This window comes from Embleya sp. NPDC001921 (genome assembly GCF_053594475.1).
The window spans coordinates 1-57,279 of record NZ_JBSFEO010000044.1 but is presented as its reverse complement, the minus strand read 5'-3'; the positions used below and the strand labels follow the sequence as shown (position 1 = coordinate 57,279).

Below are 57,279 nucleotides of genomic sequence, written 5' to 3'. Positions count from 1 at the left end.
GCTCGGCCAGCCGTCCCAGGTCGGCCACGGCGTACAATCCGCCCGCGGCCAACACCTCCCTGTACAGCCGCTCGGCCTCTTCGAGGTCCCCCTCCCGCTCGTGGTCTCGCCCTCGCAGGAGCATGACGTGGAGGGGGTCGGGCGCATCGACCTCCACGCCTTCGGGTTCCCCCCGCAGCCGCGCCAACGCGGCGGCGGCCGGGGCGCTGCCGTCGCGGGCGACGGCCTCGGCGTACAGGGCCTCGGCGCTCTCAAGGTCGCCGAAGTGCTCGTAGATTCCGGCGCGACGCCTGAGGGTCCAACTGTTCTCCTGCGGCGGGTCGAGCGTGTACAAGGCCTCGGCCCCGACGAGGTCGCCCTCGTCCTCCCGGTCCCGCCCCAGCTCCCGGCAGGCCCGCGCGCTGCCGCGCGCGGCGGCGACGATCAGGAGTTCGGTTGCCTCGACCGGGTCGCCGAGGTTGTGCCGCAGGAAGGCCACGTCCAAGGCGTGGCCGGGATCCTCGCCGACGACCGGTGACTGGTGGATGAGAGCAGCGTGCCGGTACCGGCGCCGCTCTTCCGCCGCGGTCGCGAGCTCCGTCGCGTCCTCGACCGTCCGTGCGTGCCCGGCCGCGGCATGCCACAGTGACGCCGGAGGACTCAGGAACCTCCGTTCTGCGCGCGCGTGTTGCTCCAGATAGTCGGAGAGCCGGTAGAGGGGCTGCGGCGACTCGGGGACGCCGGCGCGGGGGCGCACCCGGGTGAGCGGGCCGTCCGCCCCGCGGCACGGCGCCGTCGCGTACGCCATGGCCCGCTCGGACCAGTCCGGGCCGAGGGCATCGCACTGCGTGTCAGTCAGATACCCGGGTGCGGCCGCCTCCAGCAGGGTGTACGGCAACCAGACGCCGTGGCCCAGCCGCCGCAGGTCCATCGCGGCGTGGATCAGCGCCCGGGCCGGGGCGGGCGCGAGCCGGTACCGCTCCAGCAGCGCGGGGATCCCGGCCAGGTACTGCGTGATGCGCCCGTCCTCGGCGTGTTCGCGGGCCTGTGCCAGCCGCGCGTCCGTGTCCACGGCATGGCGGAGGGCGTCCATGGCCGCGTCCGAGAACGCGTCGGGTACCGCGATACCGTGGCCGGTGAGCAGCGCCCGGGCCTGCGAGTGCGCGTCCCTGGTTCCCGGGGGCGGATCGGTCGCCAGTACCTCCCAGTACTCGGGCCACATCGTGCCCAGGACGAGCACGGGCCCGCGGGCCGGGTCGCGCAGCAGCTCGCGCAACCCCGCCGCGATGCGCTCGCCTTCGCCCGTGTCACTCGTGCGCAGGTAGTGCTGCATTTCGTTGAGCCACAAGACGGTGTGTGTGCCGACGTCGGCGAGTGCCGCAGCCAGGGCGCCGGCCCGGCTGGGATCGATCGGGTGCCACAGGCGCCACGGCGCCGGAAGCCGCCTCACCGCTTCCCAGCACGCGCGCGTCTTGCCGGTCGACGACCCGCCGACCAGGACGGCCAGCGTGCTGCTCCCGGCCGCTGCGTGCCCGACCACGGCGGACACTTCGGCGTCGTGCTCCCGCTCGACGTACGCCGGCAGCGTCGGCTCCCCGCCCGGTCGATCGCCCGGCACTGCGACGGCCCGGTGCACCTCCAGGGCGTACGGGTCCGACAACGCGTCGATTGGGACTCCGAGTTCGTGGTTTCGCGTATCGTCGAGCCCCGCCATGGCACCATCGTGCCCGACGTGTGCGACGGCCGCTGGGAGTCAGGAGACGCGGGTGGACGAGGCGACGACCGCGGCCGTCGGGGTGATCGCCGCGATCGCCGGCGGCCTCATCACGGGCGTGTTCACCTACCGTGCGGCACAGCGGCAGGCGGACGCCGCCTGGAACGGCGCGCAGCGCCGGGCCGATGCCGCGTTCGCCGCCGCCCAGCGCCAAGCGGACGCGCAACTCGACGTGATGCGCGAGACGTTCCGGGAGCAGGCGGCAGGGGTGCGGCGCGCGGTGCGCCGCGCCGCGTATGTCGCCTTCCTCGGTCGCGTCGACCAGGCCCGGCACGCCCAGCGCGCGTGGGCCGACAGTCCGCTCGTCGCGACGCGTGAGGCCTGGCACACGGCGTCGCGCGCGGTCGACGAACCTCTCACCGTGGTACGCCTCGCGGGCCCGGCCACGGTCGCCGCCGCGGCCGGGGCTCTTGCCGCCGCGCTCGCCCCTGCGGCCGGACGGCTGCCGACGCCGGCCGAGTAACGGCCCTCTACGAGGACTTCCTCGCCTGCGCCCGGACCGTGCTGTCGACGTAGGGACGGGACCCGGTTCAAGACGAGACGGCCCCGCGCGTTCTCGCCTTCGGGCCGGCGATGTTCGGCGACCTGTCCCCCGTCGCCGGCGGCAAATCGGCAGGACTGGCGGTCGCCGCCGCAGCCCGTCGCCTCCCGGTCGACGACGTCGTCGAGGACTGCACCATGCGAGTGATCCCCGGCGCGAGCCTCTACTACGGCCACGTCCTGCACTTCGACAAGCCCGAACCACCCCCGGTGGAGATCCCACCGTGGTGCGGGAAATGCGACGGCGACAGCTCCCCGGGCAACGTCGGCGCCCGCCGGTGATCCGCCGCCGACGGCGGACTCCACAAATGCCCCCAATGCCATCCCCAGGCTCATATCCGGGGCGGAAAGCTGATGGAACGCACGCCGATCCGAACCTGAGACCGCCCCACGGAGAGACGCGAAGTTTCCGTTGTACTCGCTCGGATCCACACCGGCACGGTACCCGCAGGCGGGAGCGGTCCGTCGAACGCACGGCGTGCAGGCCGCTTCGGCCCGCCGAGCTCGGCGGCCGGGTGCGGTTACGGATGCGCGGCCAGGAACGGCAGGACGACCTCGGCCATCTCGTCGGGCACTTCCTCCGCGAGGTCGTGGCCGGCGTCGAATACGTGTCCGGTGACGTGGTGGGCCATGAGCCGCATCTGGGACTCGTTGCGGTCGCCGATGAACGCGGATCCGCCGAGGGCCAGGACCGGGATGTCCAGTTTCTTCTGCGCGCTCTGCCGGTTCTGTTCGGCGTCGACGAGCATCGCGCGGTAGATGGAGAGCATCGCGCGGATCCCGCCCGGCATCGAGTAGCAGCGCACGTATTCCTCGACCGCGTCGGAGCCGGCGCTGTCGGGGCGGCTGCGCTCGAACTTGATCATGTACGTGATCAACTCCCGCTCGTGTCCGGCGATCAGCATCTCGGGTACGTCCGGCTGGAAGTAGAAGCCCAGATGCCACAGGTGCATGCCGCCGGCGACGTTCTCGGGAGTGAGGGCCGTGTGGTCCTCGAAGCCGAATCCGGGGAACAGGGCCTCGGCGAACACGAGGGCGCCGACGTGGTCGCGGTGGCGTGCGGCGAGTTGGTAGCCCGTCACCGCTCCCCAGTCCTCGCCCGCCACGGCGTACCTCTCGTGTCCGAGGTGGGTCATCAACTCGGCGATGTCGTCGCTCATCGTCGCGGAGTCGTAGCCGTCCGCGGGGCGGGCGGAGTCGCCGAGGCCGCGCAGGTCCGGCACGACGACGGTGTAGTGGGGCGTCAGCTTCGGGACGAGCCGGCGCCAGTGGTAGCCGGTCTTGGGCACGCCGTGCAGGAGTACCACCGCGGGGCCGGACCCGGCCGTGCGGTAGTGCAGACTCGTTCCGTTGACGGCGGCTCGGCCCGTGCGGACGGGCATTTCGTCGTGGTCGAACATCATGTTCTCCAACCTTTCTGTTGTACTTCGTGATACGGGTGTCAGTGGGCTTGCGGAGGGTCGACGACAGTCACCAGGCGGCTCGGTCCGGTGCCGTCCGTGGTTGTCCGGGCAGCGAACGGGCCGGCGGAGCGCAAAATGACGTTCTCCGGGTAGAGCCGACCGAGCAGGGCCAGTACGACGAGGTCGTCCTGGCCGGTCGCGTCCAGGGTGGCGTCGCCTGCTTGCGTCCACACCAGTCCCGGTGCACGCAGTGCGGACCACACAGTCGCGATGCGAGGCGCGGCATCGGAGGGTGCGTCGCCTGCGGCGGAGTCCGGCCGGTGGGCGAAGCGGTGGCCGCGCAGGGCCTGGCCGAGGTCGACGTGGGCGGTGGCGCCGTCGTGGGTGACCTCGATACGGGCGGTGCGGGTCCCGTCGCCGACCGGCCCGGTGCCGGTGCGGGCGGTGAGCGGCCCCGACGCGGTGACGGCGGGCGGCAGGTCCTCGACGCGGGTGCGGGGGGCGGCGTAGTAGTCCTGCACCTCGGCGACATACATGACGGTGTCTTCGGCGGCCGGGTCGGTGCGCCAGGTCAGCAGGTGCCGGGGTGCGGTCAGGGGTGGCTGGTCGAGGACGGCGGGCAGGGCGGTGCCGCCGCCCGCCTCGAAGCCGTAGCCGGCCGGGCCGGAGGCGCCGGTGACGACGCGGCGGGCGAAGTCCACGATGCCGGCGTGCCGGATCTGGCGGACCAGCAGTTCGGTGAGGAACGTGTCGCGGGCCGGTTCGGTGTGCCGCAGACCGGTCGGGGTGATCAGGAGCGGAACCTCCTGCCAGTTGGTGAAGGGCAGCAGGGCGTCGCGCAGCAGGACCATCTGGTGCAGCCACTCGTTGTAGAGCTGCATCGTGACGGGCCCGCCGCGCCGGCCGCGGAGCAGATCGGCCGCGGGAGGAGTGAGCAGGTGGCCGTAGCAGTGGCTGCGCACGACCAGCGGTCCGGCGGGCAGCGGGATCCGGCCGATGAGCAGCCTCTCCAGGGCCGAGGCGGCCCAGGAGGCGAGCTCCCGGCCGATCGTCTCGGCCTGCCCGCCCAGTTCGCGCGCTGCCGAGGCGCTGTCCGGGCCGATGCCCAGCGGCAGGGAGGTCTCCCGGGTGCCGAGTGCAAGTGTCGCGCGGACCTGATCCTCCAGCACCTTGCCGTCGGCGCCGGTGAGGGCGTTGTCATCGATGATGCCCTGCAACAGCGGCTCGGTGGCGGCGAAGAAGTCGCGGGCTGTCAACGTGGTACCGGCCGCGGGAAAGGTGTTCCAGCGGCTACCGCCCAGAGCGGGCGTGCTCGGGGTGGGCGCGGGGGGGCATGGGTTCTCCGTAAGTTGTCAGGTGGCCCGGAAGGGATGGATGTCGCCGGATCCCCGTGTTCGGGCGGGCGCAGGCAATTTTCTGGATCGTCTGATACAGATTGCGGCCATGAAAAAGGCTCTGCCTCCGGAAGCGTGAGTGATCTTCGAGTCGCGGGATCAGTGGGGTGAACCAGGCGTGGAACAGCGCCGATTCCTCGCCGCCGTCGCCAAGCAGCCGCGGCGGCCTGGGAGTTCACGCTTTCGGGTCAGAGACTGAAAAGAATCAGTCGAGGGCGGCCAGCGCGACCTCCACGAGGGGTTCGAGGGCGTGGACGTCCGGGGTGATCTTCGCGGAGACCAGCAGTCCGTTGAGGAAGGTGACGAGGAAAGCGGCGAGGGCGTGCGAGTCGTGTCGCGTCGCGATCTCGCCCCGCTCCGCCGCGACCCGCAGCACCTCGGCGAGCGCGTCCCGACTGGCCTCCTGCATGTCCCGCACGGTGCGCCGGATCGCCGCGTCCTCCGGCAGGCGCTCGCAGGCGGCGTTGACCACCAGGCAGCCCCGGCCGTTGTCCTCCACGGCGATCCGGACCCGCTCGACCAGCATCGTGCGGATCGCCGACCGGGCGTCCGCCCCCTCCTCCAGGCTGCGCAGGGCGGCCGCCGCCAGGGTGGTGCGGTAGTGCTCCAGCGCCGCCCGGTACAGGCCCTCCTTGTCGCCGAACGCGGCATACAAGGACCCCTGCCCGATCCCCAGCCGCTGGGTCAGGTCGCGTACCGAAGTCGCCTCGAAGCCACGCCTCCAGAACAGTTCCATGGCGCGACTCACCGCCGCCTCGGTGTCGAACTCCCGGGTCCTTGCCATGACCCCACCGTAACCTATCTGGATCGATCGCTCAAGAAAACGGATTGCGTCCTGACCACGCGCCGCCCCACAGGCCGTACGCCCGCCCCTGCGTCGGCTCGGGTCGCCCGACACGTCGCCGAACGCGCGGCCCCGCCGCCGCAGGTGAGTCCAAGCGCATCAGGACTTCAGGATCATCCCGTTGCCGCGCGTGCCTCGGGACATCGGCACGTCGCCGCTCGTCCCAGCGCGACCTCACCGCCACCGAAAGGCCGGCTCGCGTCAATCAAGGAGGGCGATTCCCGGTCGGTCGGCGCCTTCATCGAGTCGGCCGGGGGTCGGTTGGCTGTACGGCATGAAAACGCATGCTTCCGCCGAACCACCTGCCGGGGCCTCGCGGCACGTGGGCCCCGATCGCGTCGACGCACGGTTCGTCGACGCGTTCGGTGAACCACGGCAGGTCGCGCCGGCGGTACGAACCGCGTATGTCACCAACTCGCCCACGCTCACCCGGACCAGGTCCAGGACGGTCCCATCGCGCACGCCCCAGCCGATCAACCACCGCACGACCCGGTCGCGGGCCGTGCGCGGCGCGTACGCGTTCGCGGCCAACCGGACCCACGCGTGGGCGACATGGTCGCCGTCCGGCGGACGGATGGGTCGGCGGGCTCCGTCGGGCAGCGGCTGCGGGGCTGTCACGCCGGCCCGGGGCGGGTGAGCACGGGGCATCGAGGCCTCCCTGACGACGGTGGGCCGGCCCGGTCGGCCGGCAGCGGGCGCCGGCCCGCCGGGCCGGGTTCGCGGATCGAGCCTTGCGGGGGTTCGGGATGCATCAGGCTAGGCGGGCATACAACGGGAGACCCCCACAAGATGTGGGGCTCGCGAACTCGGCCCCGGGACGGGATCCATGGCGCAGCGCACGGTCGGTCGGCGGGCGTCGTATTGGCGGGAGCGGCGGGGTGTGTCCCAGCGGGAGCTTGCGATCCGGTTGGGGAGGTCGGCGAGTTGGATGCGGAAGGTCGAGTCCGGTGAGCGGGCGTTGGAGCGTTTGCCGGTGTTGGACGCGGTGGCCGAGGCGCTGCGGGTGGATGTGCGGGTGCTGTTGGGGCGGGAGTTGGTGCGGGACGGCGACATGTGTCCGGACGGGGTGGAGGTGGCGGCGATCCGGCGGGCGTTGGAGCGGTACGACCACCTGCTCGCGGCGGATGCGGGGGCGGTGGTGGATCGGGGGCGGTTGCGGATCGGGGTGCATTACGCGTGGGTGGCGTTCGCGGGCACCGACTACGGCACGCTGGGTCGGACGTTGCCGCATCTGATCGATCGGGCGCAGGCCGTCGTGGCCGGCGCGGACGGCGAACGACGCGGCGGAGGTTTTCGGGGTTGCCGGCGCAGGCGTATCGGATCGCCTCGTCCAGGTTGCGCAAGCTGGGCGAGAACGAGTTGGCGTGGCTCGCGGCGGATCGTTCGCTCGCGGCGAGCGAGCGTTCCGGTGATCCGCAGTTGACGGGGGCGGGCGCGTATCGGGTGGCGAACGCGCTGTTGGCGAAGGGCAGATGCGATGCAGCCCACGATTTGAACCGGCTCGCCGCCGATCGGCTTGCCACGGGTGAGCCGGCGCCGTCGAGGAATCGGTTGGCGGTGTTCGGGACGTTGGTGTTGCAGGCGGGATCGCCGCCGCGCGGGCCGGGCGCGATCGCGACGTCCACGCCCTGCTCGCCGAGGCCGACACGGCCGCGCGGCACGTGGGCGAGGGCCGCGACGACTACCGGACCTCGTTCGGGCCCACGAACGTGGGCGTGCACCGGGTGTCGGCGTGCGTGGAGTCGGGCGGCGGCGCGGCCGCGATCGCCGCCGCCGACCGCGGCGCAGTTCCAAGAGAATGGGGGAACAGAGGACCGGCGTCGAACGTGGTCTCTAAGGTTGGTATCCATACACCGGGCCGTCGGTTGCTGCGGTGGTCACGACCGGCCGGGGGCGCAGTGTCTGACTTCGACGATTTGGTAGCCGCCGAACAGCGCAGGATTGCTGCTCAACGCAGGGATGCGGCGGCGCAGGCACGGTCGGTGAGGGCGCAGTGGCAGGAGACGCTCGACAGCGCGCAGCAGTTGCTCGCGCTGACGTTGCGTGCGTTGCGGGATGCCGGGGTGAAGCCGCTCTCCGTGCTGGAGAACCGCCGCGGAGGGTTTTTGAGTTCGGTCGACCGGACGGTGGTCGTCGACCACCGTTGGCGGGTGTACCCGGTTGCCATGGACGCTCAGGGGCGGGTGTATCGGTGGGGGCGCGTCGGGTTTCTGAGGGAGAAGTGGGAGAGGGTGGACCACAGCACCATTCGCGGGCAGGTGCGCAGGTCGTGCCTGCGCACGGGTCTCTCGGCCGACCAGCAGGTGATGTGGGGCGGCGACCTCGTGAACTGGGACGTCGAAGAAGCCGTGCGCATGGACCATCTTGATCGCTTTGGTCGCGCCGCCGACGGTGAGCCCTTGTTGCGCGGCGAGCAGGACGAAATCGACGTGCCTCTCAAATTGCACCTGGCCCGGACGGTCGCTGCCGTGCGAAACAATTCCTAGGGAGCCATGGGCGTGCGGGCGTCACCGGTCGCGCCCGTTGCGCCGGTGGGCATGGCATGGCCGGTGATCACGACGTCGAGTGCGGTGACGATGTCGCGGCGCGGCGCCTGGCCGCCAGGTCGGTGACGGGCGCCGGTGGCGTCGACGAGGACACGTCCGCAGGCGGCGCGTTCTCGTCCCCGCCGCTCCCGGGTCGGGGCGGGCATCCTGCCGCGGACCCGCCGCTCCCGGGGTTCGACCAGTTCCGGCACAGGTCGTCGAAGTCCTCGTGCAGCACGGACAGGGCTTCCTCGGCGGCCACGGTCGCCGGGTCGATCAGGTGAACGCCGTCCTCGAAGGCTTCGAAGCCGACCCTGGCCCACGCGGCGGTGATCCGCGCCGTGACGCGGTCCCACTCCTCCCGCCCGGGCTCCAGGTCCGGTTCCCGGTCGGAGATTCCGGGCAGGCAGGCGACCGCCCGCGCACCCGGGGACAGTCGTTCGATCGCCTCCGCGGCCAGGATCGGTCCCAGGCCGAAGCCCCGCCACCGCTTGTCCAGGACGACCCGGTCACCCGCCGTACGGCGCTGCGGCTCGGCGTGGGCGCCACGGCGGCCGCCGGTGTCACCACCGCCCTCGCCCTGACCGACACCGACTCGTCGCGGGTTCGGTGGCGCCGCAGCGTCGCCGCCGGCCTCTCGTCGCCGACGGTGGTCGACGGGGCGGTGTACGTCGGCAGCGCCCAAAACCTGTACGCCCTGAACGCGGCCACCGGCGCCCGGCGATGGGACTTCACCACCAGCGCGCCAGGCGCGTTGTCGCCGGTGGTGGTCGACAAGGTGGTGTACCTGTGTGCCGGCGACGACGTGTACGCCCTGAACACGATCTGAACCAGTCCGGCGCGACCCTGGAACCCGACCCCTGCTACAGGTACAGCTCGACGGCAGCATGCGGTGGGATCTGGGGACCTACACCGACGTGAAGCAGGTGCCGGTGATGGTTCACCCCAGCAACCGAGCCAACGAGAAGGCGATCCTCGTGGAGGGCATGCGGGTGATCACCCCGCAGAAGCTCGACGCGCTCAAGAAGGCAATGACCGCCTCCGCCGTCGCGCTGAGCGACGGCATCGGCCGATGGGGACCGGAACACGCCGTCCAGGAGCAGTTGACCCACCACAAACTCACGGCGCCGAATCTGTTCAACACCTACGCACAGAGCGCACGTCCCTGAAAGGGACGCCGCTCGGCTCCTGACGAACCCGCCCCGACCGCACGTTCGATCGGCGCGGGTTCGTCGGGGCCGGCCGGGAATCAGGTCCGGGTCGGGTGCGGGATCGACCATCGACGTCCGGTGTCGGGATCGCCCGCCCACACGTACTGCTCGGTGGGCGTGACGGTCATGCCGTAGTCGTACAACCGGACCCGCCCGTCGTCGACCCATCGGTCCCAGACGGCGAGGAGTTCGTCGGCAGGTCGCCGGGGCCCGCCTTCGCGGACCAGGACATGGTCGTCGTCGCGCGCGGCGGTCAGGGTCGCCCAGGACGCGGCGCCGTCATGCGCGCGCACCGTCGTGCCGTCCGGCCCGGGCGGGGTGATGGTGTAGCGGACGTCGGGCAGGGCCACGCGCAGCGCCCACAACACGTTGTTCGTGCGCAGCGGGGCCAGGTCGCGGGTGATCTCTTGTTCGTGGTCGGCGGTGGCGTGGTGGGTGTGGATGTCGTCGAAGGTGCGGGTGGGGGTGGTGCCGCGGGCGCCCATGAATTGGGCGAGGCCCTGGCACCAGCCGGTGGCGGTGGTGCCGGTGGGGTCGAGGGTGAGGGCGAAGTGGCCGAGTCTGCCCCAGGGGAAGACGAGGTCGCCGCCGGGTTCGAGTTGTTCGATCCACGCGTTCGGGACGCGGTCGACGGCGTAGGTGGCGATGATCCGTTGGTAGGGGGCGTTGTCGGGCCATCCCTTGGCGCCGTCGCCGTCGCCGACGCACACGTCCACGTCGACTCCCGCGCGGGTCAGGGTGGTTCGTGCGCGATCGGCGAGCGCGGGGTCGACCTCGACGCTGGTGACCCTGCCGGTGGGGCCGACGTGGTGGGCGATCAGGGCGGCGTTCCAGCCGGTGCCGGTGCCCAGTTCCAGGACGCGTTGCCCGGGTGTGAGGTCGAGGGAGTCGATCATGTCGGCCACCACCGACGTGCAGGACAGGCTCGAGGCGGGGCGGCCGTCGGTGATTTCGGTGATCGCCGCGTCGTAGGGTCCGGCGTACACCAGACGCGCCCACCGGTCCGGGTCGACGGCGCGGTCGACGGGGACGTACGCGTGGCCGGCCCAGTCCCACAGGCGTTCCGGGGCGAAGACGTGCCGGGGTAGGGCCTCGAACGCCTCGCGCAGCCACGGCGCGTCCGCCGGCCACGCGCGGTGGGCGTCCATCGCCTCCGCAGATTCCCGCCGGTATTCGGCGAGTTCGGCGGGGTCGGTCACGGCTTCGGTTTCTTGTGCTTGCCGTCCGGGTCCGGCTCCGGCGGCACCTGGCCATCGGAATTGTCCGGCGGGGCCTTGCCCTTCGACGGATCCGGACTCGGCCTACCGTGATCACCCATACCGGCCTCCAACATCACGTGCGGTCACCATGGGGACCATCATGACCCGCCCCGCCCGAATCCGGGAGACCCCAGTGCTCCGGCGCAGCGGTAGCGCACCAGCACGGTCCGGCGGAGATCAATGGAAATGTTGCTTTCTCTGCCGGCATCGGCGCACCCTTCACCTTCTTCCGATACATCACTATCGCGGCACCGGCTTGATCCGACACATCCTTCCGGCGATCGTCGGCTGACTTCACGGGGTTGGGCTGGCGGCCCGGCACCCGTGTTCTCCGCGGACCGCGATCCGCAGTGACGTCCGTCCGGGCTGACCGAGGCGCGCGTCCGCGTGCCACCGAGTGGGGCGTGGGGGCGAGGTGCTCGCTCGGGGGATTCCCCGCGTCGGGCTGCCGATTGTCGGCAGGGTGGGCGGGTGTCCTTCGCGGAATCCACTCTCGAGGGTCGACCCGGTTACCAGGGCGGGTTCGGCAGGCCCGCCGCTTGCCTCGGGTCCAGGAACTCCTCCTTGAAGATCTCGATCGAAGCGCGAAGCAATGGGATTTCGACCTCTCGGCCGATGAAACTCAGTCGAGCCGAATCCGCATCCATTCGAAACTCCAGGAGTGTTCCTTCATTCCTCGCGTCGACCTCGACTACTTCCATCGCCTCGATATCGTCGTGGTTGCTCAGGCAGATCAGCGCATAGTAGTCGCGTCCATTGACGGAGAAGGTCCTCACGGTCGTTCCTCCTGTGAAGTTTGTCGGGGTACGCGCACCGGGTGGGTCTCGGGCTCTCGTCGTTCGGGGAGGACGATCGGTGTCGGGGGCCTTGGGGCAATGCAATGCCATGAGCCGCCCGCGGGGAAAGAGCCTGCCACGAGGCGGATTTCGACTCCGTTCGCCGGCGCGGCCGCGGGGAGTCGTGGTGACGAACCCGGCCGCAACGATACCGACGCGATGCTCCCGATCCACATCATTTACGGGGTGGGACGAGGGTCGTTCGTGGGTCGGGTCGCCGGGTGTCACGGGCCGACGCCGACACCCTGACGGGTCACCGGCGGGTGGTTGTCCTCCACCTCGGTACGACAGCCGACTTCAGCGCTCCGGCCAAGTCACGGACCCGTCTGCGGGCGGACCGTGACGCTCCGACTCCCGGTGGTCCTGTCGATTCGACGTCCTCCGATCCGGCGGATTCACACGCCACGCGTGCACATGAGACACGAACACACCACCCCACCGATCGCCGCATCACATCGAAATCAGCATCCTTGAGGCGATCTCATCCTCCGTCCACGGGTTTCCCAACGGAACTGAACACCCATCCCAGATTCTGCAAAGCCACAGGCCAGAGGTCAGGCAAGGTCGAGCGAGACAGCAAATCCCAAGCCACGCAGTCAAGATCAAAAGTCCCAGATTCTGCAAATCCAATAGTCAACACATGATCAATTGACAAGATCTTTCAAAGCAGCCGGGGCGGAGCAGCCGAGGCCTCGGCGCGCCGCACCGCCGACCGGGAAAAGACAGGGGACAGCCATCGCCAACGAGACCCTCGCCGCAGTCATCGGCGCAGGCAGCGCGCTGATCGTGGCGTTGATAGGCGGGTACTTCGTCATCCGCGGTGCGCAGCGCCAAGCCGACGCCGCGTTCGCCGCCGCCCAGGCCCAGGCCACCGCCGCCATCACAGCCGCGCGCGAACAAGCCGCCGCCGCCATCGCCGCCGCGCAACGCGGTGCCGACGCGCAACTCGACGTCATGCGTCAGACATTCCGTGACCAGGCCACCGCCGCCCAACGCGCCGTCCGACGCACCGCCTACACCATCTACCTGGGCGCCGTCGACCAGGCACGCGCAGCGCATCTGACGTGGAACGCCAACCCGACCACCGCCACCCGCGACGCCTGGAACACCAGCACGCGTGCCGTGGGCGAAGCGTTGAACATCGTCCGCCTGGAAGGATCTCCGGCGGTCACCGCCGCTGCCGAAGCACTCGCCGCCGCCATCGACCCGGCTACTGCCCCGGCTCTGTCGGTCGGCGCATTCGCCACACGCCACACCGACTTCCTCACGGCGGCACGCACCGCGCTGGAGCCCTAGAACATCTTTGGCCATCCATGGATTTCGGGGCGCGGTCGGGTCGCTGATGCGGGAACATGCACACATGGACGGGGGCACGTAGACCGACGCGCCGGGAGTGGTCCTCACATCGCTGACGGACCGGTCGGCGTTCGGATTCGAGATCCGCCGGGCTGTCCAGACCCAGGGCACCGAAAAGCTCCCCGACCTGCCCGCGTATGTCGAGCGCCCTCACGACCGTGAACTTGCTGCGGTGGTGGACCGCGCGGCCTCTGGCGATAGTGCCCTGGTCACCCTGGTGGGCTCGTCCTCGACGGGGAGGCCGCTGCGCGTGCCCCGATCCCGTCACGCCGCCTCGTTGTACCGATTGGCCGCTGCGGGAGGAGGCGTCGACGCGCTCACGGACTGGGGCCTGATGTTGTGGAATATAGGGGACCGGGAAAGCGCCGAAAGACTGTGCCGGCAGGCCGCCGACGCGGGTGACACCAATGCGCGTACGCATCTCGGGTGGATGCGCGGCGAGGGTGACGACGGACGTACCGCGCGGTCGAGTCGCAGTGCCCACGACCCCGAATGCCCCGACACACTCCAGGACCCTGCGGCCCTGCAGGGCGATGCCGACGACTGGGACGGCGCCGAGCACCCCGCCGCAACCACGTTCACCAGCCGGAGAAGACACCGAGGCGGCCCGTGACCGGCGCAGGAATCAGTGGGCGGATGGAAGGCGAGTTCCCGGGGGTTCGGCGTGGTTGCGATGGGCGGGTTGTGGGTGGCTGCGGCGCGGCGGCGAGCGTGGGGGTCCAGGAGGCAGCCGTGGTCGCGTGGGGTCGGGGCGCGTTTAACGGGCAGCGTTTCGATCGTCCGCCCATCGCCGGGTGCGTCGAGGGGAGCGCTTCGCTTGGCGAGGTTCGCCAACTCAAGCGCGCGGACTCGGCTTCGCCGGTGTCGGGAGCACAACCGGTGGTTTCGGCCAAGGGTGCCCGTCGTGCGCGGTGTCCACGGGGCGTCCCGCTTGCACGTGGTCGTGGTACTCGTCCTGGACCGATCCCTCGTTGACCCACCGGCCGCGAACGGCACCGGTGAGGCTCTCGGCGGTCTTCAGCGCGTCGAGAGGCTCGTCGGACGTGGCGAGCAGGCGGCCGAAGTCCTCTTCCCCGTCCTCGGTATCGAACGGCGGGAACTCCACCAGGTCGCGGAAGCTCTCGTCGCCGACGTCCTCGCACGTGTGAAGGAAGACCTCGTACCGGTGCCGAACAGGCCGGATCTCGACGTAGTGGATGCCCGAGCGGTCGGCGACTCGAACCGGACCGAGGAACTGCTCGACGGGCCGGCCGCGGCGCAAAGCGCCGCAGGCGAAGGACTCTGTCAGGTAGCGCATGACGGAGAGGGTAGAAGGCGCGGCGGACAGGTGGGACAAGGCCGTTCGCGGACCGAAGCGCTCACCCGCCAACCCGAGCGCCCGACCACACCACCTCCACCACGCCGGCCCCGGCTGCCCAAAACCCCCACCTGGAACATATGTTCGATTGATCGGATTCTGATTGATCACGTGAAGGACGACTTTCAGGAACTCCCCCTGCACGCGGCGACCGACGGCGCCGCGAAGGCGCTGCAACTGCCGGACCACGGCCTGCGCGAGGGCACCGCCGCCGACCTGGTCGTCGTGCCCACGGCAACGGCAGCCGAGGCGATCGCGATCCGCCCGCCCCGGGCGCTGGTACTCAAAAACGGACGAATCGTGGCCCGCGACGGCACCGCGGCCGACGGGACCGGCAGTCCCTGAGGACTGCCCCGGACCGGGACCCCGGACCGGAACCCGCCGACGGTGTGGCCCCGGTCGAAATCGCCGGAGACTTTGCCCGCCCCCTCGTGCGCAGGTCGAGCAGCCCCGTCGCGTAAGCCGAACTCCCGGGCGCGCAGCATGCCTTCGACCTCTTCGACGCCGCACGCTTCGCCGATGTCGTCGGCGCGAGGACCACGCCCACGGTGCCGCCGGGGAGGATGCAGGCGACGATGACACGGCCGGCCACGCGGTGCTGACGCGGCGTGCGGCGGATCCGGCCGGAGAGCCGGGCCGGGGAAGGCAGCGGGGCCAGTCCGCCGCGACGCCGTGGAGGTAGCGGAACGCCCGGGCCCACGACGGGAGGTCGGCGCCCGACCTGCCGCCTTCCGGCGACCGTCTCCGCGCCCGACATCTCGGGTGCCGAGGGCCGTTCGGAGCAGACACTGTCGCCTGTCCGGTCCACCGGGGCGCGCCGTTGCCCGGAGGGCGCCCGAGCGGCTGCTCAAATGTCGGGACGGCACGACGCCCCGGGCCCCTGGGGCTGCCGAACCCCCGGGAGCGACCGTGAAGAAGCCTTTGTCCCTGCGCACTCGCACCGCCGTCGGCGCCGCTGTCCTGGTGCTGGGCCTGAGCATGGCGGGCAGCACGCCCGCGACCGCCGCCCCGCACCGGACCTGGGAGGCACCGGTGCCGGGCGAGGTGAAGGACGGGAACGTCGTGCAGACCTCGCACCTGACCGAGGAGGCCGCAGTGACCGCCGCCCAGGCCGCCCTCGACGCGGCCGAGGCGGACGGCCGGCGCGTCAGCGTCGCCGTCGTCGACCGCAACGGCAACACCATCGTGGTGCTGCGCGGCGACGGTTCGGGCGCGCACACCTACGAGTCGGCACAGCGCAAGGCCTACACCGCGGCGTCGTTCAACGCCCCGACGTCGGTGCTGGTCGGGCGGCTCGAACAGAACCCGACGCTCGCCGACATCCCCGGCACCCTGTTCCTCGCCGGCGGGCTCCCGATCCACTACCAGGGCGCCCCCATCGCCGGCATCGGCGTGGCCGGCGCGCCGAGCGGTCTGCTGGACGAGCAGTACGCCCAGGCCGGCATCGACGCGATCAGCAACTGACCCGGCAGCGGGCGGTGCGCGGCCGGTCGTCCGGCGTGCCGGCAGCCGTGCGGGGCGGCCGCCCGCGGTGACGTCGGGGCACCACGCCCCGCCCGGCACCGCAACCGCGTCCCCACCCCCCACCCCCTGACCCCAACCGCGGCCGCGTGCCCGGCAACCCGCACTCCCCCGCGGGCCTGCCGGGCACGCGACCGCTGCCGCGCCCAGCCCGGCCCAGAGGAAGCGCGCCGTCGCGTCGGCCCACTGGTGCGGCCACCGCAGTCGCTGACATGATCGTCGGCTGTGTCCCTCGCGAGCGTGCTCGACCTGCGGGCTCCGCACCCACCGGGCGTAGTACGGGACGCCGTCCTCGGAGGAGTCGTAGTCCACGCAGTTCTCGTACACGCAGCCCACCGTGGCGGCGCGCTCGGTCATCGCCTGCTCGGTACGCTCGGCTCGGTTATCGCCTGCTCGGTACGCTCGGCCAGGTCCGGCTCCTGGCCTGCCGATCGGCCCGGGTCGTCGACGTTGATCCGCCACACCACCCACGCCGGGTTCTGCCCGTCGATCATCGTTTCCGCGCCCGCTCTCCGCGTCGTTGCCCGGCGACCAGCACGGCAGCGGCCGCGCCGGCGACGTGCCGGTTCACCGATACCGGGCCGCCACCGGGGCAACGAGGTCGATCCGCTTCGGACGTGTCTGCCCGGCGACTCCATCACCGAAGGGGCGGTCCGCGTGGCCACCGCACCCTCTCGAGAAATGCAGCGCCACGGTGGCGGCTCGAGGCCTTGGGCCATGCCCTCTTCGAGGTGTCGGTCAGCCCGGGCCCCGCGTGAGTTCGCGGCTCGCGTCGACGTGTTCTTCGGTATGTTCCGCTGCTGAGGATCGACAATCGGAGGCGGGGGTAAATGCGCGTTCTCGGGGCGCGGTACGAGTTGCAGGCTCTGGTGGGCCGAGGCGGTATGGGCGAGGTCTGGCGGGGGATCGACCGGGAACTCGGGCGTACGGTCGCGGTCAAGGTGCTGCCCGTCGAATTGACCCGGCAGGAAGAGTTCCGGACGCGGTTTCGCCGCGAGGCGCGCACCGTCGCGGCGCTGTCACACCGAGGCGTGGCGACGCTGTACGACGTCGGCGAGGATACGACCGACGAAGGGGTCACCCCCTTCCTGGTCATGGAGTACATCGACGGCCGCACCCTGACCGATGCCCTCCACGACGGGCTGCCGGCGATCTCCCGTGCGGTGGCGATCGCTCGAGACATCGCGGACACACTCGTGCACAGCCACGGGCACGGCCTCATCCATCGCGACATCAAGCCCTCCAACGTCATGCTGAGCGCCGCGGACGGCGTGAAGGTGCTCGACTTCGGCATTGCCAAGGCCCTCGCGGAGACCACGACCCGACTGACCGCGACCGGCGCGATGGTCGGCACACCCGCGTACCTGTCGCCGGAGCAGATCGACGGCGCTGCGGTGGACGGGCGCTCGGATCTGTACTCCTTGGGCTGTCTTTTGTACGAACTCCTCGCCGGGCGGCCTCCGTTCACCGGGGACTCGCCGTTCGCCGTGATGAACCAGCATCTGGTGAAGGACCCTTCGCCGCCGTCCGCGCTGCGACCCCGGATTCCCGATCACGTCGATGCGGTCGTGCTGCGCCTGCTGGCCAAATCCCCGGCGCAGCGCTACGGCAGTGCGGCCGAACTCCGGAGCGCTTTGGAGGACGTCGAGGCCCGTCTGCGTACCGAAGCCGAACCGGGGAGCGTGGTGGGCGCTCCCCTTGCGCAGGCGCGGTCGGCACCGCCCCCGCCGCCCGAAGGTGCGCCGAACATCCCGACACAGGCGTTGCCGGCGGGGGACGGCGCGCCGAGGTACGTCGCGGCCGGGGCGGTCGGCGTCGCGCGGGCAACGGAACCGGCCGCTCCGGTCGGCGCGTACGGCATTCCGGCGCCGCCGCCTTCCCGCGACGCCGCCGCGCACGCCGCCACGCGGCTGGTGGAACCGAACCACCGGTTCGCGGAATCCGGCAGTCCGTGGGCGGTTCGGTTCCGCGTCTCGGCCGACGGCCTCGTCGCGTCTGCGGGGATCGCGATGATCCCGCTGACGTTCTTGAGTGTGAGCCCGGACGACTTCTGTGGCCTGAACGTCGTCGCGTTCGTCGCCGCCGTGTCGGCTGTTCTCGCGTTGGTGTGGTCGGCGCGGGTGTCCGCGCTGATCGCATGGATGCCTCCGGCGGTGCTCACCGGGGCGCTGTTCTCCTACACCGACGACGCGTCCAGGTACTCGGACGGCTTCGCGTACGGCGCGTACGGCGAACGTGTCGGCTGGTCGGTGGACGACCTGGGCACCCGCTACGCCGCCGCCGTCGCGCCTGTTGTGATCCTCGTGTTGTTCGCCCTCTTCGCGTTCTTCCGCAGTCGCTCGGCTCCTGCGGCGTACATCGCGATCTTCTGGGTGGGCGGCATGATTCTCGCGTTCTCGAGCATGACGCCGCCACCTCGCACCATCGTCCAGGTGAGCGAGATCGGCCTCGGCCTCCTCGTGGTCGCCGCGCTCGTCCAGGAGTTCGTGAGTCGACGTCCGAGTCGCCCCGGGGAGTGACGGTCACGGGCGGCTACGCCGGACGGTAGGTCGTGCCTCGCCACTCCCGGTGCCTCGTGGGGTCCACCGAGGCCCCGGTTCAGGCCCCATCGGCGTCGACCAGGGTCGGCAGGGGGTGAACGCGCCGGCGTCCAGGAGCCGTCAACGGCCCTCATCGTCGATCGGATGGTCCGAGCAAGCCGACCTTGGGCCACCGCGTGGGCCACCTACGGCAACCTCGCCCTGGCGCCGCGCCGGGACGGCGGCGCGCGGACGGTTCGCGCGCACGGCGGGGCGTCGACCCGAACACCCGGCTCGCACACGTGGAGACGGCGTCGCCGGACCCGCCACGGTCACGGGCGCCGTCGCGTCGACCCGAACACCCGGGTCGCACACGCGGAGACGTCACCGATGCGGAACCCCAGCCCCTCCACACGTCGCCCCGCAGGTTGCCCGACGAGGACGCACCGCCGGATACAGCGGTCGCCGCGCCACCGCGGTCATGGCCTGCGGCACCGGCAAGACATGGGTCGCCGCGGCGGCAGCGGCGACCCATGGCTGGACCACGTGACGGGCGACCCTGCCGAGGCCCTGCGCATGTTCATCACCGTCCGGCACCCGCGAAGCCCCCGGACCACGCCTCGCGCACCCACCACGTGTACGCCACCTGCCGTTGCCGGGCACCAGTGCACCGGGTGAAGTTGGGTGTGGCGATCGCCGACGCACGCCAACGCACGCCAACGCACGCCAACGACAGGCTTCCTGGGCGCGGGAGCGCGTCGAGGCCCTGACCGGGCTGGGGATGCGGTGGGCGTAGCGCCGACAACCGGGCGTCGGCCTCGGGCGCAATCCTCCGGTGAGAATCCTCAGCGCCCTTGCGCTGCTTTCTCGATCCGCGCGACACCGCAGGTCGACCACATCCGCCCCGCGGTGCGCTGTGGCTTACACAGGTGATGCGGAGGACGCCTTTCAGGACGGCCGTTTGAGGGAAACATCCGTGTCGCCCCGCTATCGACCCCACACCCGTCCGTTAAGCTCGCGCCGCCACACAGGTACCGACTCTTCATGGAGGGCAGGACGGCAAGGATCAATCGCGAGCGTCTCGTCGGAACGCTGACATTCTGGCTGCGTCCGGCCTTCGCGTTGCGAGTCGTCAACCGGTTTCAGAGGATCCTTGGTTTCGACCGCTCGATGGCCCTGGCGTCCAGCGCTCTCACCGCGTTGATCCCGCTCGCGATCCTCGGTAGCGCCGTCCTGGGCGACTTCGTCCGCTACGACTCCGGGGGGCGGATCATCAAGCGCTACCGCCTCACCGGAGCGGGCGCCGAGGCGGTCGACTCCCTCTTCTCCCCTGCCGAAAGCACAACCGCGAGCGTGGGCATCTTCGGGGTGGTGTTCCTGCTCATCTCGCTGCTGAGCTTCGCGCGAGCCGCCCAGCGGCTCTTCGAACAGACGTGGGAACTCAAGCCCCTCAGCGTGCGCAACACGCGAAACGACCTGTGGTGGATCCTCGCTCTCGGTGGCTACACGGTTGTCATCGGGTGGCTTTCCGCCGTCCTCGGCGGAAGCGGGCGAGGTCTGGTGGCCGCCGCCGGCGAGGCACCGGTGACCGCCGTGTTTCTCGTCTGGAGCGGCTGGATCCTGTCGGCGAAGCGGATCACGTGGCCCGACCTGATCCCTTTCGGCGTCACCGCGGCCGTTCTGACAGCGGTCTATTCCGTGGGTGCCGGCCTCTACCTGCCGCGCCTGTTCAACGCCTCCGTCTCGCGCTACGGGGTGGTCGGTGCCGTCTTCGCGATGATCTCGGCTCTCTTCGCGGCCATGCTCGTCCTCGTCGCATCGGCCGCGCTGGGACGGGAAGTACGAGACGAACTCGGTCGGATCCGTCAAGGCCGACGCCCTTCCGACCACGAGGTCCGCCGGCAGTGGGACAGCGTGGTCGAGCAGACACGGTCACGTTGGCAGGCGGCACGTGAACAGGTCTCCCGTCATCGGACCAACGGGACGGACCGCTGATGGGCGCGACGGCTGACCAGCGCGTTCTCACGGCGACGACATGATGGCGTCGCGGCTGAGAACAGGGCGCGGATCTTGAAGACCTACACGATGTAGGGTCCAACTCCCCTGACACAGGCCGGGCTTCCGACGAGCGGATTCTCAGCCGTCTCAACGCGATGGCACAACGCTTCAGTCTCAGATTCGTGGCACATCCTCAGCCGATTCGTACATCCGGCTGCCGCCGCAGTCCTCTGACCTGCGGCGTCTCAGTTCGATGCCGCGTTCGATACCACGATCATGAGACTGTGCCACGAAAGTTGAGACGCTACACACGAGTTGTCGGATCTCGCGTTCCGCTTCATCCGGCGATGCCGTGACCTGCGGGTTCTCCGGCTGTCCCACGCCACTTCACCGGGGTTGGTCTCCACCCCGCCGTACTTCCTCGCGACGAACCGGGAAGACGCCGAACACGTCACGGTCCGAGGTCGTCTGCTGTTCCGGCAACGGCCGGGCCGACGTCGGCCGGGAGGTGGTCCAGGACGAGGGCAATGGCCTCCTCGGCGGTGTCCGTCACGCCGATCACGTCCCGGGAACGGGGAACACGCACACGGAAGCGTCCGTCGTGCAAAGGCTCGACGGGCGGAACCGCGATCGTGTACGGGTACCTCGTGCAACTACTCAAGCACAAGGTCGCGTGACTTGTGAACGGGTACAGCCGACGCAACCGGGGTTCCGCGCGGGCTGCCACCACGAGGCCGAGAGTGCCGCGAGTCGCAGTCCTCCCGTTCCGCGCGTACATCCACTCCAGTGCCAGGAACAGTCGCTGCCACCGCGCCTCGACGGCGAAGGCCGGTCCGCGCTCGTGGGCGGCGGCCATGTCGGGAAGGGCCGGCCTCGGAGGGTCGGACGGCCGCGCCACAGCACCCGGGGCATCTGCACTCACCGCCCCATCCTGGCACCAACCGCCGGGAGCCGAAACGGCCCCCAGCCCCGTACACCTGCCGAACGACCGCGACAGGCGCAGCGAGAACGAGGCCGCGAAGTGAGACCGGATCATCCGCACGAGGTGCACAACCTGTCGAAATCGCCAAGTACGCGAGAACTCGCCTCTTCGGTCGAGGTGGAAGTCCGGGGTGTTGTCCAGGTGCGCGAGGATGTCCGGGGTCAACCAGCCCAGGCCCGCCATCCGCTCCCGCGGCAGGACCTTCTGGGCCGCGACGTCACGGTGGTTTCGACGTGACCCGGGCCGGCGCGGCGGATGCGGCCCGGTCGAACACCTGCGGGCGAGCGACCACAACGGCACGGCACGGCTACATGCTCAGGCCGGCACGAGCCGATGTTCTCACCACAGTTCGTGGTTCCGGTCTTTGCCGCTGGTGGGGTCGAGTGCTCGGTCGTGCAGGAGGAAGTGGCGGGCCGTCCGGTCGTCACGTGTAACAAGGGGCTCGCTTGTGCCGTGGAGGCTTCGGTCCGCAAGCGAAAGCGGGCGGGGGCGGTGCCCCGGACGGCGCGTAGACGCCAGGGGCTGTCCGCGGCGCTTTCGGGGCGGGGCGGCACGGCCAGGTGTACGAAGGCGCGGGCATCGTGGCGGGTGTCGTGGCGCGTGTGTGCCGAGGAGTAGGAGGCCATGCGCAGCTCGACCCGCGGTGCACCGGGGGTCGCCGACGGATCCGGGGCGGGTTCCGGTGGCGCGTCGGCGGCCGCGTGCGCTCGGGCCCGGTCACGGAGGTCGCGGAGGAGATCCGGTCGATGGGCTGTCCCCGGCAGCGTCGTGGCGAACCAATCGGCGAGGGCCGGCCCGCCGCGGCGAGCCCAGGTCTCGATCAGTCGGCGGAAGGCGGCCTCCCGGCGATGGGGCAGGAGGTGCGCGCCCGCGGCCAGGATCGCCTCGCCCGCTCCGGCGAAGGCCCGGTGGAAATCGAGCAGGGGGACCCGGTGCGCCTCCTCGGCGTACCGGACCATGCGGATCTCCAGCATGGCGCGGTGGAGGAGGGTCGCCGCGGCCACGGCGTTGTCGCCCAGGCGTCCCTGCTGCGGGGATTCGACGTGGGCGGGGCGGCCGTCGCGGGGCGGTGTGGTCGCGTCGGCCCTGCGCCCGGCCGCGGACAGGTGCCAACAAGGGTCGTCCGGACGCAGGTCGGCCGACCCCGCGCTCAGCGCGCCGCGGGCTCCGAGGTCGATCGACACTGCGCCCGGTTCCGCTCGAAGGGCGGCACCCCGGGCGTCGTGGGAATCGAAACGGACCTCGGTGACGTCGCGCAGCCGGATGTCCAGCGTCGCGGTGTCGAAAGGCGTGCCGTCGTCGACGGGATAGGAACGAGCGACGGCAAGCTCGAGAAAGCCGTCGAGACGGTCGCCGGCCCGCTCGACCCGCAGATGGCGCACCTCGGCCGACGCCAGGTCGTAGTCGACGGCCAGACTCCCTGCGAACTGCGCCGTCACGGCCGTCACCGGGGCCATCACCCGTCCCAGGTAGTCGCGACCCGGTATGTACGGCGTCGCGGGCGCAAGCAACCCGTCCAAGGAGTGTCCGGCGGCCGAGGCCTCCTCCAGCATCCACGCCCGTCTCTCCTCACCGAGGCCGGCCATCCACTCCAACGCCGCCAGCGCACGACGCTCGCGCCCGCCTCGCGTGCCGGCCGTCACCGCCCGAAACAGCGGGAAAGTGTTGTTGTCCCACACATCCGCCGCCACGCGGACAGCCTCCCGGTCGAAGCACCGGGCGTCTGCGGCGGACGCAGCGATCCGCGCCGGCGAGCGATCCAGCAGCGCCACCAACACGGCAACCGCGGAACCCCGCCGGATCGTCGCCGCCCCACGCAGTCCGGACACGCCGAGACGGCGCCATGCAGAGGAAACATCGAGGTCGGCCATGCTCAGGATCGTCGCACGAAGCAGGATCACCTCGAGCAGGGAGCCGAGCGCGTTCGTCTCTACCTGGACGGGCACTTGACGTACGCCGACACCGTCCGACGAAGACGTTCGTCTCGTTCCGGTGAACCGCCCGCGTCGGTGGCCGGGTTGCTGTAAGGGTGGTCGGGTGTCCTTCGCGGGGTCCACACTTCTCGCCTCGTGGCGTGCCGTGCGGGCTGTGCCCCGCGCGGGTCGACGAGGAAAGGCTCCGGCCGCGGCAACGCGCGGCCGGAGCCTTTCCCATTCGTCGCGCGGACGATCCGGCGGAGGGGAAGTCCGGTCGCCCGTGGACGGGTTCAGGCCGACTCGCCGCGCCGGATCCGGTCCGTAATGGTCTCGATCCGCCGGTCGAACAACTGGTTCATGGTCGCTGGGAGTTGGGGGTCGATGTCGGGGCGCGGCAGGCCGAGGACCAGGTCGCCGAGGCCGACGTGGTGATCACACGTGTGGAGGATCACGGCCCTGCCGGAGGTGCGGTCGGGCACGGTGGCCAGGCGCACCAGGTCAAGCGGAGGAAGGCTGATGTGGCTCGGTCCGGCTGTGCTCCGACTTGTTGTCTCGACGGGGCAAGGGCGGTCCATTAGCCTCGTGGAGTCGCCGGCTACCGATGCGTGACGCGCTCCGGGGCGGCGGGATGGCGAGCCGAGGGGCTGGACATGCCGGACACGACGCGTCAGGCCGATCTCTGGGACCGGTGGGCGGAACATTTCCCCGATCTGTATCCGGACCGGGACCCGGCACCCGCTGTGGCCTTTCTGCACGAGGCGGCTGCAACCGGCACGGCTTTGGAGTTGGGGGCCGGGACGGGGCGCATCGCGGTTCCTCTCGCTCGTCGCGGAACACACGTGACCGCGGTGGAAGTCTCCGGCGGCCTTGCACGGCGATTGCGGACCAAGGCTGCGGGACTCCCCGTGAGCGTTGCGGAAACGGATATGGCCACCTATCAAGAGGGCGAGTACGCCCTGGTCTACGCGGTGCACAGCACGTTCTTTCATCTCACCGACCAACGCCGGCAGGTTGCGTGCATGAGGAACGTCGCGCGGATGCTCGCACCGGCCGGCGTGTTCGTACTCAGCTGTTTCGTGCCCGGCTCCGACCTTCTGGCCGGTCGCAACATGCTCGCGCTCGCCGGGATCGGCGAGGACTCCGTCGACATCCGTGCCACAACCGTGGACGCCAGTACCCAGATGCTCACCTATCGGGAACTGCACCTCACGGCGAAGGGCATCAGGATTCTGCCCGTGGAGCAGCGATTCTGTTGGCCGTCCGAACTCGACCTCATGGCGGAACTCGCAGGGATGGCGCTGGAGTCACGCTACGCAGACTTCGCGAAGGCTCCGTACCGACACGAAAGCCGCTCCCATGTGTCCGTCTACCGTCCGACAGGTCACCAACCACCCTGACGATCGGGCGCACCGCCGTGAGTTCCGGGCCCACACCCGACAGCACTCAGGGACTTGGGGGACAGAACATGTCTGTCATATCGCACTGCGCCGACGACCTCGTGGAACAGGGCTACGCGGTGCTCCGCATCGCACCGAGGCAGGCGAGCGCCCTGGCAGCGGCCCTCGAGCGCAGCAGAGCGTTCTTCCGCCGACCCCACGCGGAGAAGCTGCAGCACGGCAGCGAGGACCGCAACTACGGCTACCGGCCCATGGGCGTGGAGTACTCGGTCTCGCCGGAACGGCCCGACTGCAACGAGTGCTTCACCTTGTGGCACCGCACGAATCGCATCCCGCGGGTGACTGACCTCGGCCCACTGATCGAGGCGCTCCTGGCGTGGCGTGCGGTCTGCGCCGAGATCGCCACACGCGTACTCGACGCCTGTGGCGAACGTTTCCGCGGCGTGCCGCCCGCTTTCGCCGCTGCCTCGCACCTGCAGGTCAACAGTTGTCTGCCCGCTCCCGCCGGCCGCGACCTTTTGCAGGACCCCCACGAGGACGGTCACCTCATCACCGTGCACCACGCCACCGGCCCGGGCCTGGAGGTCGCCGCAGGAGGTCTCATGCGACCGATCACCCAGGCGCCCGACGAACTGCTGGTCATGCCGGGTTCGATCCTCACTGCCCTGACGGGCGGAGCGATTCGACCCCTGTATCACCAGGTTCGGAACCTGCGTCTGCACGAGCGTCGCTCCCTGATGTACTTCGTGAACCCCGAACTCGACACCCCGCTGCCGGTTTGGCTGCCGGTCGGCGATAGACGCGACCTGCGGGACACGGTCAGGTCGAACCCGCTCGCGTTCGGCCTTCCTCCGGTCCGGGAGCTGTGATGGCCACCGTCCTGTTGCTCAACCCCGGCGACGGAACCGGCCTCAACTTCACCCGGTCGCTTGCCGACACCCGTAACTGGAAGACGGTCGGACTCAGCTCCACCGAGGACGACTTCCACGGCGCAGAGACCGACGTACGCCACCTCGTCCGCTGGAATGGTCCGGCGGAACTCGTCGATACCGTCAACGATCTGGTCGCCGCGCACGGAGTGGACCTGGTCTACGCGGCGGACACGGGACCGGAGCTGCTGGTGATGTCCGACAACCGAGGCCGGGTGCGTGCATCCATGCTGCTCCCGGACCTCGATGACCACGTACGAATGGAGGACAAGTGGCTCACCCTTCGTGCATTGCGTAGGGCCGACATCGACGTCCCGGATACCGTCCTCGTCGATGGGCCGGCCGACCTCGAAGCCGTGTTCGATAGACACACGCGCGTGTGGCTGCGCCGCAGGCACGGCAGCGCGGGAGCGGGTTCGGTGGCCACCGAGTCCGCAGCCTTCGCGCGCGCCTGGATCGAGGAGCACGAAGGGTGGGGCGCATTTACGGCAGCGGAGTGCTTGACCGGCCGCACGGCCACCTTCAGCGGCCTGTGGTACGACGGCGAACTGATCGCCAGCCAGTTGCGCGAACGTCTGGGTTGGAAGCATTCCTACCTGTCTGTCTCCGGAGTAACCGGAATCACCGGTGCCCAACGCACCCTGTGGGACGAGTCGCTCCACCACCTGTCCGTGCGCTGCGTACGTGCCGCGGCCACGCGTCCGCACGGCGCGATCGGAGTGGACTTCACCTGGCGCGCCGACGGGCGTCCCTTCCCCACCGAGGTACAACCCGCGCGTTTCTACTCCTCGATCCACTTCCTGACTCGCTGCGGACTGAACCTGCCCGACCTGTTCTGCAGACTCGCGCTTCTCGGGCGGGTGGCGGCCGGGCCGGCACGGATCAACCCGATACGAAGTTCCGAGTACTGGGTCAAGGGCGTCGACAAGCTTCCGCAGTTGCTTACCGAGGACGAGTACCGTGCGCGGTCCTGAACTCCTGACGCCCGCATTCCTCGCCCGCGCGTGCAGCGAGGGGATCCTCATCAACCGCGGGCCGCTCAACGACGCATACCGAGTGACGATCCATGGGCTGCCGATGTTCGTCCGTCACCGGGTCCTGCACGACGCGCTCTACGGGCAGACGTTCGCCGCGGAGGAGTATCTGCCGCCTGTCGTACGCTCCCTCGCGCGCGTTCCCACCCTGTACCGCGTACTCGCCGATGACTCCGGCCGTCGCTCCTGGGCGGTGTTCGACTTCGTCTCCGGTGGGCAGCCGGATTGGAACAGCGACGGCGCCCTCATAGAGCTCGCCGCCACGCTGGGCCGAGTCCACACCGTCGCGGGCACGGCGTTCGGCGACATCCTCGGACCGTTCCGGACGCAGCCCGCCCCGGCATACCTGTCCGGGCTCCTCGAGGCAGAACTCGACCGACTCACCGGCCCGTCCCCCCTCGTATGTCACCTCCAAGGAATGCGATCGCATACGCGCGAGTTGATGGATGTCTTCGCGGACGAGCGCCCCTGTCTCTGCCACGGCGACATCCACGCCGACAACTTCCTCGCCGACCCGCAGCAGCGCATGTGGCTGCTGGACTGGGAAGCCGCACGCTTTCGGGTAGCCGCCGCCGACTTCAACCAGTTGCACGCAAAATGTCTTTCGCCCGGACAGTGCGAAGACGTCCTGACCGCATACTGTGCTCTGACCGGTCGCGACCCGGCCACCTTCCGCATCCAGGTCGACCTGCTGCGGCTGCTCTGGCACGTCCGTACGTACAACTTCGAGGTCCTCGTCCGGCGAACGGATCCCGCCGGCCAGGAGATCCACCTCCGCCGGGCAGCAACACTGCAAGCCGCACTCCGCCAACGACGACGCCCGACCTCCGGGCCCCGGGAGAGGCAGGCATGACGTCGTTCGCGGGTATGACGGTCGCACTCGTGGAGCATCCGCGCAACTGGGCTGCCTATCGGGCGCTGACCCGGTTCGTCGACCACGGCGCCCGCCTGATACTGCTCACCCGGAATCCCGCCCGGTACCAGCCGACCATCGGGCTGCCGCTCCGGCCGCTCACCGTCTTCGCCGACGTCGTGACCGTGGACACCAACGACATCCACGCGCTCCGACGGCTTGCCCCCAGACAAATCCAGCCGTCGGTGGTGATGTCATTCTCCCACTACTACTGCGCCATCGCCGCAGCCCTCGCCCGGTCGTGGGCCCTGGCGGGGCCACCACCGGACGTCGTGGAATCCGCTGTCCACAAGGACCGGTTCCGGGCGGCCACAGCCGCAACGCGCTTCTCTCTACGGTGGGTCGGGGTTCGCACGGAGCGGCAGGTACGGGCAGCGGTGGACGATCTCGGATTGCCCCTGGTCGTCAAACCGGCCTCGGGCGTGTCGAGCACCGGTGTCGTACTCGCCCACTCGATACCGGAGGCGATCGCCGCGTTCCGAGCCGTGTCTTCGAACCGGGTGAACAGGATGGGTCAACCTCAGCCCGCCACCGTCGTCATGGAGGAGTACGCGTCGGGTCCGGAATTCAGTGTCGAGGCCCTGACCGTCGAAGGCCGAACCTCGGTGTACGGGGTGACGACCAAACTGCCCTACAAGGCGCACCCGTTCATCGAACAAGCCGACACCTTTCCGTTCACCGACCCGGTTGTCGAGCCGCAGCTGCGCGCGGCGGCTGTTGCCGCCCTGGGCTGCTTGAACGGCTTCTCCGGCCCGTCTCACACCGAGATCCGGTACACACCCACCGGCCCGAAGATCATCGAGGTCAACCCCCGTCAGGGCGGCGGACATCTCCCCACCCTGATCGAGACGGTCAGCGGCCGCAACGTCTTCCTCGACGGCCTTGCAGAACGCGCCGGCCGGATCGACACAGCCTGGACCATGCCCGGCGGCACCGCCAACGCCGCGACCTGGTGGCAGCTCTACAGTCACACCACCGGAGCCGTGCGCCAGTTCCGCTATCTGCGTGACACCCTGCCCCCACAAGTCCGGCTCCTCCACCGATACGTCCACCAGGGAGATCCCGTCAACGTGGCCGGCAGCAACCGCGATTGCATCGGCGCCATCGTGACCGTCGGGACCTCGGCCGAGAAGTCGCTCGCCTTCGCCCGCAACGTCTCGAACGACATACGTCTCGACATCACCAGCCCGGGCATGTCAACAGGACCCGAGGGCGTACCTTGTGGACCCGGTGCCACGCCAGACCGGCCCCCAGGTCGGGTTTCGTCGCGTCGAGGCGTCCGGCGTCGTGGTGCATGGCGGTGAACGGCACGAATCGCCTCCCCCGGCAATCCCTCACTCGTCCTGTGGCAGTCGACATCCCCCGTCCGGGAAGGTCGCAAGCGTCGCCCAACCACGCACCCGGCGCGGCTTCGTCGTTCCTCGGGCAACGTTCGGCGTCGTGCCGGTCGCCGAGGCATGGGGCGGTCTCGTGTGGACTCTCGGGTGGCACGGCGGATGCGGCCGTCGCCGGCTGTGCTGCGACGCTCCCACGCCGACGCGACCCGAGGCCCGCGTGATGGGTCGGTCGTCGACCGCTTCTTCGAGGTCTCGCGTGCCACCGAGTCGGCCGGAGCGCTTCGGGTGACGATCGCGCGGTCGATGTCCCGGGCTTGGAGGGGCGAGTCGAAGGATGCTCCGGCCATCGGCGCAGGAGTCCGACGGCGTCGCGGAGTTGATTCTCGACCGCGGTGACGCGCCCGCGTGGGAGACCGATGGCCCGGTTGAGTCACGCGGGTGTGGTTGATCGCCTGGCTGTTCGTCTTGGAGACCGCGGCAGTCGGGTGGGCCGTACCGGGACCGGTCGCGAGGTGCGAGTCCACGCACATCGGGCCGTGTCGCGTTCGCGACGGCCGTACAAATGCCGCACCTCTCCGAGTCGCCGTCGGCGAATGGCGGATCGATGTCCGCGGTCCACTCGGCGACATCGGTCGGTTCCGGACGGAGGCTCAGGCCCTCGATGCTCCCACGCTCGCCGGGATCGCGGTCCGCCCCCGCGCCGCGGCAGCCGCGAAGGGCGTTCGGTGTCGGTGTCGTCCCGGGGTGCTACAACCGGCACGGCGGCGGGAGCCGGTCGCGATTCGGCCGGGAGAGGGGAGGTGGGGCGGGGTACCGACGCTGAGGGACGGTCCCTGAGGGATCGCGATGGAGGACGCCGAGCGGGTTCGTTGGGGTTTCGTGCCGTTCATCGGTGTGGGGCCCTTGCGGTTCGGCATGGAGCACGCGAAGCGACCCGCACACCCCGAGGCCGGGCGAAGCACACGGCACCCCACCCGACTCGCACACGCGGAGACATCGATGCGGAACCCCGCCCCCTCGACGCGTCGCTCCGCACGCAACACCGCGCCCGCCGGAAACACGCGGAATCGGAGGGCCGGCTCGGCGAGATCGAAGGCGTCAACCTCACCCTCACCCACCTGCGAACCAAACAAGAGGAGACACGGCGACACATCCAACGCCCCTCCGTCGACCTCGGCATGCCCGGCGTCACGCCACACGCCCCTGCGGAGGCGCCATGAGCCTCGGCACCGGATCATGCGGATCGCCGACGATCACGCTGTCACCGGAGGATGACGCGCACACCCCGTTCTTCGAAGATCTCCAGGAGCAGGTCGAACAGCGTGACGTCACCATCGTCGGTGGGCACGCGCTCTGCCAGGCACGCTCTCGCGTCGGCCGAGTAGTCCCACTGCAGCGTGAACGGTGTGGTGGCTCCCCAACCGCCCCTCAAGCAGTCGATCAGCGCATCGAGGTTCCAGCCGAAGTATCCGCCGGGCCCGTTGACGGCTTCACCGATCGCGCAGTAGAAGCTGTCCCTGTCGACGATGCGCCGACCGTCGAAGGTGAACACCTGGCCCGCAGGGGCGTCAGGCTTCCCCTGACGTTGGTAGTCCCGGGACCACAGGGCGACCGACAGCCACGCGTGCCTGTCCTCGGGGCCGAGTTCGTGCCACATGCCGGTGCGGTTCAAGCGGCCTGCGCGGATCAGGTCCCACGCTCGCTCCGCTCCGGCCAGGGCATTGTCGCACCGCAGCGTCACCGTAAGGTCGACGAAGTCGTTTCCGCAGTCCGAGCCCTTGACGTCGATGACTGTGACCTGGTTGACGAAGTAGGACCCCACAGCGGCGCCGTCGGCATCGAGGATGTCGAGCCATGCGTTCCCCGCCAGGGCCCGGCGACTGCCGACATGGCCAAGGCTCTTCAGCAGGCCGCCTTGCGGGAGGCACCCCACGAGGTGCACTCGGCGCGCGCCCTCGTCATCGTCATCCCGGAGCGGTGTGAACAGCCCCTCGGCCTCACGAGCGAAGCCCCAGAAATCGGCGTCGTCCTCGTCCGAGGTCAGCGCGTACTTCCGACCCTCGCCGCCCGGCCCTGCTGTTCGCATCGCACGCCCCATGAGAGCACTGATCTTACCGGCGCCCCACGGCCAGTCGGCCGGTCACCACGCATTCCGGTGCCCCCGGCCCCATGGCCTCCATCTTCGAGGCCGTCACAGAGCCTCCTTCACCCGTGCGAGTGAAGTGCAGAGAAGTGCAGAGAAGTGCACGAGAGCGTTCCCGATCCGTTCGCGGCCGAGATCGGCGTCCGGAACGACCGGTGGGAAATGATCGTCATCGCTCCCGACGGAACCCGGGTCACCGAGCCGGCCGCCGTTTGGAGGGCGCGGTCGTTCGGGCCGTGCCCGACGCCTCGGATGCCGGTCGCTGCCTGATCGGGCAACCCACCGTCCCCACACCGGTATTGCCCACCGAGGCCGCGTCGGGGACGCTCTCCGAGATCGGATACGTCGTCGAGGATGACATCCGAAGCGACCCCGCCCGGAACCACGGGTGGACCGAGGTCGCATCCGGCTGGTGGACCGCGCCGTGCCCCCGAAGCCCTGACCCACGCAGTCCCCCGACCCCGGCCTTCGCCGGGTCCGGCCCACGCGGCAACGCTCGCCGGTCGGGCCGGGACGGCACCGCGCCTACGGTCGCCCCTCCGACCTCGGTCGCCGCCACGGGCATGACACCGGCCGACGGGACACGCCCGGCGTCGACCGCGCCACCGCACACATCCGCCACCCCGCGGCCACCAATCCCGGCGCCGGACTGAACACCGGCAGGGGCGTGCGGGTCCTGTCGGGTCCTGTCGGGTCCGGTCTGGCGCGAGAACGGGTGGCGGCCCGCCGAGTACGCGGGTCGCACCACGCCCGACGGGATCCAACGTTCGTCGGCGTCCTCGTCGTGGGACCCGGCAACGAACTTCCGGGCGAGGTAAGGGAGTTCGTCGCGGAACGTCTCGGCGAGCCGGGCGCAGTCCTGGTCCTCGACGACACAGGCTTCGTCGAGAAGGGCCTCACGTCCGCCGGTGACGGACGTCCAAGAAGCGCGCTCGACATGGTCACTGACCTGCGGATACACCGAACCGCCGGCGGAGTGGCCGAGCGTGTCCTCGCCAAGCATCCGATGCACCGCCCCGCCACCCGGCCCGGCTCGTTTTGCGCCGGCGATCAGCCACTTCACGCACGCCGGCGATCGAGACTACAAATCGACCGGAAGACCGAGCTAATCTGGCCTTCGGCCGGACGCGCAGGCCGATCGCCGATGCCACCCCCTGCCCACGCCAGGGAACGGCACTGTCGGCCAAGGCTCGAAGGGCCCGCGGTGGAGGCCTTCTCCCAGCTCTGGGTAATCGCCGGCGGAGGCGTGGGGTAGCCGCCTGGATGGATGAGCTGTGACGAGATACGGATCCAACGGACTCAAGCGCGCGGCCCGGAAGCCGGCAACGACCGACGACATCGCGGACACGGCGGCGCTGCGCCGACTCGCGGATGACGCGCGGACGAGCGACTTCACGGAGGAGGAGCAACTCCGCCGTGCGGCACGGGGCGGGGATGCCGACGACGTCTGCGACCTCGCCCGCTGGTTGCGGAACCACGGGCGTCCCGACGAGGCCGAGGCGTTGTACCGGCAGTTCGTCGACGCCGGTCACGCTCGGGCGATGACCGGCCTCGGTGACCTGTACAGCGACGCCGGGAGGACCACCGAAGCAGAAGAGCTCTACCGCCGCGCCGCCGACGCGGGTTGCCCCCGGGCGATGAACAACCTTGGGCTTTCGTACGCGAATGCGGGGCGGACCGCGGAAGCCGAGGAGCAGTACCTTCGCGCGGTCGACGCCGACGACACCCATGCCATGTTCAACCTCGGCCGCTTGTACAAGGAGGCCGGGCGTACGGCGGAGGCCGAGAAGCAGTACGGCCGCGCCGCCGACGCCGGCGACTCCTGGGCCATGTACAACCTCGGCATCCTGTACCTGGAGACCGGGCGCACTGCGGAAGCCGAGGAGCAGTTCCGTCGCGGCGCGGACGCGGGTAACCCCAGAGCCATGTACAACCTCGCCTTCGTCCACGAAGAGGCCGGCCGGATCGCGGAAGCCGAGGAGCAATACCGCCGCGCCGCCGACGCCGGCGACACCGATGCCATGGTCAGGCTCGGCTTCCGGTGCGAAAGGGCCGGGCGCAGGGGGGAAGCCGAGGAGCTTTTCGGGCGCGCCGCCGATGCGGGCGACTCCTTGGCCATGTACAACCTCGGTGTCCTGTACATGGATGCCGGCCGTACGGCGGAAGCCGAGGAGCAGTACCTCCGTGCCGCCGACGCCGGCGACACGAACGCCATGGACAACCTGGGACTTCTGTACGCGGAGGCGGGGCGGATCGAGGAAGCCGAGGAGCAGTTCCGCCGCGCCGCGGACGCGGGCGACACCGGTGCCATGTACAACCTCGGCGTTGTGTACGGAATGGGCGGGCGTACGGCGGAAGCCGAGGAGACCTACCGCCGCGCCGCCGACGCCGATCACGCCGGTTCGATGCACAACCTGGGTGTTCTGTACCACGAGGCCGGGCGGACCGCGGAAGCCGAGGAGCAGTTCCGCCGCGCCGCGGACGCGGGCGACCCCAAAGCCATGTACGGTCTCGGCCTCCTGCACCAGAAGGCCGGGCGTACCGCGGAAGCCGAGGAGGCATACCGCCGCGCGGCCGACGCCGGCGACGCCGACGCCATGAACAACCTCGGTGTTCTGTACAAACAGGCCGGGCGTAGCACGGAAGCCGAGGAGGCATACCGCCGCGCCGCCGACGCCGGCCACACCGACGCCATGTTCAACCATGGCGTCCTGTGCAAAAGGGCCGGGCGTACCGCGGAAGCCGAGGAATTGCTCCTTCGTGTCGCCGACGCCGGCGACACCGGCGCCATGCGTGTCCTCGGCAGCCTGTACCGGGAGGCCGGCCGGATCGCGGAAGCCGAGGAGCAGTATCGCCGCGCCGCCGACGCCGGCGACACCGACGCCATGTTCAACCTCGGCCTCCTGTGCAACAGGGCCGGGCGTATCACGGAGGCGGAGGAGCAATACCGCCGCGCCGCCGACGCGGGCCACACCAGTGCCACGTACAACCTCGCCCTCCTGTTCAAAGAGGCCGGGCGTACCGCGGAAGCCGAGGAGCAGTATCGCCGCGCCGCCGACGCCGGCGACACCGACGCCATGAACAGCCTCGGCATCCTGTTCAAAGAGGCCGGGCGTACCGCGGAGGCGGAGGAGCAATACCGCCGCGCCGCCGACGCGGGCAACACCGACGCCGTGTTCAACCTCGGCCTCCTGTACGGAATGGGCGGGCGTACCGCGGCGGCCGAAGAGGTCTACCGCCGTGCTGCGGCCGCGGGCCACATCCGTGCCATGTACCACCTCGGTGCCCTGTACGAAGACGCCGGGCGTACCGCGGAGGCGGAGGAGCAGTACCGTCGCGCGGCCGACGCCGGCCATACCGGTGCCATGAACAACCTCGGCGTCCTGTGTAGCAAGGCCGGGCACACCGCGGAAGCCGAGGAGCAATACCGCCGCGCCGCCGATGCCGGCAACAGCATTACCGTGTTCAATCTCGGCGTCCTGTACGAGAAGACCGGGCGTACCGCGGAGGCCGAGGAGCAGTACCGCCACGCGGCCGACGCCGACAACACCGATGCCATGAACAACCTCGGCGCCCTGCGTAACAAGGCCGGGCACACCGCGGAGGCCGAGGCGCTGTTCCTTCGTGCCGCCGACGCAGGCCACCCCAGGGCCATGTACAACCTCGGCCGCTTGTACGAGAAGACCGGGCGTACCGCGGAGGCCGAGGAGCAGTACCGCCACGCTGCGGCCACGGGCCACGCTGATGCCATGTACAACCTCGGCGTCCTGTGCGAACAGGCCGGGCATGCCGCGGAGGCCGAGGAGCTGTTCCTTGGTGCCGCCGACGCCGGGGACACCTATGCCGTGTACAAGCTTGGTGGCCTGTACGTGGATACGGGCCGGATGGCGGAGGCCGAGGAGGCATACCGCCGCGCCGCCGACGCCGGCGACGCCTATGCCATGTACAAGCTTGGTGGCCTGTACGTGGATACGGGCCGGATGGCGGAGGCCGAGGAGGCATACCGCCGCGCCGCCGACGCCGGCAACACCGGGGCCATGTACAACCTCGCCGTCCTGTGCCACAGGGACGGGCGTACCGCGGAGGCCGAGGCACTGTTCCTTCGTGTCGCCGACACCGGGGACACGAAGGCCATGCGCATCCTCGGCGTCATGCACTTGAAGGCCGGCCGGATGGCGGAGGCCGAGGAGGCATACCGCCGCGCGATCGACGCCGGCGACACCGACGCCATGTTCAACCTCGGCATCCTGTACGAACAGGCCGGGCGTGCCGCGGAGGCCGAGGAGGTCTACCGCCGCGCTGCGGCTGCGGGCCACACCAGCGCCATATTCAACCTCGCCACCCTGTTCAAAGAGGCCGGGCGTACCGCGGAAGCCGAGGAGCTGCTCCATCCTGTCGCCGACGCCGGCGACACCGACGCCATGTTCAACCTCGGCATCCTGTACGAACAGGCCGGGCGTGCCGCAGAAGCCGAGGAGGCATTCCGCCGCGCTGCGGCTGCGGGCCACACCAGCGCCATATTCAACCTCGCCACCCTGTTCAAAGAGGCCGGGCGTACCGCGGAAGCCGAGGAGCTGCTCCATCCTGTCGCCGACGCCGGCGACACCGACGCCATGTTCAACCTCGGCATCCTGTACAGAGAGGCCGGGCGTGTCACGGAGGCGGAGGAGCAGTACCGCCGCGCGGCCGACGCAGGCCAGGCCGGTGCCATGAACAACCTCGGCGTCCTGTGTGAAAGGGCCGGGCGTACCGCGGAGGCCGAGGAGCAGTACCTTCGTGCCGCCGACGCCGGCAACACCGGTGCCATGCTCAACCTCGGCCGCTTGTACGAGAAGGCCGGTCGGCACGAAGAAGCGCTGCCGCCCTTCCGTCGGGCCTTCGATGCGGGGGTTCCCGACGCCGCTTCCGCACTCGAGCGAGTCTGCCTTGTGCTCGGCCGCGATGCGGTGCCCGCGCAGGCTCCGATGCCGTGACGAAGCCGAGGACGCTTTGCGGAGGGTGTCGATCCATGAACATGCGCGTACCGCGGCCCGGGTGACGATGAGCCGCTGATCGGTGGGCCCGGCCCCGGCGGTCGGGCCCACCGCCACCACCGGGGCGGGAACCTTCGTGGTCTGCCCGCCCCGCAGTCGGCGGGGTCCGCGTGCGGGATGCAACTCGTTGTCACAGTGGGGAGTTCGCGGATCCGAACCTCAAGCACGACGCGGCACGCATCAGGACAGGGTCTGTACGGAGTTGGACCATTCGACGGGTGGAGGCTTCGGATCCGGATGGTCGACGTTCGTAGGTGCAGTCCTGCCAGGAAGCCTTCAAGATCTGCGATCTCGAGGGCCACCGGGCGGGGAAGCTCGGCTGGAAGCACCAGCGGATGCCGACAGCCCCCGGCGCAAGATCGTGGAACCGGAGCAGACCGTCGTCGACGTTTGTCGTCGGCTCGAGGAGCACACCGAGCACACCGAGTACACCGAGGAACCGGAGGCCGCCCGGGCCGCAAATCGCGAGGCTCGGGCACCCAACCGGCCGACGGGATCTTGCCGAGGCTGAACCTTCTCCGCACTACCGCGCTCGGGATGGCTCCGGACTCCTCCGTCAGCGTGCCCCGCTGCCGCTGTCGGCGCACCGTGGCGCAGAAAACGGATGGAACCGTGGGACGGGCCCGGGCACGATGATCGGCATGACGGGGCATTGGCAATACGAGCATGTCTTCGCACCTCTTCGCGGCGCTCGGGCCCGGGGTGTTCGGGTTCCCGGCTTCATCGATCGTGAAGACACATTGCCGCGCTTCAGCCCCATGGGCTGCACCGTCTACCTCGTCCTCGAAGAGGGGTATCTCCGCGTGGACTGCCTCGGCAACCATGGGCAACTCGCCTTCCGGCCCGTCCCCGAGCCGATCCCTTCTCCTCACTGGGATCTCGACGAGGACGAGTTCGCCGTCGGCGACTACGGATCGCACTTTCTCGGCGACGACACCGATCTCGCCGCGATCACCCGGGTCCGGTACGCGCTCGACGACGACTCGGACCGGGAGGCCGGCACGGTCCGGGCGGCCGAGATCAGGTTCGAGTACGGCGGCGTGCTCTTCCTGGATCCCATGTACCACTGGGGCATCCGCCTCGAAGGCGCAGGGGCATACGAGCGGTGGCTGACCTGGCAAAGGGAGGACACGCACCTACGCGCCGCCTTCGGCCCACTCGAAGACCACACCTGGACCCCTTAGCTACGGCGTTACTTCAATCTCTGGCGTGCTGAGGGATGATGTCGGCCATCCCCAAGCGGTGTGTTGGCGAGCCAGGCCCCGCCCCCAAGGGTGCCCAGCCCAGTTGCTCACACTGCCTCAACACGCGGTTGTAGGCCTGGTCGCCAGTCACCGGCCACGCCTCGAACCCACTCTCGCCCAGGTCCCCGGCCAACATGAATGCGTTGCAGAGCAAGTGCTCGAACACCATGGCGGCGGTGCCCTGAAACCCGGCAACAGCATCCAACGATGGCGTCACAGAAGGCGGCGAAGCGGTGAAGGGCTGTGCGCTTCCGCTCCCGATGTCGTGCCCGCCGGCCCCGTATGGAGTCGGCGGGCACGATGGGTCGATCAGCCGAAGGGGACCCGCGACTGGGAGTTCCCGTAGTTCACCCACTTGACGGTCACGATGGCGTTCTGGGTGACGCTCGGGGTGTCGAGGACCGGCCCGGTCTGCGGGTTGGTGAGCTTCAGAGTGCCGTTGCTCTTGCTGATCTTCCGCTTCTGGTACGCGTTGGCCGGGTCGAAGGCCTTGACCGTCACCGCTTGGAGGGACTGGGCGGCGGCGGTCAGGGTGAGCGGCTGGGCGCAGCGGTCGGAGATTCGCACGGTGCCGTCAAAGAGGGCTCCACGGCGGCGAGTTCCTCGTACAGCGCGGCCTGGGCGTACACGGCCTGTGCCCAGGCGGTCCGCGAGTTCGAGTTGTACGCCGCCGTCGAGGCGTCCCGCCCGGCCAGGCTCGTGCCGACGAAGTGCGTGACGGTGATGTCGCGGCGTTCGGCGGGGACCCGGCGTGTCTCCCGGGCGGCGCGGTAGACGCCGTAGCCGGTGACGTCGAAGCAGGACATGCGGCCGGCGCGGCCGAAGGCGAGGGCGGGTTCGAGGACTTCGAAGAAGACCCGGGTCTGGGGAAGGCCGACCCCGGTGCCGTCGACTATGGTCGGCGCCCCAGGTAGGCGGCCAGCCGGGTGTAGACGTCGGCGTCGGCGGGCACCGGTACGACCGGGCTGAACCGGCCCTCCTCGCTGCGGGCCTCCGGCGGCGCGAACTTCGAGAATGCGTCGAGTGCCTGCTCGGCAAGGTCGGGGTCGAGTTCGGCGAGCCGCCGGGTGGCGTGTGCGAGGTCCCAGGAATGAGCCGTGAACTCGTGGGTGTAGGCCTCCAGGACATCCCGGCCGGGCAGCGTGGCCCACGGTAGTTCGACCATGCGGTCGAGCCCCTCGTCGTCGGCCCACGCCCGCTCGACCTCGCTGCGGGCCAGGGAGAATGCCCTTGCCCAGCCGTCATCGGCGATCCCGTCGATCACCTCGGGCACGTCGCGCACGTCGCCTCCGGTGCCGACACGGGCAAGCTTGTGCAGCACGGAGACAACATGCCCGAGCAGCGCGCGAACGTCGTAATCGGCGCAGGGAGTGCGGTTGCCCAGCTCATCACGACCTACCGCCGCAACCTGCTTCCCGGCTTGATCGAGTGCCCGGGCCAAGATCGGACGTGGGTCACGGGCCGGTTCGGTTGTCATGATCGGGAGCCTACGAGGACGCACCGACAGGGCAACGGTAGTGAGCGATCCCTACCAGAGGTCAGTGCATCGTCATCCGTTCTCGCCGCCCCATACCTTGAGCCTCCGACAACCTCCTGTCGAACTCCCACTCCGCGAAGACCATCTTCCACCCGGATGAATCGCGCCGAGGCGTCACGACCCTCCCCTCCGGGGGTTCGGGAACAGGCGCTGATCTTGTCTTTCAACCCTTTCGGTCGGCCGAAGCCCAGGTCAAGACTTCGCTGCGACGAAGTCGACGGTCGGCTCGGTTGGCCACGTCGCGGGCTGCCGGAGTCCGTGACCACCTCGGACTCCGCCTACGCCGTCTTGGCCCGGTAGACGAAGGCGGGCGGAAGGTTCCGCCACACGGTCCGGGTGCGTTCGACGGCGCCGAAGGCATCGGAGAGTTGGTCGGCGAAGCGGCGTACCGTCGGCATCCAGGCGGCGTGCCCGGACGCGAACGTCGTCATCCACCCGCCCGGTCAGCGCGCCGGTGACCGCGTCGAGGATCTCCCGGCGGACGCCGACCGGCATCACCGCCCAGGGCAGGCCCGAGACGACCGTCGTCCTGGCCTCGCCCAACGACGGGCTGCACGGACCGGGCCGGCGGCCGGTGTGAGTGCAGGTCACGTTCACCGCGGCGCCGCTCCTGCCGCTGCCCCGGTGGCAGGGCACGGCCTGGCCGGCATGCGGGCCCGCGCAGCGCTGTTCCACGGCACCGTGTACGCGGGCACGACCCCGGAGGGCGGGTACCGGGTCCGTGCGGAACTCCGCCTCCCCGACCCGGCGTTCCACCACACTTCGGTCCAGGATGCGGCGGTCGCACGATGACCGGCCGCCTCGACGCCGAGATCCGCTCCGGCGAACAGTCCCCGGCACGCGTCCTGCTCTGCGACGACCAAGAACCAATGCGCGTCGGTCTGCGCATGGTGGTGGACCGCCAGGAATGATCCGACGGTCGTCGGCGAGGCCGCAGACGGCGACCGCGCCGTGGAACTCGCCGCGGCGCTGCGCCCGGACCTCGTGCTCATGGATGTGCGCATGCCCGTACCGGACGGCGTCGCGGCCACCGGTCGTGTCGTCCGCGAACTGCCCGAGGTGCGCGTCCTGGTCATCACGACCTTCGACCTCGACGAGTACGCGTACGCAGCCCCGCGCGAAGGCGCGAGCGGCTTCCTGGTCAAGGACGCACCCACCGACGAAACGCTCGTCGCGATACGCGGCGTACTGCGCGGCGACACCTTCGTCTCCCACTCCGTCACCCGGCGCCTGATCGACCGCTACGTCGCCGGCAGCAGCCCACCGGTCGGCCGCGTGCCCCTGCCGGCGGCCGGTGGCGCGAAACTGCGCGGATTCGTCCGGTGCGAGGCCGGCCTCGGTTCGCGATGGCGCCGGTGACTTCGTCATCCGGTCTTGGCTTCGGCCAAGCGGGTCGGGAATGTCGACCCGGCGGACCGACCGGGGCGGACCGACACGGCCCGACAGGCCTTCCATGTGTGCGGTCGAGGAAGTCGCGCACGACGGCCGCGTCGCGGTGCGCGGTCAGGGCGTCGCGCAGGTCGGTTCACGGTGCGCGGTCAGGGGCGCAGCCGCGGGCGGAGTCGACGCCGCCCATCGTGTCGACGGCCTGGTGCGCGATGCCGGCGGCTGTGTCCAGGTCGCCGAGCGCGATGTACGCCCCCGCTCTGCGCGCGAGGTAGATCGCGGCGCCGGTGGCCGAGTACCTCGCCGGGGTTCGCGAAGGCCCGCTTCAGTGCCCCGAGTTCACGGTCGCGGCGGCGTATGGGTCGGACCGGGGAGGTTGGACGCACCTGCGTCGGGCGCCTGGTGGGGGGATCGGTGCGGGCGGGTCCTGTTGCTACGTCCCCACGCGCTGCGCCAAACCGTCCACCATGAGGGCCAGCCCCGCCTCGAACGCCGACTCGTTGTCGATCGTCGGGACGACGGGGTGGTCCGCCCCGACGGCGAGGGCGGTGTCCGCTTGCTCTTCCAGGACGCTGCCGACCGTGTAGCGGCCGGCGGCCAGCATTGCCATCCGGGCGTCCTGTTCGGGAAGGCCGGACGCAAGCAGGAACTGCATCTTGTGGGCGATCCGGTCGAGGTCCGCCCCGCCGGGCATGCTTCCGGCATGGAGTCGTGCGCCGTCGCGGTGCATCAGCAGCGTGCGACGGAAGCCGCGTGTGTTCTCGAGGAACCAGTCCCGCCAGTCGTCACCGGGCCGCGGTAGCGGAGCCGCCGCATGCGGTGCCATGGCGGCCTCGGCCATCGCACCGAGCAGCTCCCTCTTGTTCCGGAAGTGGTAGTAGAGGGACGGCTGCTCGACGCCCAGGCGCTTCGCCAGCCGCCGGGTACTGACAGCGTCCAGGCCGACCTCGTCCAGCAGGTCGAGTGCCTCGCCGACGACGTTCTCGCGGTTCACCTTCACGTTGACAATCTATCGGTGATAGATGACGCTGTAAATGTGCCTATCACCGATAGAAACGAGGCTGCGCCATGACATCCGGAACCGGGACTCCCTCCCTGAGGGTCCTGATCTGCGGCGGTGGGGTCGCGGGACTGTCCCTGGCCTACTGGCTCGCCCGGGGCGGCCACCGAGTGACCGTCGTCGAACGCTTCCCGGCGCTGCGGGCCACCGGTGCCCAGGTCGACCTCCGAGGCCAAGGCATCGACGCGGTCACGCGCATGGGGCTCCTCGACGCGGTCAGGAGCAAGCTCGTGGACGAAGCCGGCGTCGCCTTCGTCGACGCGCGCGGCAGGGCGCGGGCGACCGTCATGGCCAACACCTCCGGCCGGGGCCGGCAGACTCTGACCTCCGAGTACGAGATCATGCGCGGCGACCTGGTGCGCATCCTCCACGACGCGACCAAGGACGACGTGGACCACGTCTTCGGCATCGGCGTCGAGAGCTTCGAGCAGGACGACGAGAAGGTCGTCGCCCACTTCTCCGACGACTCGTCCGACACCTACGACCTCCTGGTCGGCGCGGACGGGCAGGGCTCGCGGACGCGTCGAGCCGTCCTGCCGGCAGCCTCTCCCGATCCGTACCGGCGAGTGGGCATCCACATGGCCTACTGGTTCGTTCCGCGCATCGCGTCGGACACCCGCATCCGGGACACCTACAACGCCCCCGGCGGCCGGATGATCATGCGCAGGAGTCACAACCCGACCGAGAGCCAGGTCTATTTCGTGCTGCGGGAGGAGTCCGCGCAAGCCTCGGCCGTCCACCGCCGGCCGGTCGAACGTCAGAAGGAGTTCTGGACCGACAGGTTCCGCGACGCGGGATGGCAGACCGAGCGCTTCGTCGACGGCATGCGGACCACCGAGAGCTTCTACTCCCAGGAGGTCGTGCAGGTACGCACGGACACCTGGTCCGAAGGGCGGGTGGTCCTGGTCGGAGATGCCGCCCACTGCGCCTCCCCCTACAGCGGCATGGGCGTCTCCGGCGGCCTGGTCGGCGCATACGTCCTGGCCGGCGAGATCAACCGGCGGCCCCACGACCTGCCCGGGGCCCTGGCGGACTACGACACCACGCTGCGCCCGTTCGTCGACGCGATCCAGGCAGCGGTGAAGCCGCACCTTCTGCGCGTGGGCCTGCCCGTGCATCGGTCGGCCATCGAAGCGTTCCACCGGGTCACGGCACTGGCCTGCTTCCTGCGCGTCCCCGAACTCGTCGCGCGGTTCTCCAAGGAGGACCGGGGCGGCGACTGGCGGCTCCCGCGCTACCCGGACCTCGACGCCGCGGCCTGAGTGTCGCGCTCGGGAACTCCGAACGGGACTGGAGCAGTCGTTCGTCGGAGGGCACCCGCGGTTGCGGGCCTGCGCCGGCGCCGGCCCGCGGCGTCGGGCGCGCGCGACCACATGGGCCTCACCGTGCGCCGGCAGCCGTGCGGTCCCACGGGCGTCCCCTCGGCGCACCTCCCGCTCTGCTCGTACTGCCGTTTCAGTACGCCGCGGTGTCGCCGAGCGCCGGACGACGAGGGTGCCCCCGGTCACGAACGATGGGAGTCATGGCTCCGGCGCCACGCGCCCGTGTGGCCCACGCGGCCGGAGCGTGGCCTCGTTGCCGTTGCACAGCCTTTCCCTCCTGCCGACTGGAGCGCCTCGTCATGGCTTCACTGCTCTACCGACTCGGTCGATTGTCCTTCCGACAACGCCGATACTTCGCCTTCGTGTGGATCGTGCTCCTGGCGGCGTGCGCCTTCGCCGCAGCCACGGCGCCGGCGGCCGAGGACGACGGATTCTCGATGCCGGGCACCGAATCGCAGAGGGCCTTCGACCTGATGGACGAACGCTTCCCCGGCGGAAACGCGGAGGGCGCCGACGCACGGATCGTCTTCGCGGCCCCCGACGGGCGGAAGGTGACCGCCGGCGACAGCAGGGCGGCGGTGGACCGGGTCGTCGAAGCGGTCGCCCGCGGTGCTCAGGTCAAGGAGGTCCTGAACCCCTTCACGCAGGACGACAACACCGTCGGCAAGGACGGCACCACCGCGTACACGACCGTCACCTACAACGCGGTGGGCGACGACCTGACCGAGGCGACGAAGAAGTCCCTCATGGACGCCGTCCAGGACGGTCGGGACGCGGGCCTGACCGTGGAGGTCGGCGGATCGGCGGTGGACGCGGGCCCCGAACTCGGGGGCGTCACCGAACTGATCGGCATCGGTGTCGCGGCGGTGGTGCTGTTCCTCACCTTCCGGGCGCTGGTCGCCGCCGGTCTGCCGCTGATCACCGCGCTCGTCGGTCTCGCCGCGGGGATCTGCGCGATCATCGCCGCGGGCATGTCCACCACGACGATCACCCTGGCACTCATGCTGGGCCTGGCCGTGGGAATCGACTACGCGCTGTTCATCGTCTCGCGATATCGGGCGGAACGAGCCGAGGGGCACACGGCGGAAGAGGCGGCCGGCCTGGCGGTGGGCACGGCGGGATCCGCCGTCGTCTTCGCCGGAGCCACGGTCGTCATCGCGCTGGCGGGACTGTCGGTGGCGGGCGTCCCCATGCTGACCGACATGGGGCTGGCCGCAGCCGGGACCGTCGTGGTCGCCGTACTGGTCGCGCTGACCCTGCTGCCCGCGCTGCTGGGCTTCTTCCCCCGGGCCGTGCTGCCCCGCGCACACCGCGCACCGGGGCAGCCGAGCCCGCCGGCCAAGGAGCCTGCGGGCAGCCGGTGGGCCCGCTTCGTCATCCGCAGGCCGCTGGCCGTGCTGCTGCTCAGCGTCGCGGGCCTGGGCGTGGTCGCCGCTCCGGCGCTGGACCTGCAGCTCACCCTGCCGGGCGACGAGGCTCAGCCCACCTCGACCACGCAGCGCCACGCCTACGACGCACTGGCCGACGGATTCGGCGCCGGCTTCAACGGGCCCTTGACCGTGGTCGTCGACGCCAAGGACGCCGCCGACCCGAAGACGGTCGTCACCCGGGCCACCGAGATCCTCACCGCCACCGACGGAGTGGTGGACGTCTCGCCGGCCGTGTTCAACGAGGCCGGCGACACCGCCGTCGTCACCGCCGTGCCCGGCACCGGCCCGAGCGCCACCGCGACCAAGGACCTCGTCAAGGCCATCCGCACCCAAGCGAACGAACTGGAGGCCGACGCGGGCGCATCCATGCTGGTGACCGGTCGGACCGCCATGAACATCGACGTCTCGAACAAGGTCACCGCGGCGCTCATCCCCTACCTCGCCGTCGTGGTGGGCCTGGCCGTCGTGCTCCTGATGGTCGTGTTCCGCTCGGTGCTCGTACCGCTCAAGGCGGCCTTGGGCTTCCTGCTCTCGGTCGCCGCGTCCTTCGGCGTGATCGTCGCGGTGTTCCAGTGGGGATGGCTCGGCGGCCCGCTCGGTGTCGCACAGACCGGGCCGGTGATGAGCATGATGCCGATCTTCCTGATCGGCGTGGTCTTCGGCCTGGCCATGGACTACGAGGTCTTCCTCGTAACCCGCGTCCGGGAAGCCTTCGTCCGCGGCGAGCAGCCTTCCCAGGCCATCGTCACCGGCTTCCGGCACAGCGCCCGGGTCGTCGTGGCCGCCGCCGTCATCATGATCGCCGTGTTCGCCGGCTTCATCGGCATGACGGACTCCATGATCAAGATGCTGGGCCTGGGCCTGGCCTCCGCCGTCTTCTTCGACGCCTTCATCGTCCGGATGACCATGGTCCCCGCGGCCCTGGCCCTGCTGGGTCGCACGGCGTGGTGGCTGCCCCGGTGGCTGGGCAGGGTACTGCCCGACATGGACGTCGAGGGCGAAAAGCTGACCGGGCGCCTCACCCCCGACATCGCCCTGCCGGCACAGACCGCACACCGGGAGGAATCGGTGAACACCTGAGCCCGTGGACCGCCTCGGGCCGCCCGCGGTGGCACGGGTGGCCCGACGCCGTTCCGCGGTGCGGGACCCCGACCGACGACAAGGCAACGACCGACCAAGGAGTTCGCGTGATCGCCCAATTGCGGTTGTGGGCCCGCCGCCGTCCCCGGTCGGTCGACGCCGCGCTCGCCGTGACGCTGTCCGGCATCACGATCGTCTCCACAGCCATGGGGCAGCCGCCCCGCATCACCCAGTGGCCGCCACTGCCCGCGGTGGTCGTCGCCGCGGTCTCCTCCGCCTTCTTCCTCGCCCACCGCAGATTCCCGCGCCTGACGGTGGTGGGCACCACCGGGTGCAGTGCCGCCCTGGGTGCGATGGGCGCCTCGCTGGGCTACCCGTTCAGCTCCACCGTCACCGGCACCGCCATGGCGGCCCTGTACTCCCTCGCCCGGCGCACCGACCGACCCACCACCGGCCGCTACACCGCCGCCTGCGGCCTCGTACTCCTCGCCGCCTCCGTCCTGTGGGCACCGAACGGCGCGCACATGCGGTCCGAGCAGGTCGGACTCGTCGGTTTCGTCCTTGTGTCCAGTGCCGTAGCCGACTCCGCGCGCAGCCGACGCGACTACATCGCCGCCGTGGAGGCACGCGCGGAACTCGCCGAGCGCACCCGGGAGGACGAAGCACGTCTTCGGGTGAGCGCCGAGCGGATACGTATCGCCCGCGAACTGCACGACGTCGTCGCCCACCACATCACACTCGCCCACGCCCAGGCCGCCACCGCCGACTATCTGCTGTCCACCAAGCCGGATCAGGCGCGGCTCGCGCGGCGCAACCTCACCGCCACCCTCGCCTCCGCGCTGCAGGAACTTCGAGCAACCGTGGGACTGCTGCGCCAGACCGGGGACGAGACGGCTCCGCTGGATCCCGCGCCCGGCCTGGCCCGGCTCCCCGCGCTCCTCGCCTCCTTCGGGCACGCCGGCCTGACCGTACGACTCACCCGCGACGGCCGCCGGCAGGCGCTGTCACCGCGTGTCGACCTCACGGCCTACCGGATCGTGCAGGAAGCCCTGACCAACGTCACCAAACACGCGCACACGGCGACGGCCTCGGTCCACCTCACCCACACCGGCCGCCTGCTGACCATCACGATCACGGACGACGGACGGCGGCGGACGACGAACAACGCGGCCGGCTACGGACTCATCGGCATGCGGGAGCGCGCCCGGGCCGTCGGCGGGCGTCTGCGGGCCCGCCCCCGCTCCGACGTCGGATTCGAGGTGATCGTGGAGCTCCCCGCCGCCGCGTCACGGCCCCCCGACGTCACGCTCGCCCACCACGAGGACAGCGAATGACGATCCGGGTATTGCTCGCCGACGACCAGGCACTCCTCGCCGGAACCTTTCGGATCCTCATCGACGCCGGCGACGACATGGAAGTCGTCGGCGTCGCGGCAGACGGCACCCGGGCCGTGCGACTGGCCCGCGCCACCACCCCGGAGGTCGTGGTCATGGACATCAGAATGCCGGGAATGGACGGCCTGGCCGCCGCCGAGGAGATCACCCGTGACGAGACCCTCACGGACACGCGCGTCCTCGTCCTCACCACCTTCGAGACCGACGAATACGTGACCAGGGCCCTGCGTGCGGGCGTGAGCGGCTTCCTGGGCAAAGGCGTCGACCCCGCCGCATTCCTCAACGCCATCCGCACCGTGGCGGCCGGAGACATGGTCCTGTCCCCGCCGGCGACCCACGCCGTGGTCACCCGCTACCTCGCCGGCCCCAGCCCCCCGGCGGCAACGCCCCCGGCACTGGAGACCCTCACCCCCCGGGAACGTGAAGTCCTGGCCCAGGCCGCCCGAGGTCTCACCAACGACGAGATCGCCGACTACCTGGACGTCAGCCCGCTGACCGTGCGCACCTTCATCCAGCGCATCATGACCAAGCTCGGCGCCCGCCACCGCGGCCGGCTCGTCGCCATCGCCTACCAAACCGGTTTCGTACGCGTACATCCCCCACCTCGGCCAGGCACAAGGAGCACCAACACCTGAGGCCTCCGACAGCAGGCCCTTCAACAACCCCACGCGGCACGCACGTAGGCGACCGCGGTGGCGGTCGAGATGTCGGGCAGCCGGGGTCGGCCGATTCCGATCAACAAGAGCCGTTGTCGGAGCCGACCACGCGGCCGGGCGCGGGGATGCCGCTCCGGGTCGGTCTTCTTCCGGAGCCGTGGGTCCCACCGACGCTGCGGGGCTCACCGCTCGGGACTACCGACAGAACCGGTTGTCGCGTGTCGGTCATCACCCGGTCACGACGTGCCAAGTCCGTCCGGCCCGCGCGGCGTCGGTCCTGGCTGGTTGGTCCGGGAAGCTCCCCGAGGCCGGTGTGCCGGCTCCGGCCCCGTTGGGGAAGACAGCTCCGCCGAAGCCCCGGGTTGCAGATCCGGCTGTGTCGGGTTTCGTGTCGATATCTGTGACTGCACCCGTGCGGCGGGCAAGAAGCCCGCCCCAAGCCCGGTCTCGCCGACACGCTGCGCCGCCGCAGCCGGTTCGATCCGCGGGCCGTCGTCGACTGCGGCAGCCAGGCCGAAACCGCGTGTATGCGCGACGGCTTCGGGCATCAGGCGGGCCAATTCCGTACGCACTTCGGCCGCGCTCGCCGGACGGACTCCGGCATCGAAGGCCATGAGCCGTCCGACCAGCCGGTGAAGCCCCGCGGGGAGATCCGGGACAACCTGCTCCAGCGGCACGACCGGCGTGGCCAGGCGCTGCTCCCACGTCTGCAGCGACTTGTCCGTGAACGGGCTGCGTCCCGCGAGCATTTCGTACATGACGACGCCGAGTGAGTAGAGGTCGCTTTGTGGTGTTCCGCGGTCGGGGATGTCGGTCGCCGTGCGCCATAGCAGCTCGGGTGCCGACGACCTGAGGTTTCTGTGGGTCGGTGCTCGGTCCGGAACGTCTCTGCGCACGCTGGCCGCGAGCCCGAAGTCAAGGATTTTGGCACTGCCCGATCGGGCCACGATGATGTTGGCCGTGGTCAAATCCCGGTGGAGATACCCCGCCTTGTGCATCGCCTCCAGACCCGAGGCGGCCTCGGACGCCACGTGGACCGCCCAGTCGGCGGAGAAAGAACCTCCGCGCCGCACCAGTTCCTCGACGGTGTCACCCGAGGCGACTTCCATCGCGAGGTAGGGCCGGCGTCGCTTGTCACTGTGGTCATACGCTCCGACGAGGTTGGGATGGTCGAGCGAGAGGGCTATTGCGGCTTCCTGGCGGAACGCCGCGTGGGCCTGCTCCCGTTGCGCTCCCTTGAGCTTCTTCAGCCTGGGAATCTTGAGAGCCGCGGCCGCACCCCGGACCGTGTCGAACGCCCGCCAGACGTCACCATTGGCTCCCGCCCCGAGAGGGGTCGCGTCCTTGTAACGGCGAGGCAGTCTGGGGGCCATCGGTGAGTGCCAAGACCTTTCCGGAAAGCATCGCGGGTTCCTCGGCAACGTACGCGCCGAGGGGGCGAGGTCGCGCCGTGCCGCATGCCACGGTCGCGCCTCCAAGGCCGAACACCGGCCGTGGCACCACATTCACAGGGGCTTCGGGCGGAGCCCGATCGAAGGACGACCGGAGATGGCGCGGAGCGCTCGCCGTCAGTCGACTGTTCCGGCGGGGGCGACCCATTGGGTGGGCTGGCCGGTGACGGCGGCGATCATGTCGTAGCCACCGTCGTAGTGCAGGACCACCACACCGTGCCGCTCCGCGGTGGCGGCGATGAGCAGGTCGGCCATGGACAGCGCCCGGTGGACACCCTTGCCCACCGTCAGGCGCCGGACGTCCTTGGCGCGGTCCCACACCTCGTCCGGACAGGGCAGGTAGTCGAAGCCGGCGAGCAGGCGGTGCAGACGATCGGCCTCGTCCGCGTCACGGGCGCCGTGCAGGACTTCCATCTCCACCGCCCCGGTGACCGCGAGGAATCCGCGCTCGGACAGGTCGTCCAGGACGGGGCGCACGGCGGGCTTGCCCCAGCGGGCCAGCGCGGACTTGTCGATCAGGTAGCACTGCCGGTTCACGTTCACGAGATGTCGCGTGGGGCGGAGCGGTCCTGGTCGAGGAGGTCGAACTCGCCGCAGGCGATCGCGTCCGCCAACTCCCGGCGCCGGGCCAGTTTGACGGCGGCGAGCAGCGCCGCGTTCACCGTGGCGACCTTGGTACTCGTCCCGAGGTGTTCCTGGGCCTCGGCGAGCAACGCGTCGTCGAGATCGATGAGCGTACGAGACATGAAGACTCTCCTGTCCTCGACCGGAAACAACCCCATGATATCAAAACCGGTCCATACTTGATATCACGGCTGATCCGTGGCGTCCGCGCGATCCGGAGGACAAGGCCGGTTCTACAGTCGGGGTCCGGGGTGGTGGGTCGTCGACCACGGGGCGACAGCGTGCTCGGTCTTTCCTAGGCGCAACACCCGCGGAAATACCGGTAACACCGGAAGCGACACCGAGACGACAGCGCGACCACGGTCCGGGAGCCGGCACCGCGAAGAGAGAACCCGTGCAGGAATCCTTGCCACGTTTCCAGTTGGTTCGTGTCCTGGAGTCGACCCCACTTGCCGCACGCGAGGCGAGGCACGTGACCGTACGCCAACTCGCGCTCCGGGGCCGGCCGCCGGACTCGGAACTGTCCCAGGCCGCCGCGCTGGTCGTGGCGGAGCTTGCCGCCACTGCGGTGACCCACGGACACACTCCCGACGCGCGCTTCGAACTCGAAGTCGCCGTCCGGTCGGACCTCGCCGACCGCGAGCTGCTCCGCATCGCTGTCACCGACTCGTACGGCGGCCACGTTCCGACCGCCGTCCCGCGGCCGCCGGTGCCGGACGCGACGTCGGGGCGTGGCCTCATGCTGGTGGCCACCCTCGCGGAGCGCTGGGGCGGCAGGTGCGTGGGGCCGGGCGGAAGACCGTGTGCGCGGAGCTCGACGCACGTGTGTCGGGGGCACGTACGGGTGAGTCCGGGTAGTCCCTTAGATCGCAAGGACGAGGTGCCGATCGTGGGTGTTCTCCAGAGTTGAGGTCGACGACGACGCCGGGCACATGACGGGCGTCGCTGCTCCTCATCCTTGACTCTCCGACGCCCGACGAGGACGCGATGATCGAAGCCCAAGGCTTGACGAAGAGGTACGGCGACAAACCGGCGGTCGATCAGCTCTCGTTCCGCATCCGGCCGGGCACGGTCACCGGCTTCCTGGGCCCCAACGGCGCGGGCAAGTCCACCACGATGCGCATGATCCTCGGCCTGGACTCCCCCACCGCGGGCAACGTCCTGGTCAACGGGCGGCCGTACCAGTACCTGTCCGCGCCGCTGCGCGAGGTGGGTGCGCTGCTGGACGCGAAGGCCATGCACGGCGGCCGCAGCGCGTACAACCACCTGCTGTGCCTGGCGCAGAGCAACGGCATCCCGCGCCGCCGCGTCGACGACGTGCTCGACATGGTCGGCATCACGACGGTCGCCAAGAAGCGCACCAAGGGGTTCTCGCTCGGCATGGGCCAGCGCCTGGGCATCGCGTCGGCGCTGCTGGGCGACCCCGGCATCCTGATGTTCGACGAACCCGTCAACGGCCTGGACCCCGAGGGCATCCTCTGGATTCGCAACCTGATGAAAGCCCTCGCCGCGGAAGGCCGCACGGTGTTCGTCTCCAGCCACCTGATGAGCGAGATGGAGGTCACCGCCGACCACCTCATCGTCATCGGACAAGGCCGGCTCATCGCCGACACCTCCATGCGCGACTTCATCGAACGCAACTCCACCGCCCACACCGTGGTCCGCTCGCCGCAGGCCGACAAGCTCGCCGAGCTCCTCACCGCCAAGGGCGGCACCATCGCCCCCGAAGGCGACGCCGGAGCCCTGCGCGTCACCGGCCCCGACACCGCCGCGATCGGCGACATCGCCGCCGAACACGGCATCGCCCTCCACGAACTCTCCCCCCGCTTCGCCTCCCTCGAAGAGGTCTACATGCGCCTCACCCAGGACTCCGTGGAATACCGCTCGGACCGACCTGGCCGGACCCGCGGAAGCGAGGGCTGAGCATCATGGCCATTCCCACCCCACGGCAGTCACCCCCGGGCGTGCCGACGGGCGCCGAGGACAACGGCAGCGCGCGCACTCCGTCAGTGAACGGGCGGATCAACAGCCGGGGTTCGGACGATCCCGAGCCGCCGCAGACCCCGGGCGCGCTGGGTCTGTACCGGCAAACCCCCGTCAGCCGCCTGCACTTCACGCGCATGCTGCAGTCCGAGTGGACGAAGATCCGCACGGTCCGCTCCACCATGTGGTCGCTGATCGTCATGGTCGTGCTGATCGTCGGCATGGCCGCCCTCCTCGGCGCGACCATCGACACCCCGGACGACGAGGGCAAGGACCCGACCGTGTCGCTCGCGCTGGCCGGCACGGTGATCGCGCAGATCGCGGCCGCGACGCTCGGCGCGCTCACCATCTCGGCCGAGTACACCACCGGCATGATCCGCTCCACGATGACCGCGTACCCGCGCCGCATCACGGTCCTGGCCGCCAAAGCGGTCGTCTTCGGCCTGCTGATGTTCGTGGTCGGCCTGGTCGCGTGCTCTCTCGCCTACCTCGTCGCCGACGGGATGTTCTCGCGCGAGGTGGCCGCCGACTCCACGAACCGGGAAATCCTCAAGGGCGTCCTGGGCTCGGCGACGTACCTGGCGCTGCTCGGCCTGTTCAGCCTCGGTGTGGGCACCATGCTCCGGCACTCGGCCGGGGCCATCACCGCGGTCCTCGCCATCGTGCTCGTGCCGACGATCTTCGGCGGGTTCATCCCCGGCAAGTTCGGCGAATGGGTCGTCGTCTACTCGCCCACCGCACTGCTGACCAAAATGGTGGCGCCGTACGACGACGTGGAGGGCGGCATGGCCGGCGGCCTCGGCCCGTGGCCCGGCATGATCCTGATGACCTGCTACGCCGCCGCGGCACTGGCCGGCGCCACCGCACTCATCAAATCACGCGACGTCTGACCCGAGCCGCACCGAAGTCCCGACGATCGTCACCGACACCCGACAGCCGGTGCAATGCCGGGTCGGGCGACCATGCGTGGGTGTATTCCCGTGCGGGTGTCGATACGAGTGCGCACCTGCCGGAGGCGCCCAATTGCGGGCGAGGTCGGCCGAGTTGCGGTGCCGCCGGGGTTGCTCGTTCGTGCGGTGCGGGTGGCGGGGCGAGCAGTGCGGACCACCGTCCCCGCGCTTGTTCGTCCGGCGTCTCACCGGTCGCGTGCGCTGCTACGGTGGGGCACCGTTTCGGCGGCGTCGCCGGGACACGAAACGGAGGGCGGCGTGAGCGGCGAGTCCCCGAAGGATTTCGGAACGGTGCCCCGACCACCGTTCCCGGTGTTCCCGTCCGTCTACGACGGTGAACGGGCGGACACCCCGGCGCGACGCGCCTGGCTGGCGGGCTCGCGGGCGGTCGGGGAAGCCCTGGCGCCGCCGAGTGGCGACTCGCTCACCGGCGCCTTCGAGGCCCTTCGCAGTGGGGATCGAACGCTGCCGCAACGTTCCGGAGGCTGGTCCTTCACGATCGAGGCCGCCGTCGGCTCACCGGGCCGCACCCTCTTCGTCACCGATCCGGCCGGTACCAGGCGGGAGTTGCTGCATCCGGCCCGCCCACGCTCCGGTGTCGGCATCGGCCGCGGCGGCTGGGTGGTGGGACCTCCCGAGGAGGGTGATCCCCGATATGTGGTGATCTGCGACATAGGCGAGACCGGAGCCGACTCGACCGCGGTCGCGCGCGTCATCGACGCGCGAACCGGGAAAACCGTGGAGGTGTTGGATCCCGCGGTGCACGCCGTGGCCTTCACCGGCCCGCGCGAGTTCGTCTACGAAAGGGCGGTGCGTACGACCGGAGGCGCGAGCCAACACTCCCTGTACCACCATCGGATCGGCGCCGGGACCGCCGACCGAAGACTCGACCTGGGCGACGCTTTCGACCCGGTGTATCTGCACGAACTGGCCGCCTCGGCGGACGGTAGATGGCTGGCGGTCGCCGAATGCGTGGCTCTGTGGGGCATCGGCAACAAGATGGCGCTGGTCTCGCTGGAGAGCGGACAGGTCCACGAGGTGAACCACGATCGGGCACACCTCACCGAGGCGACCTTCGACGCGAACGGAAACCTGTTGCTCCGCGAGCGGGGCCGGGCTGGATACGGGACCCTGTCCCGGGTCGAGCTGCCCGTCTCCGGTGACCGGGCCCACGACATGCAAGCCCGCCTGGACCGCCGGCGAACGCTTGTTCCGGAGGAACCCGGCGCCCAGATCATCGACTACACGCAGGTCGAGGTGGACGGCCGGGAGATGATCGCGGTGTCCCGCGTCCGATCCGGTCTGCTGTTCGAGATCGCCGTCGTCGACCCGAGCGGGACGGATCGACCCCGATACCTCGACCTGCCCGGCCCGCCGGTGTACGAGGGCGACAGCGAGCGGATCGTGGGCGCCATCGGTGCCGTCGACGGTCTCGCCACGGCGCCCGACGGCGCCGTGCTGTTCACCTTCAGCGCATGGGGCCGGGCAACGGAGACGTACCGGGTGGACCCGGCCGGCGGTGAACCCGAGGCCGTGACGAACTTCAGCCGCAACGTGCGTGCACGGCTGTCGATTCCGCCGATACAGGGCCGTCTCCACCACGCCACCTCGAAGGACGGGACGCCGGTTCCCTATCTCGTCGCCGAACCGGAGGGCCTCACCGGCAAGGCCTTGGCGGTCGTGCGCTCGTACTGCGGCTTCGCCTACCTCAATCGGGCTGCCGGCGACTCCGCGGCGGGGCGGCAATCAGCCGTGGCACTGGCCAGTGGCGGGCGCGCCGTACTCCCGGCGCTGCGGGGTACCGGGGGACACGGGTGGGACTGGTTCCAAGAAGGCCACAAGGCGAACTTCGGGAAGAACACCGAGGACGCCCGGGCCGTCGAACAGGACCTGGTGACAAAGGGCTTGGCCGATCCGAGGCAGATCGTGCAGGTGGTCGGTTCCGCCGGAGCCATGGTCGGCGCCGATCTCGAGCGCCGTCATCCGGGAGGTCGCGGCGGGGTCGTCTTCGTCGACTGCGACCTCGACATCCTCGACCCCTCCGTGGCCGACGCCCTGATGCGGCGCCACGCCTACGGGCGACGCGAGGTCCCGGAGGAGGCGGCTGTACTGCACCGGCGCAATCCCATCACCGCGCTGCTGGACATGACCGCCCAGTCGAGTGCGGCCGTGCGGAACTGGTACATCACCCAGTCCGTCACCGAAGACCGCGTAGCACCACGAGGGGCGTTTCAGTTCGTGCGCACCGCGAGCGCCGCGCTGCGACAGGGGCGGCTGTCCGGGCGCGTGGTGTTCCGGCCGACGAAAGGCGCGCATTCGGGCTCGCTGTCACCGCGTGACCAGGCCGACATCTTCCGCCACATGGCGCAGACGACCGGGCACGACGGGAGGCCGCTGCTGCGCGAGGCACCCGGCGCCGGCAAGGACCCGGCCAGGGGTCCCGACGTGGTTCGTGCCGCGCTGAGCCCGATCGTGCGACGCGCGGTCGGCGTGGCCCGGCGGTCCGGCAGAGCCCCCCGAGTCGAGGGGACAACGAGCGCGCCGCCCACCGGTCCGGTGACCTTCCTCCGGACCAAGGAAGCGGGATCTGAGCCGTGACCGGCCTCCGACACGGGTGTGCGGCAGGCAACCCGCGGCCGGCCCGCCGGACGACACCGCGCGGCCGACCGGGGCCCGGCAGGGCACCACGTCCCACCCGGTCCTCGCGCTCACACTCGCTGCCCCGCCGTGTCCCACGCCGTCCTACCACCGGGCCGCCGGCCTCCCCTCGATCGAGCCCGGTCCGACCCCGAGCGCCACACGGCGCGCCTGGCCATTAGTCTTCGTGCGTCATTCTGATGCCTGAGCAGGCTCCGCATCCGTCGAGTGGTTGCGGAGCCCAGTTGCGCCTGTGAGGAACCTGTCATGAGCGAGCCGCGCGGGGGCGCCGGCCGGAATCGTTTCGCTCGACTGCGCCGCCTGCGGTGGGGTCCATACCCGCGTCGGTCGGCGTTCGGACGCGAGGGCGGCCGCATCGTGCCGGCGCTCGTCGGCGCCGCCTCCGGCGAACGGCGCGGTGGTCGCCTGGGCCAGGCGTCCGGCGCGCGTCACGGCGGGGAGCCCGAGCCCGCGAAGCCGTCCGGCGTTTCCACGCCCCGGTGGCGGATATGTCATGTGGCGGTTGCGCTCGCACTACCGCTGTATGTGGGATGGGGCCTGCTGCTGGCCACCGGTGGCGGTGATCTCGCGGCTCAGTACTCCTGGGCGGAGTTCGCCGTGCGGCATCCGGGTACGCCGTACGGCCTGTTCTGGTTCGGCGGGATCGACGTCGGCAGCTACAGCGTCCTCTCGCCGCCGCTGATGGCGTTGGTCGGGGTCCGCACTCTCGCCGCCCTCAGTGGGTTGACCTCGACCTGGCTGTTGGCCGCGCTGTTGGTGCGCACCACCCGGAGAGTGCCGACGTGGCCGGCGCTGATCGGGGCGCTGGCGCTGTGGGCCAACGTCGTCTCGGGCCGCGCCACGTTCGCTCTCGGTGTCGCAAGCGCGGTGGGCACCTTGCTGGTCCTCGTGGGGCGGCACACACCTGTGTGGCGGCTCGTCGCGGGGGTCGTGGGGGCTGGGCTGACCGTGCTGTTCAGCCCCGTGGCCGGTCTGTTCCTTCTCGTGGCGGGCGCGGGGTTCCTGCTCGACCGGCAGTGGGCGAGAGGCCTGGCCCTGATCGTACCGACGGGTGTGGTCGGTGGGTTGGTGAGCGCGCTGTTCCCGTCCCACGGCCAACAGCCCATGGGAGCCGAGCGGATCATCCTGCCGGTCCTGGCCGGCGTCGTGGTGGCGTTGACGGCACCGCGCGACTGGCGCGAGCTGCGGGCCGGTGGCGCGGTCTACGCCGTCGGTGTGGTGCTGACCTGGCTGATTCCCTCGCCGGTGGGCACCAACGTCGAGCGCCTGGGCACGCTTTTGGGCGCGCCCGTGCTGCTGGCAATCTGGTTCGAGCGGAGACGGCGAGGCCCGCGGCCCGGGAGGTCCTTGCTCCGAGTCGGTGGTGACGCGTCCTTCCGCACGCGCTTGTGTGCCGCGGGGCTGGCGATGTGCGTGATCTGGACGGCGGTGGCGACGGCCCGAGATGTGCGGGCGCATACGGAGGTGCCCGGCTGGTCGCGGCACACCGCCGGGGTCATCGCCGAGTTGGACCGGCTGGGCGCATATCGCGGCCGTGTCGAAGTGGTCCCCACCGGCTCGCACCGCGAAGCCCGGGTGTTCGCCCGGTATTTCCAGACGGTGCGCGGCTGGAACCGCCAACTCGACATGGAGCGCGGCCGCTTGTTCTACTCCGAGGAGCTCGACGAGGCGACCTATCGGGCGTGGCTGAACGATTGGGCGGTCGGCTACGTCGTCCTGCCGCACGCCCCACCGGACGGCTACGCCAGGACCGAGGCCGCGTTGATCAGGTCCGGCCGCCTGGGCTCCTGGCTGGAGCCGGTCTGGAACGACGCCTATTGGACCGTCTTCCGCGTCCGGGACGCCGTGCCACTGGCCACCGCCCCCGCCGAAGTGCTCCGTGCCGGCGACGCCGACATCGTGCTCAAGATGCCCAGCCCGGGAACGGTCACCGTGCGTGCCACCTACTCGCATTGGCTGTATTCCGACGGCGCCTGCCTGCGCGCGAGCGGCCCCTGGATCCAACTGACCGCTTCGCGCCCCGGGATCTACCGGATCACCTCCAGCTACTTCCCCCCGGATGGCTGCCGAACATGAGGTTTACGGCCGGGAGGCACTGACACCGTCCCACATCCCCGAGGGCGTCGGGTGTCTGCCGGCACCGCCGACACGACCGGGGCCGTCCGGGGCGGGACGGTGGTCTCGCGAGGGATCGGAGACGGAATACTCACGGGATGCGACTGCGCGGGCAAGGTCGTGAGGAGATCGACGAGTGGTGCGTGGTGTTCTCCGGGGCGGTGGCGCGAGGGGAGTTCGGGTGGGCGC

Annotated in this window: 53 protein-coding genes (1 of these 53 only partly in view); 32 read left to right on the top strand and 21 right to left on the bottom strand. The window is 70.3% G+C overall.

Features of this window, described 5'->3' with window-relative positions:
• On the bottom strand, window positions 1-1,693 hold the 5' portion of the coding sequence (locus ACWCPW_RS38720) for a tetratricopeptide repeat protein (RefSeq protein WP_449766287.1). It extends 767 nt beyond the left edge of the window; the window shows 1,693 of its 2,460 coding nt (coding positions 1-1,693); the start codon lies at window positions 1,691-1,693; its stop codon lies off the left edge, out of view.
• 52 nt (window positions 1,694-1,745) lie between these two features.
• Between ACWCPW_RS38720 and ACWCPW_RS38715 the strand changes: the two genes are divergently transcribed.
• Together ACWCPW_RS38715 and ACWCPW_RS38710 are read left to right on the top strand one after the other, a co-directional pair.
• A complete protein-coding gene (locus ACWCPW_RS38715; protein ID WP_449766286.1) occupies window positions 1,746-2,216 on the top strand; it encodes a hypothetical protein in 471 nt (156 codons plus the stop codon).
• Window positions 2,217-2,326: 110 nt separating this feature from the next.
• Window positions 2,327-2,575 (top strand): hypothetical protein, encoded by a 249-nt coding sequence (locus ACWCPW_RS38710; RefSeq protein ID WP_449766285.1) that lies wholly within the window; start codon window positions 2,327-2,329, stop codon window positions 2,573-2,575.
• Between the two features lie 239 nt (window positions 2,576-2,814).
• Here ACWCPW_RS38710 and ACWCPW_RS38705 read toward each other — a convergent pair whose 3' ends face one another.
• The 3 genes from ACWCPW_RS38705 to ACWCPW_RS38695 all read right to left on the bottom strand — a co-directional run bounded on the left by ACWCPW_RS38705 (window position 2,815) and on the right by ACWCPW_RS38695 (window position 5,874).
• Entirely contained in the window at window positions 2,815-3,696 is an 882-nt protein-coding gene (locus tag ACWCPW_RS38705; protein ID WP_449766284.1) for an alpha/beta fold hydrolase, read from the bottom strand.
• A 38-nt stretch (window positions 3,697-3,734) separates the two neighbouring features.
• The gene (locus ACWCPW_RS38700; protein WP_449766322.1) at window positions 3,735-4,997 is read right to left on the bottom strand and encodes a hypothetical protein; all 1,263 of its coding nucleotides are present in this window, start codon (window positions 4,995-4,997) and stop codon (window positions 3,735-3,737) included.
• Between the two features lie 298 nt (window positions 4,998-5,295).
• A complete protein-coding gene (locus ACWCPW_RS38695) occupies window positions 5,296-5,874 on the bottom strand; it encodes a TetR/AcrR family transcriptional regulator (protein WP_449766283.1) in 579 nt (192 codons plus the stop codon).
• 886 nt (window positions 5,875-6,760) lie between these two features.
• Between ACWCPW_RS38695 and ACWCPW_RS38690 the strand changes: the two genes are divergently transcribed.
• Both ACWCPW_RS38690 and ACWCPW_RS38685 read left to right on the top strand, forming a co-directional pair.
• A complete protein-coding gene (locus ACWCPW_RS38690) occupies window positions 6,761-7,357 on the top strand; it encodes a helix-turn-helix domain-containing protein (RefSeq protein WP_449766282.1) in 597 nt (198 codons plus the stop codon).
• A 475-nt stretch (window positions 7,358-7,832) separates the two neighbouring features.
• Window positions 7,833-8,420 (top strand): hypothetical protein, encoded by a 588-nt coding sequence (locus ACWCPW_RS38685; protein WP_449766281.1) that lies wholly within the window; start codon window positions 7,833-7,835, stop codon window positions 8,418-8,420.
• 67 nt (window positions 8,421-8,487) lie between these two features.
• Here ACWCPW_RS38685 and ACWCPW_RS38680 read toward each other — a convergent pair whose 3' ends face one another.
• Window positions 8,488-9,144, bottom strand: coding sequence for a hypothetical protein (locus tag ACWCPW_RS38680; RefSeq protein ID WP_449766324.1), 657 nt, complete (start codon window positions 9,142-9,144; stop codon window positions 8,488-8,490).
• Between ACWCPW_RS38680 and ACWCPW_RS38675 the strand changes: the two genes are divergently transcribed.
• Entirely contained in the window at window positions 9,040-9,288 is a 249-nt protein-coding gene (locus ACWCPW_RS38675; RefSeq protein WP_449766321.1) for an outer membrane protein assembly factor BamB family protein, read from the top strand. The genes ACWCPW_RS38680 and ACWCPW_RS38675 overlap by 105 nt on opposite strands.
• Window positions 9,289-9,346: 58 nt before the next feature.
• Window positions 9,347-9,628, top strand: coding sequence for a hypothetical protein (locus tag ACWCPW_RS38670; RefSeq protein WP_449766280.1), 282 nt, complete (start codon window positions 9,347-9,349; stop codon window positions 9,626-9,628).
• Window positions 9,629-9,708: 80 nt separating this feature from the next.
• Here the strand turns inward: ACWCPW_RS38670 and ACWCPW_RS38665 are convergent, their stop codons facing one another.
• Entirely contained in the window at window positions 9,709-10,869 is a 1,161-nt protein-coding gene (locus ACWCPW_RS38665) for a methyltransferase domain-containing protein (RefSeq protein WP_449766279.1), read from the bottom strand.
• A gap of 569 nt (window positions 10,870-11,438) precedes the next feature.
• Window positions 11,439-11,705 (bottom strand): hypothetical protein, encoded by a 267-nt coding sequence (locus tag ACWCPW_RS38660; protein ID WP_449766278.1) that lies wholly within the window; start codon window positions 11,703-11,705, stop codon window positions 11,439-11,441.
• A gap of 708 nt (window positions 11,706-12,413) precedes the next feature.
• On the opposite strand from ACWCPW_RS38660, the gene ACWCPW_RS38655 reads away from it, so the two are divergent.
• Both ACWCPW_RS38655 and ACWCPW_RS38650 read left to right on the top strand, forming a co-directional pair.
• Entirely contained in the window at window positions 12,414-13,061 is a 648-nt protein-coding gene (locus ACWCPW_RS38655; protein ID WP_449766277.1) for a hypothetical protein, read from the top strand.
• Between the two features lie 310 nt (window positions 13,062-13,371).
• Complete coding sequence (locus ACWCPW_RS38650) at window positions 13,372-13,734, top strand: hypothetical protein (RefSeq protein ID WP_449766276.1); 363 nt, start codon at window positions 13,372-13,374, stop codon at window positions 13,732-13,734.
• A 222-nt stretch (window positions 13,735-13,956) separates the two neighbouring features.
• On the opposite strand, the gene ACWCPW_RS38645 is transcribed toward ACWCPW_RS38650, so the two are convergent.
• Entirely contained in the window at window positions 13,957-14,418 is a 462-nt protein-coding gene (locus ACWCPW_RS38645) for a hypothetical protein (RefSeq protein WP_449766275.1), read from the bottom strand.
• 171 nt (window positions 14,419-14,589) lie between these two features.
• On the opposite strand from ACWCPW_RS38645, the gene ACWCPW_RS38640 reads away from it, so the two are divergent.
• Both ACWCPW_RS38640 and ACWCPW_RS38635 read left to right on the top strand, forming a co-directional pair.
• Window positions 14,590-14,823 (top strand): hypothetical protein, encoded by a 234-nt coding sequence (locus tag ACWCPW_RS38640; protein ID WP_449766274.1) that lies wholly within the window; start codon window positions 14,590-14,592, stop codon window positions 14,821-14,823.
• A 564-nt stretch (window positions 14,824-15,387) separates the two neighbouring features.
• Window positions 15,388-15,942: a GlcG/HbpS family heme-binding protein gene (locus tag ACWCPW_RS38635; protein WP_449766273.1), complete on the top strand. Its 555-nt coding sequence runs from the start codon at window positions 15,388-15,390 to the stop codon at window positions 15,940-15,942.
• 410 nt (window positions 15,943-16,352) lie between these two features.
• Here the strand turns inward: ACWCPW_RS38635 and ACWCPW_RS38630 are convergent, their stop codons facing one another.
• Window positions 16,353-16,493, bottom strand: a complete 141-nt coding sequence (locus tag ACWCPW_RS38630) for a hypothetical protein (RefSeq protein WP_449766272.1) — start codon at window positions 16,491-16,493, stop codon at window positions 16,353-16,355.
• A 336-nt stretch (window positions 16,494-16,829) separates the two neighbouring features.
• On the opposite strand from ACWCPW_RS38630, the gene ACWCPW_RS38625 reads away from it, so the two are divergent.
• Together ACWCPW_RS38625 and ACWCPW_RS38620 are read left to right on the top strand one after the other, a co-directional pair.
• Window positions 16,830-18,518, top strand: coding sequence for a protein kinase domain-containing protein (locus ACWCPW_RS38625; protein WP_449766271.1), 1,689 nt, complete (start codon window positions 16,830-16,832; stop codon window positions 18,516-18,518).
• 1,044 nt (window positions 18,519-19,562) lie between these two features.
• Window positions 19,563-20,513, top strand: coding sequence for a hypothetical protein (locus ACWCPW_RS38620; RefSeq protein ID WP_449766270.1), 951 nt, complete (start codon window positions 19,563-19,565; stop codon window positions 20,511-20,513).
• Window positions 20,514-20,967: 454 nt separating this feature from the next.
• Here ACWCPW_RS38620 and ACWCPW_RS38615 read toward each other — a convergent pair whose 3' ends face one another.
• The 3 genes from ACWCPW_RS38615 to ACWCPW_RS38605 all read right to left on the bottom strand — a co-directional run bounded on the left by ACWCPW_RS38615 (window position 20,968) and on the right by ACWCPW_RS38605 (window position 23,908).
• On the bottom strand, window positions 20,968-21,372 hold the full coding sequence (locus tag ACWCPW_RS38615; protein WP_449766269.1) for a DUF6193 family natural product biosynthesis protein: 405 nt from the start codon (window positions 21,370-21,372) through the stop codon (window positions 20,968-20,970).
• Between the two features lie 287 nt (window positions 21,373-21,659).
• A complete protein-coding gene (locus ACWCPW_RS38610) occupies window positions 21,660-23,444 on the bottom strand; it encodes a hypothetical protein (protein WP_449766268.1) in 1,785 nt (594 codons plus the stop codon).
• A 260-nt stretch (window positions 23,445-23,704) separates the two neighbouring features.
• Entirely contained in the window at window positions 23,705-23,908 is a 204-nt protein-coding gene (locus ACWCPW_RS38605; RefSeq protein ID WP_449766267.1) for a hypothetical protein, read from the bottom strand.
• A gap of 156 nt (window positions 23,909-24,064) precedes the next feature.
• On the opposite strand from ACWCPW_RS38605, the gene ACWCPW_RS38600 reads away from it, so the two are divergent.
• From ACWCPW_RS38600 to ACWCPW_RS38580, 5 genes are all read left to right on the top strand, one after another.
• Complete coding sequence (locus tag ACWCPW_RS38600) at window positions 24,065-24,811, top strand: class I SAM-dependent methyltransferase (protein ID WP_449766266.1); 747 nt, start codon at window positions 24,065-24,067, stop codon at window positions 24,809-24,811.
• A gap of 68 nt (window positions 24,812-24,879) precedes the next feature.
• Window positions 24,880-25,680 (top strand): 2OG-Fe(II) oxygenase family protein, encoded by an 801-nt coding sequence (locus ACWCPW_RS38595; RefSeq protein WP_449766265.1) that lies wholly within the window; start codon window positions 24,880-24,882, stop codon window positions 25,678-25,680.
• Window positions 25,680-26,714: a hypothetical protein gene (locus ACWCPW_RS38590; protein ID WP_449766264.1), complete on the top strand. Its 1,035-nt coding sequence runs from the start codon at window positions 25,680-25,682 to the stop codon at window positions 26,712-26,714. The genes ACWCPW_RS38595 and ACWCPW_RS38590 overlap by 1 nt, the downstream gene beginning before the upstream one ends.
• Window positions 26,701-27,627, top strand: a complete 927-nt coding sequence (locus ACWCPW_RS38585) for a phosphotransferase (protein ID WP_449766263.1) — start codon at window positions 26,701-26,703, stop codon at window positions 27,625-27,627. Before ACWCPW_RS38590 ends, ACWCPW_RS38585 begins: the two co-directional genes overlap by 14 nt.
• 185 nt (window positions 27,628-27,812) lie before the next feature.
• Window positions 27,813-28,991 (top strand): ATP-grasp domain-containing protein, encoded by a 1,179-nt coding sequence (locus ACWCPW_RS38580; RefSeq protein WP_449766262.1) that lies wholly within the window; start codon window positions 27,813-27,815, stop codon window positions 28,989-28,991.
• Window positions 28,992-30,285: 1,294 nt separating this feature from the next.
• Here the strand turns inward: ACWCPW_RS38580 and ACWCPW_RS38575 are convergent.
• Window positions 30,286-31,110, bottom strand: a complete 825-nt coding sequence (locus ACWCPW_RS38575) for a barstar family protein (RefSeq protein WP_449766261.1) — start codon at window positions 31,108-31,110, stop codon at window positions 30,286-30,288.
• A 1,331-nt stretch (window positions 31,111-32,441) separates the two neighbouring features.
• On the opposite strand from ACWCPW_RS38575, the gene ACWCPW_RS38570 reads away from it, so the two are divergent.
• Together ACWCPW_RS38570 and ACWCPW_RS38565 are read left to right on the top strand one after the other, a co-directional pair.
• Window positions 32,442-36,140: a tetratricopeptide repeat protein gene (locus tag ACWCPW_RS38570; RefSeq protein ID WP_449766260.1), complete on the top strand. Its 3,699-nt coding sequence runs from the start codon at window positions 32,442-32,444 to the stop codon at window positions 36,138-36,140.
• A 701-nt stretch (window positions 36,141-36,841) separates the two neighbouring features.
• Window positions 36,842-37,384, top strand: coding sequence for a hypothetical protein (locus tag ACWCPW_RS38565; protein ID WP_449766259.1), 543 nt, complete (start codon window positions 36,842-36,844; stop codon window positions 37,382-37,384).
• Window positions 37,385-37,753: 369 nt separating this feature from the next.
• Here the strand turns inward: ACWCPW_RS38565 and ACWCPW_RS38560 are convergent, their stop codons facing one another.
• From ACWCPW_RS38560 to ACWCPW_RS38545, 4 genes are all read right to left on the bottom strand, one after another.
• Window positions 37,754-38,011 (bottom strand): hypothetical protein, encoded by a 258-nt coding sequence (locus ACWCPW_RS38560; protein ID WP_449766258.1) that lies wholly within the window; start codon window positions 38,009-38,011, stop codon window positions 37,754-37,756.
• The gene (locus ACWCPW_RS38555) at window positions 37,972-38,250 is read right to left on the bottom strand and encodes a hypothetical protein (protein WP_449766257.1); all 279 of its coding nucleotides are present in this window, start codon (window positions 38,248-38,250) and stop codon (window positions 37,972-37,974) included. The genes ACWCPW_RS38560 and ACWCPW_RS38555 overlap by 40 nt, the downstream gene beginning before the upstream one ends.
• Before the next feature lie 86 nt (window positions 38,251-38,336).
• Window positions 38,337-38,921 (bottom strand): TIGR03086 family metal-binding protein, encoded by a 585-nt coding sequence (locus tag ACWCPW_RS38550; protein ID WP_449766256.1) that lies wholly within the window; start codon window positions 38,919-38,921, stop codon window positions 38,337-38,339.
• 338 nt (window positions 38,922-39,259) lie between these two features.
• The gene (locus ACWCPW_RS38545; protein ID WP_449766255.1) at window positions 39,260-39,412 is read right to left on the bottom strand and encodes a hypothetical protein; all 153 of its coding nucleotides are present in this window, start codon (window positions 39,410-39,412) and stop codon (window positions 39,260-39,262) included.
• 23 nt (window positions 39,413-39,435) lie between these two features.
• On the opposite strand from ACWCPW_RS38545, the gene ACWCPW_RS38540 reads away from it, so the two are divergent.
• From ACWCPW_RS38540 to ACWCPW_RS38525, 4 genes are read left to right on the top strand one after another with little or no spacing between them, the layout of a single operon-like run.
• Window positions 39,436-39,561 carry a hypothetical protein gene (locus ACWCPW_RS38540; RefSeq protein ID WP_449766254.1) on the top strand — a complete coding sequence of 42 codons (126 nt, stop codon included), beginning with the start codon at window positions 39,436-39,438 and terminating at the stop codon, window positions 39,559-39,561.
• Window positions 39,562-39,605: 44 nt separating this feature from the next.
• Window positions 39,606-39,773, top strand: a complete 168-nt coding sequence (locus ACWCPW_RS38535; RefSeq protein ID WP_449766253.1) for a hypothetical protein — start codon at window positions 39,606-39,608, stop codon at window positions 39,771-39,773.
• Window positions 39,770-39,892: a hypothetical protein gene (locus tag ACWCPW_RS38530; RefSeq protein WP_449766252.1), complete on the top strand. Its 123-nt coding sequence runs from the start codon at window positions 39,770-39,772 to the stop codon at window positions 39,890-39,892. Before ACWCPW_RS38535 ends, ACWCPW_RS38530 begins: the two co-directional genes overlap by 4 nt.
• A gap of 40 nt (window positions 39,893-39,932) precedes the next feature.
• Window positions 39,933-40,340, top strand: a complete 408-nt coding sequence (locus ACWCPW_RS38525) for a response regulator (RefSeq protein ID WP_449766251.1) — start codon at window positions 39,933-39,935, stop codon at window positions 40,338-40,340.
• 460 nt (window positions 40,341-40,800) lie between these two features.
• Here the strand turns inward: ACWCPW_RS38525 and ACWCPW_RS38520 are convergent, their stop codons facing one another.
• Window positions 40,801-41,367 carry a TetR/AcrR family transcriptional regulator C-terminal domain-containing protein gene (locus ACWCPW_RS38520; RefSeq protein ID WP_449766250.1) on the bottom strand — a complete coding sequence of 189 codons (567 nt, stop codon included), beginning with the start codon at window positions 41,365-41,367 and terminating at the stop codon, window positions 40,801-40,803.
• 68 nt (window positions 41,368-41,435) lie between these two features.
• Here ACWCPW_RS38520 and ACWCPW_RS38515 point away from each other — a divergent pair, with 68 nt between their 5' ends.
• From ACWCPW_RS38515 to ACWCPW_RS38500, 4 genes are all read left to right on the top strand, one after another.
• Window positions 41,436-42,689, top strand: coding sequence for an FAD-dependent oxidoreductase (locus ACWCPW_RS38515; protein WP_449766249.1), 1,254 nt, complete (start codon window positions 41,436-41,438; stop codon window positions 42,687-42,689).
• A 359-nt stretch (window positions 42,690-43,048) separates the two neighbouring features.
• Window positions 43,049-45,259, top strand: a complete 2,211-nt coding sequence (locus tag ACWCPW_RS38510) for an MMPL family transporter (protein WP_449766248.1) — start codon at window positions 43,049-43,051, stop codon at window positions 45,257-45,259.
• 107 nt (window positions 45,260-45,366) lie between these two features.
• Entirely contained in the window at window positions 45,367-46,593 is a 1,227-nt protein-coding gene (locus ACWCPW_RS38505) for a sensor histidine kinase (RefSeq protein ID WP_449766247.1), read from the top strand.
• The gene (locus ACWCPW_RS38500; RefSeq protein ID WP_449766246.1) at window positions 46,590-47,288 is read left to right on the top strand and encodes a response regulator transcription factor; all 699 of its coding nucleotides are present in this window, start codon (window positions 46,590-46,592) and stop codon (window positions 47,286-47,288) included. The genes ACWCPW_RS38505 and ACWCPW_RS38500 overlap by 4 nt, the downstream gene beginning before the upstream one ends.
• A 257-nt stretch (window positions 47,289-47,545) precedes the next feature.
• Here the strand turns inward: ACWCPW_RS38500 and ACWCPW_RS38495 are convergent, their stop codons facing one another.
• The 3 genes from ACWCPW_RS38495 to ACWCPW_RS38485 form a co-directional block, all read right to left on the bottom strand.
• The gene (locus ACWCPW_RS38495) at window positions 47,546-48,682 is read right to left on the bottom strand and encodes a serine/threonine-protein kinase (RefSeq protein WP_449766245.1); all 1,137 of its coding nucleotides are present in this window, start codon (window positions 48,680-48,682) and stop codon (window positions 47,546-47,548) included.
• Between the two features lie 195 nt (window positions 48,683-48,877).
• Window positions 48,878-49,303 (bottom strand): PIN domain-containing protein, encoded by a 426-nt coding sequence (locus tag ACWCPW_RS38490; protein WP_449766244.1) that lies wholly within the window; start codon window positions 49,301-49,303, stop codon window positions 48,878-48,880.
• Window positions 49,300-49,506 carry a type II toxin-antitoxin system VapB family antitoxin gene (locus tag ACWCPW_RS38485; protein WP_449766243.1) on the bottom strand — a complete coding sequence of 69 codons (207 nt, stop codon included), beginning with the start codon at window positions 49,504-49,506 and terminating at the stop codon, window positions 49,300-49,302. The genes ACWCPW_RS38490 and ACWCPW_RS38485 overlap by 4 nt, the downstream gene beginning before the upstream one ends.
• Before the next feature lie 272 nt (window positions 49,507-49,778).
• Here ACWCPW_RS38485 and ACWCPW_RS38480 point away from each other — a divergent pair, with 272 nt between their 5' ends.
• From ACWCPW_RS38480 to ACWCPW_RS38460, 5 genes are all read left to right on the top strand, one after another.
• Window positions 49,779-50,294, top strand: a complete 516-nt coding sequence (locus tag ACWCPW_RS38480) for an ATP-binding protein (RefSeq protein WP_449766242.1) — start codon at window positions 49,779-49,781, stop codon at window positions 50,292-50,294.
• Window positions 50,295-50,371: 77 nt separating this feature from the next.
• A complete protein-coding gene (locus ACWCPW_RS38475; RefSeq protein ID WP_449766241.1) occupies window positions 50,372-51,307 on the top strand; it encodes an ABC transporter ATP-binding protein in 936 nt (311 codons plus the stop codon).
• A 5-nt stretch (window positions 51,308-51,312) separates the two neighbouring features.
• Entirely contained in the window at window positions 51,313-52,257 is a 945-nt protein-coding gene (locus ACWCPW_RS38470) for an ABC transporter permease (RefSeq protein WP_449766240.1), read from the top strand.
• Between the two features lie 351 nt (window positions 52,258-52,608).
• Window positions 52,609-54,915 carry a prolyl oligopeptidase family serine peptidase gene (locus ACWCPW_RS38465; protein ID WP_449766239.1) on the top strand — a complete coding sequence of 769 codons (2,307 nt, stop codon included), beginning with the start codon at window positions 52,609-52,611 and terminating at the stop codon, window positions 54,913-54,915.
• 555 nt (window positions 54,916-55,470) lie between these two features.
• Window positions 55,471-57,051, top strand: coding sequence for a hypothetical protein (locus ACWCPW_RS38460; protein WP_449766238.1), 1,581 nt, complete (start codon window positions 55,471-55,473; stop codon window positions 57,049-57,051).
• Window positions 57,052-57,279: the final 228 nt, after the last annotated feature.

What these genes read in the sequence shown, in the direction of transcription:
- ACWCPW_RS38710 (WP_449766285.1), top strand. Translation starts at nt 2,327, where the DNA reads ATGTTCGGCGACCTGTCCCCCGTCGCCGGCGGCAAATCGGCAGGACTG.
- ACWCPW_RS38705 (WP_449766284.1), bottom strand. Translation starts at nt 3,696, where the DNA reads ATGATGTTCGACCACGACGAAATGCCCGTCCGCACGGGCCGAGCCGCC.
- ACWCPW_RS38695 (WP_449766283.1), bottom strand. Translation starts at nt 5,874, where the DNA reads ATGGCAAGGACCCGGGAGTTCGACACCGAGGCGGCGGTGAGTCGCGCC.
- ACWCPW_RS38690 (WP_449766282.1), top strand. Translation starts at nt 6,761, where the DNA reads ATGGCGCAGCGCACGGTCGGTCGGCGGGCGTCGTATTGGCGGGAGCGG.
- ACWCPW_RS38670 (WP_449766280.1), top strand. Translation starts at nt 9,347, where the DNA reads ATGCGGTGGGATCTGGGGACCTACACCGACGTGAAGCAGGTGCCGGTG.
- ACWCPW_RS38645 (WP_449766275.1), bottom strand. Translation starts at nt 14,418, where the DNA reads ATGCGCTACCTGACAGAGTCCTTCGCCTGCGGCGCTTTGCGCCGCGGC.
- ACWCPW_RS38630 (WP_449766272.1), bottom strand. Translation starts at nt 16,493, where the DNA reads ATGATCGACGGGCAGAACCCGGCGTGGGTGGTGTGGCGGATCAACGTC.
- ACWCPW_RS38625 (WP_449766271.1), top strand. Translation starts at nt 16,830, where the DNA reads ATGCGCGTTCTCGGGGCGCGGTACGAGTTGCAGGCTCTGGTGGGCCGA.
- ACWCPW_RS38620 (WP_449766270.1), top strand. Translation starts at nt 19,563, where the DNA reads ATGGAGGGCAGGACGGCAAGGATCAATCGCGAGCGTCTCGTCGGAACG.
- ACWCPW_RS38615 (WP_449766269.1), bottom strand. Translation starts at nt 21,372, where the DNA reads ATGGCCGCCGCCCACGAGCGCGGACCGGCCTTCGCCGTCGAGGCGCGG.
- ACWCPW_RS38600 (WP_449766266.1), top strand. Translation starts at nt 24,065, where the DNA reads ATGCCGGACACGACGCGTCAGGCCGATCTCTGGGACCGGTGGGCGGAA.
- ACWCPW_RS38595 (WP_449766265.1), top strand. Translation starts at nt 24,880, where the DNA reads ATGTCTGTCATATCGCACTGCGCCGACGACCTCGTGGAACAGGGCTAC.
- ACWCPW_RS38590 (WP_449766264.1), top strand. Translation starts at nt 25,680, where the DNA reads ATGGCCACCGTCCTGTTGCTCAACCCCGGCGACGGAACCGGCCTCAAC.
- ACWCPW_RS38575 (WP_449766261.1), bottom strand. Translation starts at nt 31,110, where the DNA reads ATGCGAACAGCAGGGCCGGGCGGCGAGGGTCGGAAGTACGCGCTGACC.
- ACWCPW_RS38565 (WP_449766259.1), top strand. Translation starts at nt 36,842, where the DNA reads ATGACGGGGCATTGGCAATACGAGCATGTCTTCGCACCTCTTCGCGGC.
- ACWCPW_RS38555 (WP_449766257.1), bottom strand. Translation starts at nt 38,250, where the DNA reads ATGTCCTGCTTCGACGTCACCGGCTACGGCGTCTACCGCGCCGCCCGG.
- ACWCPW_RS38550 (WP_449766256.1), bottom strand. Translation starts at nt 38,921, where the DNA reads ATGACAACCGAACCGGCCCGTGACCCACGTCCGATCTTGGCCCGGGCA.
- ACWCPW_RS38545 (WP_449766255.1), bottom strand. Translation starts at nt 39,412, where the DNA reads ATGACGACGTTCGCGTCCGGGCACGCCGCCTGGATGCCGACGGTACGC.
- ACWCPW_RS38530 (WP_449766252.1), top strand. Translation starts at nt 39,770, where the DNA reads ATGACCGGCCGCCTCGACGCCGAGATCCGCTCCGGCGAACAGTCCCCG.
- ACWCPW_RS38515 (WP_449766249.1), top strand. Translation starts at nt 41,436, where the DNA reads ATGACATCCGGAACCGGGACTCCCTCCCTGAGGGTCCTGATCTGCGGC.
- ACWCPW_RS38510 (WP_449766248.1), top strand. Translation starts at nt 43,049, where the DNA reads ATGGCTTCACTGCTCTACCGACTCGGTCGATTGTCCTTCCGACAACGC.
- ACWCPW_RS38500 (WP_449766246.1), top strand. Translation starts at nt 46,590, where the DNA reads ATGACGATCCGGGTATTGCTCGCCGACGACCAGGCACTCCTCGCCGGA.
- ACWCPW_RS38495 (WP_449766245.1), bottom strand. Translation starts at nt 48,682, where the DNA reads ATGGCCCCCAGACTGCCTCGCCGTTACAAGGACGCGACCCCTCTCGGG.
- ACWCPW_RS38485 (WP_449766243.1), bottom strand. Translation starts at nt 49,506, where the DNA reads ATGTCTCGTACGCTCATCGATCTCGACGACGCGTTGCTCGCCGAGGCC.
- ACWCPW_RS38475 (WP_449766241.1), top strand. Translation starts at nt 50,372, where the DNA reads ATGATCGAAGCCCAAGGCTTGACGAAGAGGTACGGCGACAAACCGGCG.
- ACWCPW_RS38470 (WP_449766240.1), top strand. Translation starts at nt 51,313, where the DNA reads ATGGCCATTCCCACCCCACGGCAGTCACCCCCGGGCGTGCCGACGGGC.